Source organism: Stakelama pacifica (genome assembly GCF_004361835.1).
In the GTDB taxonomy this organism is placed as follows: Bacteria; Pseudomonadota; Alphaproteobacteria; order Sphingomonadales; family Sphingomonadaceae; genus Sphingomonas; species Sphingomonas pacifica.
The window spans coordinates 1-57,671 of sequence record NZ_SNWD01000001.1 but is presented as its reverse complement, the minus strand read 5'-3'; the positions used below and the strand labels follow the sequence as shown (position 1 = coordinate 57,671).

Sequence of the window (57,671 nt, the reverse complement as noted above, 5' to 3'; positions counted from 1 at the left end):
ACGGCGCACGATGCAGGGGGGTAACTATGATCGCGATTGCAGATATTCGCTTGAAAAATCCGGCTCACCCCGGCGGTTTCATCAAGCATGAGATCATAGAGCCGCTGGGCTTGTCGGTTACAGCGGCAGCGGCCGTGCTGGGCATTACGCGCGCGACGCTTTCAACGTTGCTCAATGAGCGCGCGAACCTGTCGCCTGAAATGGCGCTGCGTATCGAGAAGGGATTCGGCGTGTCGATGGATACCCTCATGCAGATGCAAAGCAGCTACGACATTGCGCAAACTCGCAAACGGGAAGCGGAAATTAAGGTTTTTCCTTTCAAAGGCAAACTACGAGACGACTAACAGAAATTGGCCTAAGCCACCCAGATCGGGTGAAGCAGAGGTCACATTTATACATTCGATACCGGCGGGATATTAACTGATGCAACGAGAAGAAGTTCGCAACCTTGGCGGGTTTGTGTGGTCAATTGCCGAGATTTTACGCGGCGACTTCAAACAGTCTGAATACGGCAAGGTTATTTTGCCTTTTGTCGTATTGCGCCGACTCGACTGCATCCTTGAGTCGACCAAAGCTGCCGTTCTTGAAGCCGCCAATTCGGTTCCCGAGGGCGTGGACGACGCCACCCGCGATATGATTTTGTTCAGCGCGGTGGGCGGGAACGTGAAAGTTTACAACCTGTCCCGCTTCACGCTGACCACCCTCCAGGGCCAAGACCCCGGCCAGCTTCACGCCAATTTGGTCGATTACATCACCAAGTTTTCGGCCAACGTCCGCGACATCTTTCTCGACAAATTTCTGTTCACCGACCAGCTTAAGCGTCTCAAGGAAGGGGGCATCCTTTGGAACGTCTTTGAGCGTTTCACCGAGATCGACCTGCATCCCGATACGGTCAGCAATATCGAGATGGGCTATCTCTTCGAGGAGCTGATCCGCCGCTTCTCGGAAATCTCCAACGAGACAGCGGGCGAACACTTCACCCCGCGCGAGGTGATCCGCCTGATCGTGGAATTGCTGATCGCCAACGACGATACCAAGCTGACCGGACGCGGCATCATCCGGCAGGTCTATGATCCGGCCTGCGGCACGGGCGGTATGCTCGCCCTCACCGAAGCCGCCTTGCAGGAGTTTAACCCCTCAATCCGCGTCGAATTGTTCGGACAGGAATTGAACGGGGAATCCTTCGGTATCTGCAAATCCGACATGCTCGTGACGGGCCACGATCCCGAACAGATCGCCTTCGGCAACACTCTCACGCAGGATGCCCATAAGGACAAGAAATTCCACTACATGCTATCGAACCCGCCCTACGGCGTGGACTGGAAAAAGTATCAGGACGCGATCAAGGGCGAAGCCGACACCTTGGGCTTCGACGGCCGTTTCGGGGCGGGCACGCCGCGCATTTCCGATGGCCAGCTTCTCTTCCTCCAACACATGATCTCGAAAATGCGCGACGATGAAATCGGCTCGCGCATCGGCATCGTCATGAACGGCTCGCCGCTGTTCACGGGCGGGGCCGGGTCCGGCGAAAGCGAAATCCGCCGCTGGATGTTCGAGAACGATTGGGTGGAGGCGATTGTCGCTCTGCCTACAGACCTGTTTTACAACACTGGCATCCAAACCTATGTGTGGCTGCTGACCAACCGCAAGCCCGCCGATCGCCGGGGCAAGGTGCAGTTGATCGACGCTAGCAGCGAACGGTTTTGGAAGTCCATGCGGAAATCGCTTGGCTCCAAGCGCCGGGAGATTCCCGAAGAAGCCCGCGCCGACATCGTGCGCATCTACGGAGGCCTCCTGAACGGCGGTCGCGGCGAAGGCGACGTTGCCAAAATCTTCGACGTTGCGGACTTCGGCCATCGCGAAGTCCGCGTCGAACGCCCGTTGCGCCTGAATTTTCAGGCCAGTCGGGAACGGATCGCCCGCCTTGCCGACGAGAAAGTGTTTGCGCGCCTGCCCGAGGACGAGCAGGAAGAGATCGAAGTCGTTTTGCTGGGGATGGGCGATACGCTCTTCACCAACCGCGATGCCTTCAACAAGGCTTTGGCCAAGGCGTTCAAGGTCGAGGGCGTGAAGATCGCGGGGCCAGTCAGGAAGGCGGTCCTTTCGGGCCTTTCCGAGCGCGACGAGGACGCCGACATTTGCACCGACAAGGACGGCAACCCTGAGCCGGATACCGACCTGCGTGACCACGAACTTGTGCCGCTCAAGGAGGACTGGCGCGAGTATATTGCGCGCGAGGTGACGCCCTTTGCTCCCGATGCTTGGGTGGACGAATCTTACCGCGACGCCCGCGACCGCGAAATTGGTCGTGTCGGCTACGAGATCAACTTCAACCGCTATTTCTACCGCTATACCCCGCCGCGTCCGCTGGATGAGATCGACGCAGAGCTAAAGGCGCTGGAAGCGGAAATTGCGGGGCTGCTGCGAGAGGTGGCGGCGTGAGCAACACCGGCTTCTTGATCGAAGATTATTATGGGCGAAACCAGAGCCTTGATTGGCCTCGTGTCCGTGCGAAGCACTTCTTGCGTGAAATTGATGCCCGTTCAGAAACCGGGGACGAAGAAGTTTTAGGACTTTCTGGAAGTCGGGGTGTGCTTCGGCGATCCGATATGGGACAACGAGCGTCAGAAGCGTCCTCTTATGTCGGATACAAACACGTCCGAGAAGGTCAGCTCATCTCGAACAAGATGCAAGCATGGAACGGCATGTTTGGCATATCACCCTACAACGGTATTACCAGTCCTGACTATGCTGTTTACGAATTTTCGGACCAAGTTGTTCCGCGTTTTATAGAATACTTATGTAGGACGACTCTATACGCAGCCGAGTTTCATTGCCGATCAAAAGGGATGGGAACGGGGTTTCTACGGCTAAATCCCCGAGAATTTCTCTCAACAGAGCTTTGGCTGCCTTCTATCGATATTCAACTGCTCATCGCTGATTTCCTTGACCGCGAAACTGCCCGCATTGAACAATTGATCGAGAAAAAACGTCTCTTTGTGACGGGCGTAGCACGTCGGATAGAGGCGCTTGTTGACCAAGCGATTGCAGACGCCAATGTGCCACGCACACGATTTGAACACCTGACGCAGCGCGTTTCACGCCCTGTCACGTTGTCCGAGCACGATGAGTTGGTTCGGCTTGGCCTCTACAACCGGGGGCGCGGTATTTTCAGAAAGCCCGCCGCCGACGAAGAAGGCATGGGTGATTCCGAGTTCTTCTTCGTCGAGGCTGGCGATCTTATCCTTAGCGGTCAGTTCGCATGGGAGGGTGCAGTCGCTCTCGCCACCGCCGATGAAGAAGGCTGCGTCGTTTCGCACCGTTATCCTGTCTATCGGGGCAAGTCCGGGGTTAACACCTCCTATTTGCTTGGGCTCTTGCGGAGCAGCTACGGTGATTTCCTTCTCAACGAGGCATCGAGAGGTTCGGCGGGTCGCAACAGGCCCCTCAACGTGCGCCGCCTTGGAAAAGAAAAAATCCCCGTCCCCGGATCAGCGTTGCAGAAGGCTGTTGAGCAAGCAGTTGATTTCGAGCGACGATTGAAAGGGAAAACAGAACAGTCGATTGCGCGACTGGGAGAGTTCCGCGCCGCTCTCATCACTGCCGCCTTAACCGGCCAGATCGACGTGGCGACCTGGGGTAGGCTCGGTGAAACACAGCGCCGATTGGATAAAATAGGGGAGGTCATTCAGGCATGAACAAGTTTCATGGGAGTATCGATGAGCTAAAAACTGCGATCGATTCATGCGGATTGGTAGGGGCTTGGACTGATAATGCTAAGGCGAATAACCATTCTTTCCGGGGACGCACCGGCGAAATCTTGAATTGGTGGCCGAGCAAAGGCACGATCCAGTTTCAGGGCCAAAATCAGGATGCCTTTCGGATATCTCTACAAGCAGCACTAAACGGAAATGGGAGCATGACCCCAAGTGCTGTAGCTGTCGCGGCAAGTGCCAAAATATTTCTAGTGCATGGTCACGACCGTGACGCACGGGACCAGTTGGAACTGGTACTCATGCGGCTCGGTCTGCAACCTTTCATTCTGCAAAATTCCGATGGTGAGAGCAAAACCGTCATCGAAGCGTTGGAGAAGAACATTTATCGCGAGGCCGCCTTCGGCATTATCCTCCTTACGCCCGATGACTTCGGCTATTCCAAGGTGGCCGGGGAAACCGAAAAGCAGGCCCGCGCCCGTCAGAACGTCATACTCGAAATGGGAATGGTGATGGCCGCGCTAGGGCGCGACAAAATGGTGATTCTTAAAAAGGGCGCACTTGAAATGCCGTCTGACGCGGCGGGCATACTCTACATCGAGTTCAATGATCACGTTCGCGAGATTGTTCCGAAGCTGGCACAGCGACTCCAAGGTTCCGGGTTCAATATTGACCCTAGAAGCATTGCAGGGGCATCAGCATGAGTACCGCCGCCCATAACGCCCACAAGGAACAGGTAGTGCAGGATCACCTGATTACGCGGCTTATCGCGGGTGGGGGCTATGAATTGCGCGATGCCAAGGCCAACTATGACCGGGCGCTGGCGATGGATAGGGCTTTGGTCCTGCGCTTCATCCAAAGCACCCAGCCCGGAGAATGGACCAAGCTGGAAGGGCATTACACCACAGCGGCGGAGGACACGTTTTTCAAACAGCTCGAAAAATCCCTGAAAGATCGCGGACTGCTGGACGTGCTGCGGCAGGGGATCAAGATTGTCCCCGGCATCACGTTTGCGCTCTGCTACTTCCGCCCCGCCAGCGGATTGGAACCTAAGCGCGTCGCCGAATACGAGGCTAATATCCTCTCGGTGATGAAGGAGGTCGAATACAGCGAGCGGCACGGCGGGCGGCTGGACGTTGCGCTTTTCCTCAACGGACTGCCCGTCGCCACGATGGAGGCAAAGAACCTCCTCACCGGCTCCAATTTCCGTCATGCCGAAAAGCAATACCGGCAGGATCGCTCGCCAGCGGGCGAACCGTTGCTGACCTTCAAGCGCGGGGCGTTGGTCCATTTCGCGCTGGACGAGGACAACGTATCCATGACCACGCGGCTGCAAAATGGCCGCACCCGCTTCCTGCCCTTCAACCGGGGCCGCGATGGCGGGGCCGGAAATCCCGACATTGAGGATGAGTTCCGGGTCGCCTATCTCTACAGTTTTGGTGAATGGGGTGCGGCGATATTCTCCCGCGCCGTGCTACTCGACATCATAGGGCGTTTCATCCACCTCGACACCAGCGGCAGGACGGAAGCCTTGATCTTTCCGCGCTTCCAGCAGCTTGACGCCGTGCGCAGGCTCATGGCGCACGCGGGCCAGTTCGGCGCGGGACGCAACTACCTGATCCAGCACTCCGCAGGCTCAGGCAAATCCAACACCATCGGCTGGCTCGCGCATCACGCGATCAACCTTCATGACATGGATGACAAGGCGGTATTCAACACCGCGATCATCGTTACCGACCGTATCGTGCTGGACCGCCAGCTTCAAAGCACCGTCTCGCAGTTCGAGCAGACGCAGGGCGTCGTGCGCAAAATCGAGGGCACATCGAAGCAGCTTAAGCAGGCCATCGCCAAAGGCGCGCGCATCATCGTCACAACGATCCAGAAATTTTCGACCGAGCACCTGAAAGAGATTTCCGGTCAGGGCGATCGCACCTTCGCCGTCATCGTGGACGAAGCACACAGCAGCCAGTCCGGCAAATCAGCCCAAGCCATGACCGACGCGCTCACGCGCGAGGGGGACTCCAGCGACGACATCGAAGACATTATCGCTGCCTATCAGAAGGCGCGCGGTCCGCAGGCGAACATCAGCTTCTTCGCGTTCACCGCGACCCCGCGTAATGTCACGCTGGAACGCTTCGGCACCAAAGGCCCTGACGGACTCCCGCACCCATTCCATCTCTATTCGATGCGCCAAGCCATCGAGGAGGGTTTCATTCTGGACGTTCTCCAGAATTACATGACCTACAAAGCCTATTACGAGCTCGAAAAGGCCATCGAGGATGACCCGCAGCTAAGCGGGCGGCGCGGCCAGCGCCGGGTTGCGCGCTATGCCAATCTACATCCCACTGCCATCGGTCAGAAGGTCGAGATCATTGTCGAGCATTTCCGCCGCCATGTCGCCAAGATGCTGGACGGACAGGCCAAGGCAATGATCGTCACCGGGAGCCGCGATCATGCGCTGCGCTACTTTTTCGGCGTGCGCGACTACATCAAGGCGCAGGGCTATGCCGATCTTCGTGCGCTGGTCGCTTTCTCGGGCGAACTTACCTTCGATGGTCAAACCTACACCGAAGCCGACCTGACGGGCTTTGCTGAAACCGAGCTGCCGGGCCGCTTCGACGGTTTCAAGCCGGACGGCACACCCTATCCCGAGCAGTATCAAATCCTGATCGTCGCCGAGAAATACCAGACTGGCTTCGACCAGCCCAAGCTTTGTGCCATGTATGTGGATCGCAAGCTGGCGGGCCTACAGGCGGTTCAAACCCTGTCGCGTCTGAACCGCACCCGGCCCGGCAAAGACCAGACTTACATCCTCGACTTCCAAAATACCATCGAGGACATACGGGATGCCTTTCGCCCATATTTCGAAGTGTCGGCGCTCGAAGCCAACTCCGACCCCAATCTCGTTTACGATCTTGAAGGACGGTTGTTCAAATTCACCTATCTCGACAAGGAGGAAATCGAGCGGTTCGCAGCGACCTATTATAAGGGGCAGCTCGACGGCGGGGACCGCGCACGGCTCGAAGGGCTTGTCCGTCAGGCCGTCGCCCGGTTTGAATTTGATGAAGATGAGGGGCGGCAGGAGGAGTTCCGCCAACTTCTGCGCAGCTACATGCGTTTCTACAGCTTCATAGCGCAGGTGATGAAGCTGGAGGATACGGGCTTGGAAAAGCTCTATTCATACGTCACATGGCTCGCGCGCCTCCTTCCCAACCGGCAGATTCCACCCGAAATTGAAATCACCGACGACATGCTCCGGCTACAAAAGTTTAAGGTCGAGCAGAAGGAGCAGGGTGACGCCTCGCTCGCCGCTGGCGACAGGGCGGCGCTCAAAGCAATCAGCGAGTTTGGGGCTAAGCCCTACACTGAGGACGAGCAGAAGGAGTTGTCCGAGATCGTCAACGCGTTCAACGAACGTCACGGAACGCAATTCTCCGAAGGCGACATGATCCGTTTCGAGCAGGTAAACGAAGAGATTTTGGGCGACAACCTTGCGGAGATGTTGCGCAACAACCCGCCGGACGTTGTTTACACTGCCTTCGCCCAAGCGTTCTTCCAAGGCGCGGTCCGCATGTTCCAGCGCGATAATGAGATGCGCAACATCGTGTTGACGGACGCAGAGGCGCGGGACAAGGCCACACGCCACTTTTTCAATCGAGCACTTCGACAAGTCCGCGACGTTCATGCGCCGTAAGATGTCCTATCGCCGTGTTCGCTTGTTTTACCGACAGAACAAGTGGTGAAAAAGGAAGGTCATCTCCCTTTGCGGCCCGAGTGAAATCGCAGGCTGAAATTACTGGGGCCTTTTTGGGGGCCTTTGCGCTCGATACAATCAATCAACCGCCTGATACTAAATGATAAATATCTATTAATTCGATTCCGGCTCGGCCTCCACACACATGTCGATCGACGCGGGCCGTGCCTCGGGCAGGCGCCAGCCCCGCCTCTCCTCCTCCGTCAGCTCAGAATAGCGCGGAGAGAAAATCGTCGTCGCTGTCGTCGGCCGCCACAGCGGGTTCATTACCTTCGCTATCGGTGCCGCTCGTCCCGCCGCCGATCATCTCATCATGAATGCGCCGTTCGCTGTCCATCGTGTAGGCGCGACGAAGATCGGCGAACAGGATGTGGTCGATTTCCGCATCCGCCTCAGGCGCGGCGCCCTGCCCGGCTTCCAGTTCGTGCAGTACCTGATTCCACGCCGCCTCGGCTTCATCCAGCGTCTGAGCGGCATCGGCGGCTTTACGCAAAATATCGAGCGCACCCGGCCCGCGCTCGCTCAGCGTGCGGGCATGGCCGCGCATTTCCTCGCTCGCCGCTTCGATCCGGGTGATGGCGTCCTCGGTCGCGCCGTCGAGTTCGCTCAGCTTTTCGCTGCGCGCCTTCGCACCCGCGATACCGACCGCTGCCTCGGCACCTTTGCCCAGATTGGCGCGCACCAGTTCGGACGCCTGTTCGGTGCGGATGGCCAGTTCGCGCAATTGCTGAGTAATCACCATCATCGCGCGCCCTTCCTCGCCCAGCCGGTTGCACTGCGCCGCCATGTTGAAGCTCAGCACGCGGATCTGGCGTTCGATCCGGTCGATCGTGCGCAACTGCGCCACCATATTCTCGATTCCCTCGGCCACCGCTGCCGACATGCGGTCGGCCTCCCCGCGAACCGCGCGGAAATCGCTGAACAGGCGGCGGACCTTGCGAAGATCTTCGAGCATCGCGGTCAGCGTGTCGCTGCTGGTATCGGTGAGCGCGCGCGCCTGCCGGTCGCCATCGGCGAGCACCTGTTCGGTATCGGCGGCAAGCTCAGGAAGCGAGCGGGCGATAAAGCCGGTACGCTCGCCGAATTCCTCGATCGCGCTGCGCAATTGCGCCTGTTGCAGGCTGCGCAGCCGGGCAGCGGTCGCCGCGCGCCGGGCGTCGGTGTCGTCGCCGGTATCCCCCGCTGCGTCGCCGGTCTCCGCCTGCGGTTGCAGCTGCTCGGAAAGCCGCTCCAGTCCCTGCTGGACATGCTCGATCCGCTGGCGCGTAATATCGCCGATCTGCATCGCCGACACGACATCGGCAACGCGCGCCGCAATCCGCCGCGTCGCCGCCGCATTGTCCGAATACTGTTCTCCGCCGGACCGGCGATGGCGCAGGATCGCCTCGACATGGCCGTCCAGCCGTTCGCGAACATGCGTCAGCGTATCGGCATGCGTCCGGGCAAAGCGATCGCCCGCCGCCGCTGCGCCCGTCAACTGGCTCAGCAACGCCAGACGCAGATGTTCGAAGCCCGCAATCCCGTTCAGCGCGCCATGCGCCAGCGAGACCATGTCGCCAGTAAAGGCGCTCAGTTCGCCGTTCGTGCCGGACAATTCCGCCGCCAATATCCCCGCATTGGCCGAAATGATTTCGAGCAGCAGCATGACCCTGCGCAATTCGACCAGCGGTTCGCCCATACGCGCGGCAAGATCGCGCAACTCCACGATCGCGGTATCCTCGCTGCCGTCGCTTTCCCCGAAATGCGCCAGTTCGCGCGATATCGAGGCGAGGCTGGCTTCAGCGCTCGCGAAATCCGCACTGTCCAGTGCGCCCGGCAGTCCTTCATGCGCGGCCGACACTTCGTTCAGGCGCATCGCGCATTCGGTCAGGCGGTCACCCGTGCCCGAAAAACGCGATTCAATCGTCGCGCAGCTCTGCGCAAGCTGCGTTGCGAGGCCAAGCGCAATCGAAGCCGCAGGGTCGAGCGGCGCCGCATCCGGCTGCGAAATCGGTTCGTTCTTCATTGCGTTTCCAGACTTGATCGAGCAGCGAAATCCATAACTTCCCGGGCGATACGATGAAGCGCTGTCACCCGGGCCGCCCCGCCCAGATCGATCGCCGCCTTGGGCATGCCGAAAACCACACAGGAGGCTTCGTCCTGCGCGATGGTCAACGCACCCGCATTGCGCATCTCCAGCAGGCCGTGCGCGCCGTCATCGCCCATGCCGGTCATCAATATGCCCAGGGCGGATGCGCCCGCCGTCTGCGCAGCCGAGCGAAACAGTACATCGACCGAGGGGCGATGGCGCGAAACGCGCGGCCCTTCCTTGATCCGCACGCGATAGCCCGAGCCGAGCCGTTCGAGCAGCAGATGGCGGTCGCCCGGCGCGATCAGCACCTGCCCCGGCACGACCGCGTCGCCATCCGCCGCTTCCTTGATATGCGGGGCGCAGATGCCGTTCAGCCGGCCGGCAAAGGCAGCGGTGAATTTCTCCGGCATATGCTGCACGATCACCGTTGCCGGACACTGGGCGGGAAGCGCCATCAGCACTTCGCGCAGCGCTTCGGTACCGCCGGTGGATGCGCCGATACAGACCAGCGGTCCCGATGCGCCTCGTCGCGCAGTCGCACGCATCGCGGGCGGCAACATGACATCAGCGCTCAGCTTCGCCTCCACCTTCACCGGTCTTGCGGCAGCGCGGGCGCGCGCGGGCCTTGCATGCGCGGCGGCGCGCGCCACGTCGCAAATCCGCAGGGTCGCCTCGTGCAATGCGTGCGCGGTGTCGACGCGGGGCTTGGTAATGACATCGACGGCGCCTGCCTCCAATGCCGCGACCATCGCGCTCGATCCGTCCTCGGTCAGCGTCGAACAAATCACCACCGGAATCGGCCGCTGCGCCATCAGCTTGCGCAAGAAGGTCAGCCCGTCCATCCGCGGCATCTCGATATCGAGAATAATTGCATCGGGCACCTCGTCGCGAATGCGCTGCGCGGCGACATAGGGATCGGCCGCGACGCCCATCACTTCCAGCGCAGGATCGCTTTCGATGATGGAGCTCAGGGCCTGACGCACCGCTGCGGAGTCATCGACGATCAGAATGCGTTTCTTTCGTCCCCGCACCGGCGGGAAATCCGGAGTCATGCTGTTCACTGTTACGCGCCCCCTTTACGAAAAACGGCATTGCTTACCTGGGGCAGGCCTGCGCGCGTGCCGATCATCGATTCCGAATGACCGAGCATCAGGTGACCTCCGGGCCGCAAATGCGACCATAAACGCCGGACCACCGCATCCTGAACATCCGCTTCGAAATAGATGAGCGCATTGCGCATCAGGATGACATCGACGTCGTGATCATAGGGATAGACATCGTCCATCAGGTTCATCGCCTGAAAATTGCACTGCCGACGCAGTTCGGGAACGATGCGGGCACGGCCCGAAGCGCCCTTGCCCTGTTCGACCATCACATAACGTTTGCGCCGTTCGTCCGATACCGGATCGAGCATCGCCTGCGGATAGATGGCAAGCCGCGCCTGATCGATCATCGCGCTGGAGATATCGGTCCCCAAAATGGCATAGCGCAGCCCGCCGTGATTGCGGGCAAGATCGGCCATCACCATGGCGGTGGTATAGGCTTCGGCACCGTTCGAGCTTGCCGCGCTCCACAATTTGATCGTTCGACCGGAGCTTCCCCGTACTGCCGCCTTTCCCATCAGAGTCGGCACGATCACCTCTTCGAGATACGTGAAATGGCCGGGTTCGCGGAAAAAGTCGGTCTTGTTGGTCGTGACGACATCGACGAGGTGCTGAAATTCCTGATCGAGCCCGCCGGAATCGAACAGATGGCTGCAATAATCGGATACCGTGGCGAAACCGCACAACGACGCACGCCGCCGCAACCTACCCTCCACCATGACTCGCTTGGCGGCGGGCAGTTTGATGCCGGTATGGTCGCTGACCAATGCGGCGACGCGCGAAAAATCGGCTGCGCTGAGTTCGGATTCGAACGAAGCGCCGTGGGGCCGGGCTCTGGCAAGGGCGGTGGACATAGGTGTCGCCTTGGCGGGATCAGGCGGCGAGGCTCTGGCCGTCGCCGATCGCCCCGATCTGCTGAGTGGAAAAGAGCCGGTCGATGTCGAGCAGCTTCACGAACGCGCCGTTGCGCCGGCCAAGGCCGAGCACGCATTTCGTCTTGCCTGCCGGTCCGACCGAAGGCGGCGGATCGATGGCACCGTCATCGTCGAGCACAGTGACTTCAAAGACCCGGTCAGTCTTCAACCCCACCACCATTTCGCCCATATCTTCGGCAACCATGGTGAGGACGACGATGCGGGTCGCGTCATTGTCCTCGCCATTTTCGAACCCGAGTTGCACCCTGAGGTCAAACACCGGCACGCTCTGGTTGCGCACATCGATCAGGCCCAGAAAGCCTGCCGGCGCGTGGGGCATGCGGGAAACCTGGCGATTTTCCAGAATTTCCCGCACCCGCTCGACGGGGAGGGCGAAACATTCGCCCGCCACGCCCATCGTTACATATTGTGCCGAGTCGGCCATATGCGCTTCCTCTGTCAGGCCGCGTCGCGGTTCCGGCTGAACTGAAGGTCGGTTTCGTCCCCCATATCACCCATATCGAGGTCGAAGCCGCCGCCATTCGGTCGCATGGTGGACGCTGCCGATTTCAGCCGTGCGTGCATCGCACCGACCGGATTGCGGGCAGCGCTACCCGATGCGGCCCGCGCGGGCGCACGGTTCGGGCTATCGCCGCCTGCGACCCGGAAATAAGCGATCGCACTATTGAGCTGATCGGCCTGGCTCGACAGTTCCTCGGCGGTCGAGGACATTTCCTCCGATGCGGAGGTGTTCTGCTGAGTCACCTTGTCCAGCTGCTGGATCGCCTGATTGATCTGAGCGGCACCGACATTCTGTTCGTTGCTCGCACCGGCAATCTCAGCGACCAGTTCCGCGGTCTTGCGGATGTCCGGCACCAGCTTGGAGAGCATTTCGCCCGCGCTCTGCGCCGCCTTCACCGTATTGCCCGACAGGCCGGAGATTTCCTGCGCCGCTGCCTGACTGCGCTCGGCAAGCTTGCGCACTTCGGCTGCCACCACCGCGAAGCCGCGGCCATGTTCACCGGCGCGTGCCGCCTCTACCGCTGCGTTGAGCGCCAGAAGATCGGTCTGACGTGCGATTTCCTGCACGATCATGATCTTGTCAGCGATCGTTTCCATCGCGGCGACGGCTTCGGCCACCGCCTTGCCCGACACTTCCGCATTGGCGGCGGACTGGCGTGCGATTTCCTCGGTCTGGGCCGCATTGTCAGCGCTCTGCTTGATATTCGCCGCCATCTCTTCGATCGAGCTCGACGCTTCCTCAGTGGATGCGGCCTGTTCGGTCGCGCCCTGCGAGAGCTGTTCGGCACCGGCGGCCATCTGTTCGCTGCCCGATGCGACATTGCGTGCTGCACCGGACACTTCACCGATCACGTCGCGCAGCTTCGCCACCATGTCGCGCGTTCCGGCGAGCAGGCTATGGCGATCGTTCGACTTCGTTTCGACGTCGACGGTCAGATTGCCAGCTGCGATTTCGCGCATCACATCGCGGGCATAGTCAGGTTCGCCGCCGATCTGCTTCATAACGCTGCGGGTCACGAGGATTGCCGCGCCGATGCCGACCAGCATAGCGGCGATCATCATGCCGATGAACAGCAAGCGGGCACTGGTATAGGTTTGGTCGCCCTCTTTGCTGGCAGTGTCTCCGCCCGACACATTCATGTCGACGAGTTTGATCAGATCCGCCTGGGCGCTGTCGAACAACTGAGTCATCTGACCCAGCTTTTCGGTAGCCGCCTCATTCTGGTTCGAGCGCGAAATGGCGAGAAGCTGCTCGTGATCCTGCAGATAGCGCGCCCATTTTTCCTTGAACTGGTTGAAAATGCCCCGCTCTTCTTCCGAAGAGATCAGCTTTTCGTATTTTTCCATGCCAGCATTGATCTTGGCGAAAATCGGGACCATCTGCTCCTCCGCCTGACGCATGCCGTCCGGCGTAGTTTGCATCACATGGCGATATTCCTTCACCCGAACGTTCGACGTCTCGGTATTCAGCCTATGGATCGCATCGATGCTCGGCATCCAGTTGCTCGCGATCTCCGTCGACTTATCGTTGATCGCGCCCATTTTCATGATGCCGACCGTGCCGAGTATGGCGGTCAGCAACAGGATGGCGGAGAATGCCGCCGCCAGTTTCAGCTTGAGGGTCATCTTCATGGCTCTACCTTTTCCTAAAGGTTCAGTTGGTTTCGCGGTTCAGCGAGTTGAGGTGATCGGCAAAAATCTGGCCGATATTCGGGAGGATTACGAAGTCTCCGGCATAGCGGCCGATCCCGAGCAGGAATTCGGGGTGCCAGCGCATACCGACCTGCGGCGCATCCTCGATCGCGACATCTTCCAGGTCGCAAACGTCGAGGACCTTGTCCGCCACGATGCCGAGGATGTTCTCCTCACCGTCGAGCAAAGTCTCGATCACGATGATGCGCGTGTCGGCATCGGGTTCGGGCCGGTCCATCGCAAAGGTCACGCGCAGATCGGCGAGCGGCACGACGCGGCCGCGCACATTGATCAGCCCGTTGGCGAAGGCCGGAGCATTGGGCACCCGCGTGATCGCAGGCATGTCGAGGATTTCGCGCACCGTATCCGCGTCGATCGCGAAAATTTCGCCCTGAAGCGCAAAGGTGAGCGCGGGACGGCTTGCGCCGCGCAATACAGCCTCGGTTTCGAGAAGCGTCTCGGTCATGCTGCAATCCCCAGATTTCGCCCCGATACGCGGCGTTGCTGTTGTTCGGCGGAGCTCACCAGCTGCGCCACGTCGAGGATCAGCGCGACCTCGCCGTCGCCCAGGATCGTCGCGCCCGAAAAGGTGCCAATCCCGGCATGAAGCCGCGACAGCGACTTGATGACGGTCTGCGCATTTCCGATGATCTGATCGACGACCAGCCCGACGCGAAGATCGCCCGAACCGACGATCACCACCTTCTGGTGCAGATCGGGCGGCGCATCGGTGCCGAACATCTCGCGCAGGCGCAGATAGGGAACCAGCGTGCCGCGCACGTCGAGGAAGTTGCGCCCGCTCGTCCCCGCCACTTCCGATGCAGGCAGTTCGAGGCATTCCTCCACCGCCGATAGCGGGATGGCGTAGCGCCCGTCGCCGACACGCACGAGCATCCCTTCGACGATCGCCAGGGTGAGCGGCAGGCGCAGCGTCGCCTTCGTCCCCTCGCCAGCCTTGCTGGTCAGCTCGATCGTGCCGCGCAATCCTTCGATCGCGCGCTTCACGACATCCATGCCGACCCCGCGCCCCGAAATTGAGGTGATTTCCTGCGCGGTCGAAAAGCCGGGGTGGAAGATATACTGAAACAGTTCATGGTCGGACAGCCGCGCCTCGGGCGTAATGAGCCCCGCCTCTTCCGCCTTGGCGCGGATGCGCTGCGCGTTGAGCCCGGCGCCGTCGTCCGACACCGAAATCGCGACTTCCGCGCCCGAATGTACCGCGGTCAGCCGGACCGTACCGCATGTCGATTTGCCGTCGGCCAGCCGTTTGTCGGGCTTTTCCATGCCGTGGTCGATCGCGTTGCGGATGATATGGACCAGCGGATCGGCAAGCCGTTCGACCATCGTCTTGTCGAGCTCGGTTTCCTCGCCCATCGTGACGAACTGGACTTCCTTGCCCAGATCGTCGGCAAGGTCATGGACCAGCCGTCGGAATCGTCCGAACAGGCTGCCGATCGGCACCATGCGAACGCTCATCGTCGTGTCGCGCAGCGTCGCAGCCAGCCGTTCGATATCCTCGGCAACCGAGCTGAGGCCGACATCCTGACTATGGCCGGCGATCTGCGACAGTCGCGCCTGCGCGATGACGAGCTCGCCGACACAATCCATCAGTTCGTCGAGCCGTTCGGCAGCGACGCGCAGCGATGCGCCCCCGCTTTTCGACGCGGATGCAGCCGCAGCCTTTATAGGCGCGGCTCGTTCGACCGGAACGTCGGCAGGCTCGTCCGCACCGTCACTCCCGGCCTCAGCGCGTTCATCGGCCAGCGGATCGATCGACAGCTCCATTGCGTCGCGCAGGAACAGGAACACATCTTCGATTGCTTCGCGCGGCACATCGGCACGCAGCGTCACGTCCCAGCCCAGATAGATGACCAGCGGGTCGAAATCGTCGAGCGGCGGCACCGCCTCGTCATCCGCCACGATCTCGCACGGACCAAGATCGCGAAGCTCTTCGAGCAGCAACAGCGGATTGGTGCCCATTGCCATCGCATCGCCGGGCAGGCGAAAACGAACTCGCCATCCGCTTGCCGAACCGTCTTCCGCTACAGTTTTGGCGGGGCGCGCCATAGCGGCGTCGCCCGGCGGAGGCGCGGCCACGCCATTTTCAGCGACCAGCGCGTGAAGTGCCGCGAGGATCGGCATCCCGGCGGCGGCATGGACGCCGGGTTCGGCGATCAGCAACTGGACATGGTCTTTCGCGTTCAGCGCGATCCGGACCAGCGCATCGCTGATCGGGGCCAGCCCCTTGCGAACGCGATCGAATGCGGTTTCGAAATCATGGACGAAGGCCGCCACTTCATCGAAACCGGACATGCTGCCCGATCCTTTGAGCGTGTGAAGCGCGCGAAACGCGGTATCGACCAGCTCGCGATCGCCATGATCTTCCGACAGATCGAGCAGCGCCTGCTCGAGCGCCTCAAGAAGGTCGCGCGCCTCCTGCCGAAAGGTTTCGGCGGGGTCAGGCCGGCTCATGCGCCGACGACCTTTCGCATAATCGCGAGCATCTGATCCTGCTTGAACGGCTTCACCAGCCAGCCGGTGGCACCGGCGGCGCGTGCCTCGGTCTTCAGTGCGTCATCGGATTCGGTTGTCAGAAAGATGATCGGTATGCCCGCGCTCGACGGATGCGCGCGATATTTACGAATGAAATCGAGCCCGTTCATGACGGGCATGTTCAGGTCGGTGATGACCGCATTGACGCGGTTGGTGGTCGCCTTCTCATATCCCTCGGCACCGTCTCCTGCCTCGATCACCGAATAGCCTGCGGTGGAAAGCGTCAGTGCGACCAGCTGACGGACCGACGGGGAATCGTCGATCGTCAAAATCGTTTTGCTCATGCCGGAGTTGCCCCTTCTTCAATATAGCCCGCCCACAGCTGCTCTCCGGCGCTGCGAGTTGTTCCCTCGGCCGTCAGAAGGCCGATGCCGATCAGTGTTTTTTGAAGCGCGCCGTTATGGTTCGCATGGATGCGAAGCGATTTTCCCGCGCGTTCGACACTTCGACGCAGCGCGACCAGCAGCTGGACCCCTGCGGTGTCGATGTCCTCAACGGGCCGCAGGTCGATTTCGATATCGCCTTCCGACCGGACCAGCGCGCGCAAGGCTTCGGTTGCATCCCGGACCTCGGAGATGGTCAGATTTTCAAGTGATTTCCAACTATTGCCCGCGCAGTTCACAGGAATACCCTCTCATGTTCTGGCAATTCGCCGTACAGAACCACCGATCGGGTTCCGGGAACTATTGTAGAGGATATACGTAATGCACGGTGCTCTGCGGAACTTTTTGTACCGCACTTCGCAAAGCAGCTATTTTATCAGGATTTTTTTCAAATAAATCGGAAATTCTGCGCCGGAGCAGAGGTTTTCAATAGCTATCAGCAGTGCGGTTCATTTACCCTGAAAGCTAACTTACGCAGCAATACCTGAATCGACATTATCTAAATTTTAAATGGTCTGACGGTACACTATACTGTTGGGATAGTGGCTGTGCGCTACAAAGCTGCGGGCCATGGCGTCTCCACCATGGCCGCGCACAATCAATCGACAAAAGCGCGCTCGATCACATAGGTTCCCGGTCGCGAATTGGAGCCTTCCACAAAGCCCAGCTTTTCGAGCATCGCGGAGGTTTCGCGGATCATCGCCATCGAACCGCAAAGCATGATCCGGTCCTGTTCGGGATCGAACCGGCGCGGCCCGTCCAGCGTGTTCGGAAACAATCCGCCATTCTCCACCAGCGTTCCGATCCGCTCGGTCGTGTGAAACGGCTCGCGCGTCACGGTGGGCACATAATAAAACTGCACCGCTGCCTCTTCGTGGATCAGCGGATCGTCGGCCCATAAGGCGGTCTGCTGATCATGATAGGCAAGATCGCTCACCCGCCGCACCGAATGCACCACCACCACCTGTTCGAACCGCGAATAGATTTCGGGATCGCGGGCGATGCTGAGAAACGGCGCCAGTCCGGTTCCGGTGGACAACAGGAACAGCCGCTTGCCGCCCAGCAACGCATCGGCGACCAGCGTACCGGTCGGCTTGCGCCCCAGATACAGCTGATCGCCGGGACGAACCGATTTCAGGCGCGAGGTCAGCGGACCGCCCGGCACCTTGATCGACAGAAAGTCGAGCTCATCGGCCCATGCCGGGCTTGCGATCGAATACGCGCGCAGCAGCGGTTTGCCCCCGTCCTGCGGCAGACCGAGCATCACAAACTCGCCCGAACGAAAGCGAAAGCTGCCCGGCCGTTCGACCGAGAAGGAAAAGAGATGGTCGTTCCAATGACGGACCGTTGTCACCGCGACGGTATGGAACGCGGGACTGTCAGGAATCGTATCAGGCAAAAGGCACTCCATGTTCATGCGGGGTCCTCTATAAGCACGGCGCCGACCGTCTCAACCGCTACGTGAAGCGACGCGACCGCTTCGTCGAAAACAAGCGTCGCGCAAACCTGCCAGAGCCGGTAGCTCTCCCCGCTGCGCCCCAGCGCGAAAAGCGCGAGCAGCCGGGCTTCGTCATCGGTAATCCGGACGCAACAGGGCGGCGCGAAACGGAACCGCATCGTCCCGCTGCGATCCAGTATCGCCATCGCGCCCGCAAAGTCGCGCAGCGCATCCGTGGCGCGGCGCGCGGCGAATCCGGCGATAAGCGTGGCGCACAGACATTTGCCCTGACGCGCGGCTGTCACCCATTGCCGCATGGCCGAGAGCATGAACCGGTCCGCGTCGGCAAGCTCCGGCCATCGCCGGTCGAGATAGGCATACATAAAGAACTGGTCTCCGCTTCGTACAATATCAGCCGTCGAACGGACAGGCAGAAGGGCTCAGCGCCATGTCGATGCAGCGCCGGCCGCACAGCCGGTTGGCGGTCCGCACCGCCCAGGCGAGCGTGCCCGGCAGCCCGTGCGGGAGCGCGGCGCTGCCACAATACGCACCGACATCGCCGACACTGGCGAGCAGCATCAGCATCGCCTGTTCATCACTCGACAACGGCGCATCCTGATCCGTTTCGGCCTCCAGCGGGCGGCCCAGACACGCTTCGGCCAGCTCGAATACGCTGGTCAGCGCGATCATCGCATGGGCGCCGAACTGCCTGCGCTCTGCAAAAGCGAGCATCGAGGGCAGGATTGCAAGGTGCGCACGCCGGTTCGCGCAATAGCATCGTAGCGCCTCCACCACGACATCATCGCTATCGGCGGGCGTGACGGGTTCGAAATAGGCCATGAACGGCTCCTCCTCGGCATTCGGCCAGCCCCTATTACTGCGAACGAATATCATTAGCAAATCATGAATCCGATGCAATTACCGCATACCGGTCGCATTGGACGCGAGACGCCCGCTGGCGCGGTTCATTCGCAACCTTCTGGACGCTCGATCATCGATACGCTACATAATGATATATTGTATCATGCATCAGGGACAGACATGCTTTTTCATGACCGCCTACCCGTTACCGTGCTCTCCGGCTTTCTGGGCGCGGGAAAGACCACACTGCTCAATCACATCCTCTCGAATCGCTCGGGTCGTCGCGTCGCGGTGATCGTCAACGACATGTCGGAAGTGAATATCGACGCCGATCTGGTGCGCGGCGGCGATGCCACGCTTGCCCGGTCGGAGGAAACGCTCGTCGAAATGCCCAATGGCTGCATCTGCTGCACCTTGCGCGACGATCTGTTGCAGGAGGTTCGCGCGCTGGCAGAGGCTGGCCGCTTCGACAGCCTGGTCATTGAAAGCACCGGCATTTCCGAACCGCTGCCCGTCGCCACGACCTTTTCCTTTCGCGACGAAGCGGGGCAGTCGCTGGGCGATGTCGCGCGGCTCGACACCATGGTCACCGTGGTCGACGCGATGAACCTGCTCGCCGATTATTCGAGCGAGGATTTCCTCGTCGATCGCGGCGAAAGCCTGGGCGAAGACGATCAACGCAGTCTGGTCGGGCTGCTGGTCGAACAGATCGAATTTGCCGATGTCGTGGTCGTGAATAAGGCGAGTTCGGTATCGGCGGATCAGCTTGGCGTGGTGAAGAAGCTCGTCGCCTCGCTCAACGCCGATGCGCGCATCCTCACCTGTGACCGTGGCCGGGTACCGCTCGACGCTGTGCTCGACACCGGCCTTTTCGATGAAGAACGCGCAAGCCAGCATCCGCTCTGGGCAAAGGAACTCTACGGCTATGCCAGTCATCAGCCGGAGACGGAGGAATATGGCATTGAAAGCTTCGTCTATCGCGCCCGCCGCCCGTTCGAACCGGAGAAGTTCCGCGCATTTCTGACCGATGGCGGCCTCAACCATGTCGTGCGCGCCAAGGGCCATTTCTGGATCGCCACCCGCCCCGACTGGGTCGGCGAACTCGCGGTGGCAGGCGCGCAGGTGATGACCGCGCGCATGGGCCGCTGGTGGGGATCGGTGCCCAAAAATCACTGGCCTGACGATGACCGGTTCGAACGCTTCGTGGCACAGCATTGGGACAGCGAATGGGGCGACCGGCGGCAGGAACTGGTCTTTATCGGGATCGGCATGGACGAAGCGCATATCCGCGCAAGGCTCGATGCATGCCTCCTGCCCGCGCAGGCTTTCACGCCGCAGCATTGGGCCGATCTTCCCGATCACTTCCCCAGCTGGGAACCGCAGGCGGAGGTGATGGCATGATCGCCGACACGCTTCTCGGCGTTTCGCCCGTCATCGAGGCGGAGGACGCAGCGGCGCTAAACTCGGTGCGCGAAGGCGCGGTCCATCTCGCGGTGTGGCGTCGCCCCCTGCCCGCACCGCTTGCCGGTCTTGCCGATCTCGACTGGCGGGCGATTGACGATGTGGACTCGGCGGTGCAGGTAGCGACGCTTGGAGCTGCGCTGCCGTTGCTGCTCGAAACGGCGGGCTATCCCGATAACCGCGTCGCGCTGGCGGGTGAGATCGTCGCGCTGGCCCGGCGCTTCGCCGACCTGACCGCCGCCGATACGCTGCGCATCCGGCTGGAAGTGATCGAAACCGATGCCTGCCGACGCTTCCACGCCGATTATGTGACGTTCCGCTTGCTGACGCCGCTCGTCGGGCCGGGCACCCAATGGACGCATCGCGGAAGCGAGCAACCCACCGGAACGCTCCGCCCCGGCGATGTCGGGATATTCAAGGGGCGGCTGCTCACCGACGAACCGACGATCCTGCATCGCTCGCCGCCGCTCGGCGACAGCGGCCAGAAACGCCTGCTTCTCGCGATCGATCCGATCAACGAGGCCGATCTTTAACCTTCGAAAGCGCCGGGCGGGACGCTGTGGCCCCGCCCGCGCACTCCTTATGAAGGTTTATGCTTGCCCGTCAGCTCATCGGCGATGGCGTCTGCACCATAGACCTTGCGCAGCGCTTCATTGATCGCGGCCGCCGATACGGCAACGGTACGATTAAGCTTTGCATCATAGCCGTAATTGCCGCCAAGGCTGTGGATATTGCCGTCGAACACCGTCCCGATCGCCTCGCCCTTCGCATTGATCAGCGGCGATCCCGAATTGCCGCCGATAATGTCGTTGGTGGTCGAAATGTCGAAGATGGTCGACAGGTCGAGCTTATCCTTCGCCGCGATCCAGCGCGGGTCGAGCTTGTACGGCTCATGCCCCGTTGCCCGCTCATATAGTCCGGCGAAGTGCGTGAACGGCGGCACCTCGGTCCCGCGATAGGTCCAGCCCGCAATCTTGCCGTAAGACAGACGCAGCGTGAAGGTCGCGTCGGGATAGATGCTGTCGCCCAGCGCAAGGAAACGTGCCTTTGCGATCTTTTCCGATGCCGTGGTCAGCGGGCCCGAAACCTGTTCCTCCCATGCCGAACGCAGCTTGCGCGCTTCGGGGTCGATGCGCAGCGCATATTGGATCATCGGATCGTCCGACGCTTTGATCGCCGCCATCCCGCCATCATACAGCGCTTTGCGGACGGCAGGATCACCCAGCTTCGACGTAGCCAGCCGCGCAGCGAGACTTTCCGGGCTTTCCTTGCCCAGCAACAGCTTCGTCTCGGGCGAATCCGCGGTCAGATATTCGCGTGCCTTGGACAGCCAGAATTCCAGCGTCACTTCCTCCAGGTCGGCATGCACCGGCACTTCGTCGAACAGGCTCTTTTGCAGGCGCGGCAGATCGGCATCGGCATAGCCGGGCAGCCGGTCGGCCGACGGCTTTTCGCGCTCAGCCGCTGCCCGCACCAGTTCGCGGGCATAGCCGAACAGTTCCGAACCCATCGGGCCCCCCTCGACAAAGCGATAGGGCAGGTACATCGCCTTGACCGACGACTGCGCCGTATCGATCGTCTGCCATGGCGTACCAAAATCCTTCGGCAGCTTCGGCCCCAGTGCAGCGACCTTTTGCCGCAGCGCCGTCTGCTCGGCCTGCTTCTTCGCCATGAAGCTTTCATCCTTCAGCGCAAAGAGCCGCCCGAAATAGACCTTGTAGCTGTTCTGCAATCCGAACAGCAGGTCCTGCGCGATCCGCTTATGCTCGGCGCTTTCCTCGCTGAACCGGATCAGGCGGCCGCGCAGTTCGGACAATTGCAGCGCGGTGATCGGCAGGGTCAGGTCGCGCTGCGTTTCCAGCTGCGATACGGTAAGCTGCCGGTCGGTGCCGCCGGGATTGCCCGCGACGAAGACCGGCTCGCCCGCTTTTGGCGGTGCCGGGTTCCAGACCAGATGGTCGGGCGTCGCAACCGGCTTGCCATTTTCGTACAGGCGCACAAAAGCGCTATCGAGATCGTAGCGCGGAAAATTGAAATTGTCCGGATCGCCGCCGAAAAACGCGGTCTGCACGCCGGGCGAAAATACCAGCCGCACGTCCGAATAGCGCCGATATTTGTACAGCTTATACTGGCCGCCATGATAAAGATTGACGACCTGACACCGCCATTTGGGATCGTCACCGCAATTTTCCTCTTCGATCCGGCTCGTCACCGCATTACGCGCCTTGACCAGATCGCTGCCGCTCTTGCCGGCACCGGCGGCGGTCACGCGGTTGGTGACATCACTGATCGACATCAGGATTTCGCCGTTCATGCCGGGGCATTTACGCTCTTCCGACAGGCCGTTCGCGGTATAGCCATGCGTATAATAATCGTCATCGGACGAGGACAGATTCTGCGCGCAGCCCACGACGCAATGATTGTTGGTGAGGACAAGCCCGTAATCGCTGACCGTCGATGCCGAACAACCGACCGACAGGCGAACCGCCGCGCCGCGAACATGGTCGAGCCATGCCTGATTGATATCCGTGCCATATTCGGCATTAACCTTAGCGGCGGGAAAATTGTCGAACGTCCACATGCCTTCATCGGCATGAACGGGGGGAACGGCGAACAGCGCGCTGGCGGCGCCCGATGCCAAAAGGGTGGCGAACCGACTGGGTTTCAACTTCACTTCTCCAGATATGATATGTTGCAACGTATCTGTTCTGCTTACGGACCGTCAATATGCGAACCGACGCCCGTGAATAACGGCCGCGCATCGCGCCATCGATGCGACATCTGCACAGTCCGGCAAGGCTTCGAGGTGCCCGATCTTGACTGTACAGGCGATGCCCGGGATGATCCGGGTCAAAACGAGATCTGTGTCCGGAGGGGAAAATGACGGCGAACCATCATCCTGCCAATCGTCGGGGGCGGTTCCTGCTGGCGTTGGGGCTGGCATTCGCGCTCGCCGCCAATGGCCCGCTTACCCCGGCGGATCTCTATGGCGAACTGTTCGTCCGGGTGCAGGAAGCGCATGTTTTCGACGATGGCAAGGCGTTCGCCGATGCCGTGCCGCACCGTGCGCCGGATGCGATCATGGCCGATTATCGCCGCTCCCCGCCCGGCGATACCGAAGCGCTGCGCCGCTTCGTGCTCGCCAATTTCACCGTGCCGGGGGTCAACGACACGCGTCAGCTGCCGCTTCGCGCGCATATCCGCGCGCTCTGGCCCCAGCTCGTCCGCCAGCCCGAGCCGCAGGTCGCCGGCGGATCAAAGATTCCGCTGCCCGAACCTTATATCGTGCCCGGCGGGCGGTTTCGCGAAATCTATTACTGGGACAGCTATTTCACGATGCTCGGCCTGAAGGTCGATGGCGAGCAGAAGCTGGTCGAATCGATGCTCGACGATTTTGTCAGCCTGATCGACCGGTTCGGCCATATCCCCAACGGCACCCGGACCTATTATATCAGCCGGTCGCAACCGCCCTTTTTCGCGCTGATGCTCGACCTGTCGGATAGCGACGACAGCGCCGTGAAGGCAAAACGGCTCGCGGCGCTGCGCACCGAATATCGTTACTGGATGGCGGGCGCTGCGTGCGCGACGCGGGCGAAACCGTGCGCCAATGTCGTCGTCATGCCCGACGGCAGCCGCCTCAACCGCTATTGGGACGAACGCGACACGCCGCGCGATGAATCCTTTGCCGAGGATCGCGCCACCGCGGCGAAGGTCACGGACCGGCCCGCCGCGCAAACCTATCGCGACCTGCGGGCGGGCGCCGAAAGCGGCTGGGACTTCAGCTCGCGCTGGCTGCGCGACGGGAAAGCGCTGACCACGATCCGCACCACCGATATCGTTCCCGTCGACCTCAACGCGCTGCTCTACGCCATGGAGGAACGCATCGCGCGCGGATGCCGCGACAGCGGCGACAACGCCTGTTTCCGCGACTTCACGCAGGCGGCGGCGAAGCGGCACAAGGCAGTCGACAAATATCTGTGGCAGGCAGGCGAGCGCCGCTATGCCGATTGGGACCGTGTGGCCGCCGCCCCGACGCCCACCCTCTCCGCCGCGACGCTATATCCGCTGTTCGTCGGCATGGCCTCGCCGGCGCAGGCCGGGAAAGTCGCCGCGCTCACGCAAGCGAAGCTGGTCGCGCAGGGCGGGCTGCGCACCACGCTCAACCGTACCGGGCAGCAATGGGACAGCCCCAATGGCTGGGCGCCGCTGCAATGGATCGCGATCGACGGCCTCGCCCGCTACGGCCATCGCGCGCTGGCGCATGACATTGCCGCGCGCTGGATCGACACCGTCGCGCGCACCTATTCCGGGACCGGGAAGATGCTCGAAAAATATGATGTCGAGGAACGGCTGCCCGGCGGCGGCGGCGAATATCCGTTGCAGGACGGGTTCGGCTGGACCAACGGCGTCACCAGTGCGCTGCTCGCGCGCTATCCCGATCTCGATCCGGACGGTGCGGAGAAATAATCCCGGCCTGTGTTGATCGAACCTATGGTGCCAATGTCAGGCTATCCTGAGCGCCGCTCCGCCCGCAACCGCGCAGCACGCCGCTCCGCGGCGCCATAGCGCCATACGGCAAGGGCCCCGGCCTCCGCCGGGGCGACGCATAGGGTCAGCACCGCGATTCACACAATCGTCGCCCGGCGAAGGCCGGGGCCGTCATCGTCTGCCCCCCCTTGCGAGGACCACAGCAACAATCGCGAGCCCCCAAGGGCGCGGCAACCCAGCAGCGTCACGCACACCGCCGGATCGCCTCGTCGCTGCGCCTCTCGCCATAACGACAGGCGCAGCGCCACGGCGTCAGAAGGAATAGGCCGCCGAGAAAGTGAACGACCGCCCGAGGATCGGCCGGGCAAGGATCGCTCCCGTCCCCTGCGATCCGATCACGCGCGGATTGCCCTCGGTCAGCCCGATTTCGTTGGTCAGATTGGTGCCGGTAACCCGAAGGTCGATCCGGTCCATCACCTTCACCGACACGCCCGCGTCAAGCTGATAGAAAGACGGCAGCAGCTGCTGGTTTTCGGGATCGGAGAAGCGGTCGCCATAATATTGCAGCGTGGCATAGATGGTCGGCTTCACGCCGCCGAAATCGGGCTTCAGCGTCGGCATAAGCCGCCATTGCCATTTCGGCTGACGCTGCACCCGGTTGCCGCTCTGATCCACCCCGGCGGAGAAGAAATTCTCATAGGTCGCATCGAGATAGGTCAGCGATCCGTTGAGCGAGAACCAGCTGGTCGGGCGCAGCGCACCCTCGACCTCGACACCGGTCGCCTTTGCGCCCCCGACCTGCGCGACATTGCCGCCCGGCAGGAACTGAACGCTCGAAAGCCCCTCGAACTTGTTATGGAACAGCGTTGCATACAGGTTCACCATATTGGTCGAAACCTTCAGGCCGCCCTCCCAGGTATCGACCGACGCGATATCGGTGACGCCCTCGCGCAGATTGTCGAATTGCGGGAAGCTGTGTCCCTTGCTGTAGCGCCCGAAGAACCCGATTTGCGAGGTCAGATCGTAATTGACGCCCGCCGTATAGGACCATTTGTCTTCGGAATAATCGATCGGCGTCTGGCTGGTACCGCGCTGTGCATCGTTATTATTGTACAGCGTATTGGGATCATTATCGCTGTCGACCGTCACCGGCTGAACGACATAGCCCTCGATCCGGTGCTTTTGCCAGCGTAGCCCGCCGTCGATGCGCAGCTTGTCGGTCACCTGAAACTCATCGACTGCGTAAAATGCGACATCTTCGCCCGTATAGGCGGCATCGATCAGGTAGAACGATCCCTGCATGAAGCCGTCGCGCGTCGCCACGCGCCCATCGGCAAAGGTCAGGTTGATGCGCCGCGCATTATCCTCGGCAGTCAGGATCATGCCGTTACCGAGATTCCACATGTCGTGGGTGAAATAATTGGCGTAATAAAAGCCGCCGGTAAGCGTGTTCCTGCCCGTCTCCAGCTGTAGCGAGGCGTCGTTGACGACGCTGTTGATCTTTTTGTCGACGGTCCAGATGCCCGCCTGAATGACCTGCTGATCGGGCGATACCGCCGCCCCGCCATCGACATAGGTGAGCGACCCGATCACCGATCCGGCGCCGCCCAGCCGCTCGGCATAGGCCTGCGCGCTGGTCGGCGGACCGTCAGGGACCAGCCCGGTGGTGAACGCTCTGCCGCCCAGAAAGCCGATCCGGTCGCGAAAGCTCAAACTATCGCTAAGGCCGAAATTGAAATTGGCGCCGACATTGACGATTTTCGCGCCGCGCCCGCGCGCCAGATCGACTCGCTGCCCCGTATTGAGCGTGGTGTAGCGCACATCCTCGCTCGCCAGCGTGCCGTCATTCGGATCGAACCCGGGAAAGGCCGAAATATCGCTGCCGTCCTGAATGACCGGCACGGGAAGCAGCCATTGACCGCGATCGTTCAGATAGCGGGCATAGAGCAGCACTGAACTGTCCGGACTGAAATCATGGCGGATGTTGGCGGTGATCTGCCCGCCCTTTTCGGAATCGAACTGCGGATCGCGCACACCGGTGCCCTGACGATAGAAACCGCCGACCATGAAGCCCGTGTCCTCGTCCAGCGGGCCGGAAACATAGCCGTCGGCGCGATATTCGCCGTAATTGGTGATGCTGCCCTGCATCTTTCCGGCAAGCGTCCGCCCGCCCTCGCGCTGAACCAGATTGACCGTCAGGCCCGGCTGACCGTTCGAAAACAGCGATCCGGTGCCGCCGCGCACCGCCTCGATCCGCTCGACCGTATTGTCGATCCGGATCAGCTGCGAATTTTCGAGGAAGGACAAGGTCGGCGGCGGAAAGATCGGCACGCCCGACGACTGGAACGTCACGAACTGCGCATCGCCGCCCGAAGGATAACCGCGAACGAAGATATTCGCGCCGTTCTGCCCGCCCGAACTTTCGACCGAAACGCCCGGCACCATTTTCAGGATGTCCGCAGTGCTCGCCGGTGCTGCCTCGGCAATCGCCTGCGCATCGAGCGAAGTCACCGCAAAGGCCGCGTCCTGCCGCCGGGTGCCCGCGCCTGCGGTGCCAACCACGACGATATCCTGCGCGGCATCCTGCGCCTCGGGCGTCGCCATATCGTCATTCGCGCCGGCCGCGTCCTGCGCGAATGCAGGGCTTGCCGACAGTGCGAGCGCGAAAAGGCTCGCTCCCATCCAGACCGGTTTCATCATATCGCCTTCTCCCTCCTGACTGCCGCATCCTCTGTCCCTAAACGCCGGAACGGGTGCGGTTTTGCCGGACCGTTGCGCGGATCACGATGCCGCGCGCGGCCATCTGCAGGGGAGTGGTTCCGTCCATCGGGGCGCAATTTGCGCGTCGAACCGACATCGCTGCCGGTGCGGACCCATCCTGGCCGGCAGCGCATCTTTGGCTTGCCTCGCCGGGTTCTCTCTCCCTGTAACGAAGGAAGTGTGCCGGGACGTGCTTACTGTCAAGATCGCCGCCCGTTGCCCGCGCAATTGAAAAGCCGCGCGCGACAAAAATGCAACGTTGCGATGATGTTGTACCGGCCGGGCCGGCCTTATCCGGCGAGGATCAGCCCTGACGCTCGGCAGCGAGCTGTTCGCGAAGATCGTCGCGTGTTCCCTGAATATGGCCACCCAGCAGTTTCGCGGTCAGATCACCGTCGCGCGCCAGCCATGCATCAAGCAGGCCGCGATGCTCCTGATGCGCCCGGCTTTCACGACCCGCCGGCTGCAGATGCGCGATGACATAGCGTTCGGACAGGATCGCCAGCCGTTCGACCAGCTGGGTGGTGAGCAATCGCCCGCCGGGACGTACCAGCGCTGTGTGGAATCGACGGTTACGCTCGGCGACATCGGCCCCACCCTCCAGCGTCGCGGCGTCGAGTTCCTCGAACAGCCGCTCTACCGTCGCACGATCTTCGTCCTCGGCGGCGAGCGCCCCGGCACTGGCCGCGGTCGGTTCGATGGCAAGGCGAAGTGCGAAAATCTCATCGGCCTCTTCGGCGCTCATCGCGCGCACCGCATAGCCGCGATTGGCATGGCTGGTCAGCAGCCCTTCCTGCTCCAGCCGGGCCAGCGCCTCGCGCAGCGGGATCTTGCTGACCCCCAGTTCAGCGGCGAGCGCATCCTGACGGATCGGCGCATCCTTGCGCAACTGGCCTGAGATGATCCGTTCGCGGATAATTTCGAACACCTGCTCCGAAAGCGTGCGGACAACGATGCTCATCTTCTCGATTCCCCTGCGAAAGCTTTCGCCCTCATGTGACCTGAAACCCTCGCCAGAACAAATCTTCCTCGTCAATCCAGATCGTGTTCAGTCCGGTGGCGATTGCCGATCCTTCGATCGAGGGGATGATGGCGGGGTGGTCCCCCAGCATCACCTCACGCTCGATCCGCCCGGTAAAGCGGCTGCCGATATAGCTCTCATGGACGAAGCTTTCGCCCACGCTCAGCCGCCCGGCGGCGCGAAGATGCGCTATACGCGCCGAAGTGCCCGTGCCGCAAGGACTGCGATCGATCGCCCGGTCGCCGTAAAATACCGCATTGCGACCGTGTGCACCCTCGCCTTTGGGAGTGTCCGCCCACAACACATGGCTCACGCCCTGAATCGTCGGATCGACCGGATGTACCGGGGTTACCTGTTCGCGAACCGCCGCCCGCACTTTCGGGCTTAGGTCGAGCAGTCGCGCCGCCCCCATCGCATCCAGCCCCGCATAGCTGCCCTGCGGTTCGACGATTGCATAGAAATTGCCGCCATAGCTGATATCGACGGTCAGCGGCCCGATGCCTTCCACATTGATCCGGATGTCGCGTGCCGCGACATAGGATGCGATATTGGTGATCCGGACCGACGTCACCCGATTGCCGCTTTGCTCATAACGAATGTCGATCAGCCCGGCGGGAACCTCGGCGCGCACCCTGCCCGGTTCAGCGGGATGGATCAGGCCGTGCTCAATCCCGAAGGTGATGATACCGATCGTGCCATGCCCGCACATCGGCAGGCATCCCGATGTTTCGATGAACAGAATCCCGACATCGGCATCCTCACGCGTCGGCGGGTACAGAAACCCGCCCGACATCATGTCATGCCCGCGCGGTTCGAAACACAGGCCGGTGCGAATCCAGTCGAACCGGGCAAGGAAATCCTGCCGCCGTTCGGACATGTTCGCTCCCTTTAGCGGCGGCGCGCCGCCGGCGACCAGCCGCACAGGGTTTCCGGCCGTATGGCCGTCGATGCAGAAAAATGTGTGTCGCATGATCGTTCGTGTCAGAAGATGGGGTCAGGAGTGCAGCGACATGCGGCACGACGCGTCGCTGAGGAGCCGAAAAACCGTCATTCCAGCACCTTCTCCCTTGCACCGTCCTGTCGGATCGTACCAGATGTTTCCGGCAACGACCGCACTGCAATTGCACTATTATACCGTATACTATAGGGGCCGTTGCGGTGCAACGGGCGAAGAATGCGAACATGACGGTAGTAATCGGCGGAGGGATTGTCGGGCTGAGCAGCGCGCTGGCGCTGGCGCGTGCCGGACAACGCGTCATCGCTTACGCCCCGCGCGACGATGCTGCGCCCTCCTGGGGCAATGCCGGGCATATCGCGGTGGAGCAGATCGCCCCGCTCGCCTCGCGCGCTGCATTGTTCGCCGCGCCGCGAAAGCTGTTCGCCGTGGGCGGGGCGCTGGACTTCCCCCCCGGCATGGCGCGGCACTGGCTGCCCTTTGCCTGGCGCTTCCTGCGCGCGACGGCGCCGCGGCGATTTCTTGCCGGACAGGCTGCGCTGGAAGGGCTGATGGCCGGTGCGATGCCCGCCTGGCGGCGGCTGGTCGAAACGCTGGATGCGCCCGATATGCTCAGCGAAAACGGGCATCTGGTGGCATGGGAAAGCGCCGCTTCGGCAAAAGCGGGACAGCGCGCGTGGGAAGCCGCAGCGCTCGGCACCGCGACGCTCGCGCCCGCCGATGCCCGAACGCAAGCGAAGCTCGCCGCGCTGACCGAAGCGCGATTATTCGGGCCGGTCGCGTTCACCGGCAGCGGCCAGATACGCGACCTCTCCCGCCTGCACGATTGCTTGCGCACCGCGCTGGTCGACGCAGGCGTCGAGGTACGCGAGCGCCATGCCGATCTGGCGCTCTCCAACGGCCGTGCGTCCATCGACGGCGTCGCGCCCGATGCGGTGCTGATCGCGGCGGGAACGGGATCGCGTCTCCTGATGGAGCAGACCGGCCATCGCACGCCGCTGATCGCTGAGCGGGGCTATCATATTCGCGCAAGCGCGAACCGCTGGCCCGCTGACCTGCCGCCGGTTGTGTTCGAAGATCGCGCGATGATCGTCACGCGCTATGAACATTGCGTTCAGGCGGCGAGCTTTGTCGAACTGGGCGATCCCGCCGCCCCGCCCGATCCGCGCAAATGGCGACGGCTGGAACGCCATGTCGCCGAACTCGGCCTGCCGATCGAACCGCCCTATCGCCGCTGGATGGGATGCCGCCCCACGCTTCCCGACTATCTTCCGGCGATCGGCAAGTCGCGCCGGGCGTCGAACCTCTTTTACGCTTTCGGGCATCAGCATCTCGGCCTGACTCTCGCGCCCGTCACCGCAGAGATTGTCGCTGCGATGATCGGCGATGCGCCGCCCGAACGCGACCTCGCCCCTTTCGATATCGAACGTTTCCAAACCAATGGGAGAATTTCATGATCGGCGGATCGACCCCCGAAGCGGAACTGGCCGACCTCGAACGCTGGCAAAACCCCGCACCGGCCATTGCGCAGCAGGAGCGGATCGAGCGGATCGAAAAGCTGCGTGCGCTCGCCGGCGGTTCGGGTGCCGACGCGGTGCTGGTGAATGTCGGGGCCAGTATGCACTATTTCACCGGCGTGCCGTGGCGGCCGACCGAGCGGCTCGTCGCCATGCTGGTGCCGGTATCGGGGCAGCCGGTGATGATCTGTCCCGCCTTCGAACTCGGCTCGCTCGAAGCCGATCTCTGCATCGCCGCGGATATGCGGCTATGGGAGGAGGATGAAGATCCGATCGCGCTGATCGCCGATACGCTGGCTTCGCTGTCGGGCAAAACGCTGGCGGTGGACCCGCTCTTTCCGTTTCAGTGGGGCGAGCGGCTGCGCGCAGCGACCCCTTGGCGGCTGATCGACGGCGGCCCCGCGATCGACGAGTGCCGGATCATCAAATCGCCCGCCGAACTCGCGCTCCTTGCACAGGCAAAGGCGATGACGCTGGAAGTGCATCGCCGCACCGCGCGCATCCTTCGCCCCGGCATCCTGCAAAGCGAGGTCGTCCGCTTCATCGACGCGGCGCACCGCGCGCTGGGCGCGTCGGGGTCGAGCTTCTGCATCGTCCAGTTCGGCCATGCCACCGCCTATCCCCACGGCCTGCCCGGCGACCGCGCGCTGGAAGACGATCAGCTCGTGCTGGTCGATACCGGTTGTCTGGTCGACGGATATAATTCCGACATTACCCGCACTTATGCTTTTGGCGAAGTGGGCGCGGACGAACACCGCATCTGGGCTGTTGAGGCAGAGGCGCAGCAGGCGGCATTCGACGCCGTGCGCCCCGGGCGCACCTGTGAGGAAATCGACGCGGCGGCGCGCGGCGTGATCGAAAAAGCGGGCCTCGGTCCCGATTACAGGCTGCCCGGCCTGCCGCATCGCACCGGCCATGGCGTCGGCCTTTCGATCCACGAACCCGCTTATCTGGTGCGCGGCGACCGGACCGTGCTCGAACCGGGCATGTGCTTTTCGAACGAACCGATGATCGTCGTGCCCGATCGCTTCGGCATCCGGCTGGAGGACCATTTCCACGTCACCGAAACCGGCGCAGCCTGGTTCACCCCGCCGCAAGCGGCGATCGACCGGCCGGTCGGTTAAGGTGCGGGCCGGGCGGTGAACAGGCGCACGCCGAATACCGGCCCGGCACTGCTGCGGTCGTGCGGAAGGAAGGTGATGCGCACCTTCTGCTTACCGTGGGTGAGCGCCTGCGGCAGGGGATATTCGACGTCGAAAAATTCGCCGGGCTTGTCTGCGTCCAGGTGCTGCGTGGCCAGCTTCACGCCATCGACCATGATGTCGAAATCGCGCGAACGTTCGCTGCCCCAATAAGTCGCCTGCAGGATAAGCGGCCCCGGCTTCACCTTCATATCGAAGGCGAAGAAGCCGCCCGAACGCGCATCACGCCCGTTTTTCCCGCGATAGGTTACGGGGTAGGAAATTTCCGACGTCAGGTCATGATCGCGCTCGGGCTGCATCTCGCCCAGATGCATGACATCGACCGACCGGGCGGCGATATCCTTTGCGCGCGCCTGCGCGGCAAGGAAGGCCGCCTCCTCCGCTTTCCATTCAGGCTCGGTGAACCGTTTGAAATACACCGCACTGCGCCGCTCATACTGGCTGTAAAAGGGCACGAAATTCAGGTTTTCAGGCCGGATGATCCCTTTGGTGCTGTACAGGCCGCGATCGGCGGCGACCGGTGTAAAACCAGCGAGCAGATCGGAGCCCACCATCGCGGGATCGGTCGCATTGAACGGGTTCTCCGCCGTCCCCAGATCGCCCGCCAGCACCATCGGTCCGCGAAGCACGGCAATCGTCTTTTCATCGCCCGGCGTCGCTTCGATGCGCAGGTCGAGCGGCGTCACGATAGCCACGCTGTCGCCCGCTTTCCAGTCGCGCTCGATGACGGCATAGCCCCGGTCGGGCGTCACCGGCACCGGTTTGCCGTTTACGGCAAGCTGCGCGCCATCGCCTGCCCAGCCGGGAATACGTAGCGCCACCGCGAACCGTCCCGGCTTTGCCAGCCGATCGAAACGCAACCGCGTTTCAGGTTCGAACGGATAATTGGTGTCGAGCGTTATTTGCGCCCCGCGCGCCTGCCACTGCGCCTCGGCCGGAATATAGAGATTGACGAACAGCGTGTCGCCGCTTTCCCAGAATATCGCCTCGCCATGTTTGGCATGGCTTTCCATCCCCGATCCGACACAGCACCAGAATGCATCCTCGTCCGGTTTCGAATATTCGCGTGCCGTACCGCTCATCAGCGGCGTCATATAGGTAAAGCCCGCCGTGCGCGGATTCTGCGCCGACAGCACGTGATTAAGATGCGCGCGCTCATAATAATCGAACAGCGCACCATCGGGATTCCAGCCGAACAAATGCCCGGTCAGCTTCAGCATATTATAGGTGTTGCAGTGCTCGCACGTCTGCTCGGTAATATGCTCCGCGATCGTATCGGGCGCGGAGAAATATTCGCGATCGGCATTGCCCCCGATCACATAGCTGTGATGCCGCGTCACCGTTTCCCAGAAGAAGCGTGGCGCAACCCGCTGATCCTCCTTGCCGGTCAGTTCGTGCAGCCGGGCAAGCCCGATCAGCTTGGGCACCTGCGTATTGGCGTGCAGGTTCGATAGCTGATCCTGCCGCGCAACCAGCGGGTCGAGCACCTTGCGGTCATAGATACGCTCGGCCAGCCGCAGCCAGCGTTTGTCGCCGGTACGCGCGTACATTTCGGCGAAACTTTCGTTCAGCCCGCCATATTCGCACGCCAGCACTTCCTGCATCTGCGCATCGTCGAGCGCGGCGAACACGCGTTCGAAATAGCCGCCCAGCGCAAGCGCCACCGCCATCGCCTTGTCATTGCCGCACATCGCCTGAACGTCGAGCAGCCCGGCGAACAGCTTGTGCACCGTATAAAGCGGCGACCAGGAACCGTTCAGATCGAAGCCGCCCGAACGGATTTCGCCGCGCATGATTTCGGGAAAAATCTCCTCACCATCGGCGATGGTCCCGTCCTTGCGCTTACGCTGAAGCGCGCCGACATAGCCGGTGCCGCGCTTTTCCTGTGCTTCTGCAAGTTCATCGACGATGTAATTCGCCCGCTCGCACGCTTCCGCATCGCCGGTCTGCGCATGGGTGAGTGCGAGGGCGGAGAGATAATGACCCAGCGTATGGCCGGCGATCGTATCGCTTTCCCACCCGCCATAGATTTTCCCCTTGGGCTTCAGCCCCGCATAAAGGCGGAAATTGTGGAGCAGCCGATCGGGTTCGAGCCGCATCAGATAGCCGCGATTGACCTCTACGGCAGTCGCAAAGTCGGAAGGGAGCAGGCGTACCGCCGATAACGGTAGGGGCGCGGCCCGGTTCGGCAGGCGGGAAGCGAGCGGCGAAAAAGCGAATGCGGCCCCGCCTCGTCCGATCAAAGCGCCCATTGCGGCACCGATGAGCAATGTCCTGCGCGTCGTCACGATCAACCTCTCCCCTTGGATATCGTATACGATATGTGTTTTTGAGCCGGGGTCAATCCATCTCGCACAAAATGCCTGCCTGGCTGTGCGACAGCTCTTCCGATACGTATACGATATAATATACTTGACCTGAGGAACGCGACCCGGTTGTATGCACCTCAATGCGCGGCCGATACCGCTACCGCGAGAAAGGCAGTAAGGGGGATTGCCGTGAAAGCGAACCGCATCATCAGTATCGCCGCGTTAACGGTAGCCGCCCTTTCCGGCCCGGCCTGTCCGGCGGAGCTTCGAGCAGGCTCCGCTCCGAGGGTCAGCATGATGAACCGGGAGCTTCCCGCTTTTGCGGTCGGATTGCGCAGCGATACCCAGACGCTCGTCCGCCTCTCGCCGCGCGCGCTTCCCGGTTTCAGCTTCGTTCCGACCAGCCGGGAAGCTGAACGAAGCGGCGACGGCTATAACCATATCGGCGACCTTAACCTGCGCCTGCGCACCACTGGCGGCGAATGGCGCGACTTCGCCTCGGCGCATGATCGTGCCCCGATCCGTGCACTGCCGATTCATGGAGACATCATCGCCGCTGCCGACATCACCGCGACGATGGGCACCGGCTTCCCGCTCACCGTCCGGCGCGACTGGATCGCGGCCGATGAGGCGCTGATCGTGCGCTTCACCCTTACCAATCCCACCGATCAACCGATCGAGATCGGCGCATTCGGCATGCCGATGGTGTTCGACAATATCATTCAGGACCGCACGCTGGAGCAAGCGCATGCCAAGGCGAGCTTCGTCGATCCCTATATCGGCCGCGATGCGGGCTATCTTCAGGTCACGCGCCTCAATGGCAAGGGACCGGCGCTGCTGGTCCTGCCCGAAAAGGGCACCCCCCTCGAAGCCTATCGCCCGCTGCGTCACGCGGGGGCGAGCGACCATGACGCCGACATTTTCACCGAACGCACCCCGCGCAATCAGACCTCGGAAGGCTTTTACGACTGGACCGTCGCCAGCAAGGGGTTCGCGGAGCGCGAATGGAAGCAAGCGGGCCGCCAGTGGAACGAGCCGACCAGCATCACGCTTGCCCCGCATGAAACGCGCCGCTTCGGCCTGCGTCTCGTCCAGTCGCCGACCATCCGAGGAATAGAGGACACGCTGGCCGCCTATGGCCGACCGGTCGCGATCGGAATCCCCGGCTATGTCGTCCCCGCCGATATGCATGTTTCGCTGTTCCTGAAAGCGCCGCAAAAGGTCACCGGCTTTTCCAGCTATCCCGATGGCGCGCTGAACGTAACGCCGATGCCGGGGCGCGGCATGTGGCAACGCTATGCGGTGACGGGGCACGGCTTCGGACGCGCGCGCCTCACCATCGCCTATGCCGACGGCAGCGCGCAGACGGTTAGCTATTTCCTCACCAAAGCACTCGACCGGACGGTCGCCGATCTGGGCCGTTTCACCACCGATCAGCAATGGTTCGACGACAGGAGCGACCCGTTCCACCGCGCGCCTTCGGTCCTCAGCTATGACGATGAAGCGGGCGCGATCCTGACGCAGGAACCGCGCGTCTGGATTGCGGGCCTGAGCGATGAAGGTGGCGCGGGCGCATGGGTCGCCGCGATGATGAAGCAGCTCGACAATCCCGATCCGCAGGAAGTCGCGAAGCTCGAACGCATGGTCGACGAAACCGTGGTCGGCAAGCTTCAGGTCGCGGACGGTGCCCATGCGGGCGGGGTTAAGAAGAGCCTGTTCTATTACGACCCAAAGGCGTTTCCGGGCTATTATAACGCCGATACCGACTGGTCGACCTGGACGTCATGGCCGAAAAAGGAGGCGGACGACCTCGGCCGTTCGTTCAACTATCCGCATGTCGCAATCGGCCATTGGGTGCTCTATCGCCTCGCGCGCGATCATCAGGGGCTGGTCAGCGCGCATCCCTGGCGCTGGTATCTGAACCACGCATATCAGACCATCGTGGCGATGATGCGCGACGCGCCGCATTATGCGCAGTTCGGTCAGATGGAGGGCGAGGTGTTCCTCGACATCATGGCCGATCTGCGGCGCGAGGGCATGACGCAGCAGGCGGACACGATCGAAGCGCTGATGAAAGCGCGCGCCGATCACTGGGCGACACTCCCCTATCCGTTCGGCAGCGAAATGGCGTGGGATTCGACGGGCCAGCCCGAAGTCTATGCATGGATGCGCTATTTCGGCCGGCAAAAGCTCGCCGACGAAACGCGCGAGGTGATCCTCGGCTATGATCCAACGATCCCAAGTTGGGGTTATAACGGCAATGCGCGGCGCTATTGGGATTTCCTCTATGCCGGGAAATATCCGCGTATCGAGCGGCAGATCCATCATTACGGATCAACCAACAACGCCATTCCCCTGTTCGAAGCCTATCGGCAGAATCCCAAAGACCTGCACCTGCTGCGCGTCGCCTATGGCGGCCTGATGGGCGGGATCACCAATATCGATCAAAAAGGGTTCGGATCAGCCGCCTTTCACAGCTGGCCTGATATGATGCGCTGGGACCCGTATAGCGGCGATTACGGCATGGGGTTTTTCGCCCATGCCTATGCAACCGCCACCTATCTCGTGAACGATCCGCGTTTCGGCTGGATCAGCTTCGGCGGCAATCTGACTCAGCAGGGCACCCGCATTAAGGTCGCGCCGAAGGACAGCGCGCGCAGCCGATTCTTCATCGCTCCGGCGGGCCTGTGGATGACGCTCGATGCCGGAAAGTTCGACACGGTCGATTACGACACCGCAACCGGCATGGTGACGCTCACCCTCGCGCCTGCGACCGCCGATACCGCAACCGCGCTGCTTCGCTTCGACCAGACCGCAGACGGCCCGGTCTATGCAATGCAAGGCGATGATCGGCTCGAACGCGGTGCCCATGCCATTGCCCTAGGCGAGCGTCCGACAAAGATCACGCTCAGGCCGGAGACGGCGCGCCTTTCCGCCGAATCGGACTGATAATCCGGTTGCCGGTGTGAATATTATACCATATACAAAGATATCTTATCTGGAGGAATTACGAGCAATGACCGCGCCAACGACCTTGTGGAAAGGCGTATACCCCGCCGCGACGACCCAGTTCGCAGCGGACGATTCGATCGATCTCGACGCAACGCAGCGGATGCAAACCGCGCTCGTCGATGACGGGGTCGACGGCCTGATCCTGCTGGGTACGTGCGGCGAGAATAATTCGCTCACCGCCGACGAAAAGCGAACGGTACTCTCCGGCGCAGTCGAGGCGCTGAAGGGTCGTGCGCCGCTGGTCGCGGGTGTGTCGGAATTCACGACCGCAGCCGCTATCGACTATGTCCGCGATGCGGAAAAGATCGGCGTTGATGCGCTGATGGTACTGCCCGCGATGGTCTATGTTCCCAGGCCGGAGGAACTGGCCGCACATTTCCGCGCCGTGGCGGAAGCGACTTCGCTGCCGATCATGCTCTACAACAATCCTCCCGCCTATCGCACGACGATCGATTTCGACACGCTCGCCTCGCTTGAGGATGTTTCGAACATCGTTGCGGTCAAGGAAAGCGCGCCCGACACGCGGCGCATCACCGATGTCATCAATCGTTTCGGCGACCGCTATACCGTGATGGCGGGCCTCGACGATATCGCGCTCGAAGGGCTGATGCTGGGCGCCAGCGGCTGGGTATCGGGCCTTACCAGCGCTTTCCCGCGCGAATCCGTCCGCCTTGTCGCAGCGGCCGATGCCGGCAACTGGGAAGAAGCGCGCGAAATCTATCGCTGGTTCATGCCGCTGCTCCATCTCGATGCCGAACATGATCTGGTCCAGTCGATCAAGCTCGCTGAAGCGATCATGGGCCGGGGCAGCGAGCGTGTGCGCATGCCGCGCATGCCGCTCACCGGCGAACGCAGGGCAGAGGTTACGCGCATGGTCGAACAATGCCGCGCGACGCAGCCAAGCCTGCGCGAAACCGAACGGGTCTGACCAGCATGGCCGCGCCTGCGCGGCACGGCCACCGTTAAATGACCGGATCAATGCAAAAGGGGTAGGAATCGCATGGGGCTATTGGGGCGGATCAAGCCGATCGAACGCGGTGCCGGTAACGGCGAACATCGGCTGAAACCCAGCCTCTCCTGGCCTCACCTGATCGCGCTTGGCGTCGGTGCCATCGTCGGCACCGGCATTTACACGCTCACCGGGGTGGGCGCCGATCGCGCCGGCCCCGCCGTCATCCTGGCCTTTGCCATAGCCGGTGCGGTTTGCGCCTGCGCCGCGCTTGCCTATGCCGAGCTGGCGACCGCAATCCCGGCGGCGGGCAGCGCCTATACCTATAGCTATTCGGTGCTCGGCGAAGTCGCCGCATGGATCGTCGGATGGAGCCTGATCCTCGAATATTCGCTCGCCTGTTCGGGCGTCGCGGTCGGCTGGTCGGGCTATCTGGTCGGGCTGATCCAGTCGGCGGGCGTACATCCGCCGCAATGGCTGCTCGCCGGTCCCGATGCGGGCGGGCTGATCAACCTTCCCGCGGTTCTGGTGTCGATGGGCATCGCCGCGATGCTGATGGCGGGAACGCGCGAAAGCGCGACGGTCAACATCCTGCTCGTCATCATCAAGCTGGTGGCGCTCGCGATCTTCGTGGTGGTCGTCCTCCCTGCCTTCGATTCAGCCAATCTGCACCCTTTCATGCCCTATGGCTTCGGCAGCCATGTTATCGACGGCGAAAAGCGCGGGGTGATGGCGGCGGCGGCAATCGTGTTCTTCGCCTTTTACGGCTTCGACGCCGTCGCAACCTCGGCAGAGGAAGCGCGCAATCCGGGCCGTGATCTCAAAATCGGCATCATCGGGTCGATGGCGGTATCGACCGGCATCTATATTCTGGTCGCGGTGGCGGCGGTCGGTGCGGTGTCGTATCAGATTCTCGGCGGATCGCCCGAACCGCTCGCGCTCGCGCTGCGCGAGCTCGGCCATCCGGTGACGTCCTGGCTGGTGGCGGGCGCGGCGCTTGTCGCCCTGCCCTCGGTGATTCTGGTGATGATGTACGGGCAAAGTCGCATCTTCTTCGTCATGGCCCGCGACGGCCTGTTGCCGCGGCGGCTTGCCCGTGTGTCGAAGCGCAGCGGAACCCCGGTTTTCGTCACTGCGATCACCGGCCTGTTCGTGTCGCTGATCGCTGCCTTTTTCAATGTCGGCGAAATCGCCGAGCTCGCCAATGCGGGCACGCTGCTGGCCTTTATCGCTGTCGGCGCATGCATGATGATCCTGCGCCGCCGCGCGCCCGATCTGGAGCGCATCTTCCGCTGCCCGGCCCCCTATATCGTCGGCACGGCAGCGATCCTCGGCTGTATCTATCTACTGATCAGCCTGCCCGAAAAGACGCTGGTTCGCTTCGTTCTCTGGAACGCCATCGGGCTGGCGGTCTATTTCGCTTATGGCCGCGCGCGCAGCCAGGTTGCCCGCGATATGGTCGACGCTGCCGGCTGATCGACCGCCGCCCGCCTGCGGGACTTCTTTATCGGATTTCAACAGGTTCGATCGTGAGTCGGAACGATGCCGGGCGTGTCTGTATGTCCCATCATCTTTGCCCGCGACTCGCGCCGATATGAATCACGAACCGCATCGCCTTCGATCCGCGCTGAAGACCATCACTGTCAAAAACGCGTAACCGTTTGGAAACAAATCGATAATTATTGAATATCAGATATCGTATAATTTATTTGATAACCATCTGGAATCATGTTTTCTTTTCATCGGGTCACAAGATGAAAAGGGGGTTTGATATGCAGTTCATGCGCAATAAAAAGTCTGCACTGCTCGGTTCGGCAGGAATCGCGCTCGCGACGATCATGATTTCCGCTCCTGCGCGCGCGCAAAGCGACGCCGCTGCGCAGACCTCTGCCAGCGAAACCACCGACGATATTCTGGTCACCGGCTCGCTGATCCGTCGTCCCAATCTGGAAAGCAGCAGCCCGGTCACCATGGTCGATAGCAAGGAATTCCAGTATCAGGGTTCGACTGCGGTAGAGGACACGCTCAACCGCCTTCCCCAGTTCACCCCGGACGCCAATTCGAACGTCTCCAACGGGTCGGACGGGACCGCGAACATCAATCTGCGCAATCTGGGGTCCAACCGCGTGGTGACGCTGCTCAACGGCAAGCGGCTGCTCCCCACGCAGGCGATGGACCTCAACTTCATTCCCGCCTCGCTGGTCGAACGGGTCGATGTCCTGACCGGCGGTGCCTCGGCAGTATATGGTGCCGATGCGGTATCAGGTGTCGTCAATTTCATCCTGAAGGACGATCTGAACGGCGTCCGGATCGATTCCACGTACAGCTTCTTCCAGCATAATAACGACAACCGCACGCTTCGCGATCTCGTATCGGGCAGCGGATATGAAGTCGCGCCGAAACATGTCACCGACGGCGACACCTATGAAATCAACGTGGCGATGGGCACCGATTTCGCCGATCATCGCGGCAACGTCACCATGTTCATCGGCAACCGCCATTCGAACCCGGTGCTGCAATCGCAGCGCGACGTTTCCGCCTGCGCGCTGAGCCCCGCCGATGCGGCGCGAAGCCAGCTTCGCTGCGGCGGATCGAGCAACAACCAATATGGTCTTTTCACGCTGCTCTCCGGCCCCAATCAGGGCCAGACGCTGGTCAATGCCAAGGACGGATCGAAAAACTGGCAGCCTTATGACCCGTCTTTCGCCTATAATTACGCCCCGACCAATTATTTTCAGCGCTCGGACAATCGCTACACGGCGGGCGCATTCGCCCATTATGACGTCACGGACTTTCTGACGCTCTATGGCAGCGCGATGTTCATGGACGACCATACATGGTCGCAGGTCGCGCCCTCGGCGATCTGGCAGGGAACGACCTTCGCGATCAATTGCGACAATCCGCTGCTCAGCGCATCGCAGGCATCGACGCTGTGCGGGGCCGATGCGGGCACGTCCGAAAATGCGGACGTATTCATCGGCTATCGCCCGACGGCGGGCGGTGCGAGCCCGCGGCGTGACGACCTTCGCCACACCGATTATCGCTTCACCGCCGGACTTCGCGGCGATGTCGCAAAGGGCATTTCCTTCGATGTCAGCGCGCTGCGCTCCGAGGTGATCTTCGACGAAAGCTACAAGAACGATATCGATCAGACGCGTGCGGCAAAGGCGCTTCAGGTCGTCAATGTCGACGGAACGCCGACCTGCAAATCAGTGATCGACGGCAGCGATCCGGCCTGCGCCCCGGTCGATGTTTTCGGGTACGGCACGATCTCGGACGAAGCGTTCCAGTATCTCTACGTCCCAAGCTACACCCATGGCGTCAATCGGCAGCTGGTGCTGAACGGCACGGTCAACGCCGATCTCACCAGCTATGGCATAAAGACCCCATGGGCGGATCAGGGCCTTGGCGTCGCACTGGGCGTCGAACATCGTGAAGAATATCTCGATTTCCAGGCCGATCTTGTCGCTTTGTCGAAGGGCAGCCAGAACGCGCACGGCACGATCGACGTCAACGAAGTGTTCGGCGAACTCGATCTGCCGATCGTGTCCGATGTACCGTTGATCCATTCGCTCGGCGTGGACGGCGGTTTTCGCTTTTCGGACTATACGAACAAGGGTGTTTCCTCGAAATCCGAATATAAGACATCGACCTACAAGCTCGAATTCCACTATGCGCCGACCCGCGATATCCGGTTGCGCGCAAGCTATAACCGCGCGGTTCGTGCCCCCAATATCGCCGAACTCTTCCAGTCGCAGGGGCTCGGCAACATCTCGGCAAGCGATCCGTGCGCGGGCGCTTCTCCGGCGGCCAGCTTTCAGGCGTGTCAGGCGAGCGGCGTTACTGAGGCGCTATACGGCAAAATCCCCGAATGTCCGGCCGAAACCTGCGTTCAGCAATTCGGCGGCAATCCGAACGTGAAGCCCGAAAAGGCCGACACCTATACGATCGGCGCGGTTTTCACGCCGACCTTCCTGCCCGATTTTACGATGTCGCTCGATTATTACCGGATCAAGGTCGACGGCTATATCGGCAGCATCGATCCGGCGCTGACGATCAAACAATGCGTTGCGACCGGCAATCCCTTCTTCTGCGACCTGTTCCACCGCGATCCGCGTTCGGGCGTATTGTTCGGCACCGACGGCTATGTCGTCGCGACGACGCAGAATACCGGCTATCTGAAGACCGACGGTATCGACATCAACGCCAACTATGCGGTGGGTGTCGGCAGCATGGGCAGGCTCTCCTTCGATCTGGTGGGAAGCTATGTGCTGCATCAGATCACCGAACCGCTACCCGGCCTCGGCACCTATGACTGTGTCGGCCTGTTCGGGCCGAGCTGCGGTCAGCCCAATCCGCACTGGCGCCACACGATGCGCACCACCTGGCAGATGCCCTGGTCGAATGCGACGCTTTCGATCAACTGGCGGCACAAAGGCCCGGCGGAGATTACCAACAACCAGGATAATTCGCTGCTTTCCGGCACACCCTATGTCTATGGCGCGAAGATCAAATCCTATGACTATTTCGATCTTGCCGGAACGGTGAAGGTACTCGACGGCGTGTCGCTGCGCGCCGGCATCAACAATCTGTTCGATCGCGATCCGCCCGCTTTTTACGAAGGGCAGAACAGCGCCTTCGGCAACGGCAATACGTTCCCCGGCTTTTACGACGCGCTCGGCCGCCGGATCTTTGCCGGGCTGACCGCCGAATTCTGATCCGGGCCGGTATTTCCCCGGAACTGACGGGCCGTGCCAGACGCACGGCCCGTTATTTTCACGGTTCGCCCGGCAGGAGGATCATCCGATGCGCCTGAACATCGCTCTCGCCCATGGCGCAAGGCATCTGCCTACGGGCAAGGACGATGCATTATGGCATCGATTTCCATAAACACCGGATCGGCGCAGCGTGAAAACCGGCAGCTTGTGCCCGCTTTCCCCTGCCGGCCCTGCACCGGGCGGTTGCGCCCTGTGATTATACGGTATACTAATCAGGAAATTTCAGGAGAAACAAGGCTATGCGGCGTTCGATCCAGCTGGGAGCACTGGGCTTCTTCATCGTGACCAGCCCTCTGGCGCACGCCGCCGCCACGCAGGACGAGTCCGCATGCGAATGCGCCGCAAAGCCTGCGCAATCTCCGGCCGACACCGCGTTCCGCAAACTCTATACCGACGAATGGAGCTGGCGACAGCAACAGGTCTCGGGTGACGAGGACAGCGGCGACGCTGCCATCCGCCCCGACCTGCCCGATGTATCGCCAGAGGCACAGGCAAAGCGCCTCGCCCGCTGGCAATCGGTCGAAAAATCGCTCGACGCGATCGACCGCTCCGCCCTCTCACCCGCCAACCGGACCAATTACGATGTCTATCGGCAGCAGATCAGCGTATTGATCGGGCAGCAGCAGTTCAAAGATTATCAGCGCCCGCTCAATTCCGACACGTCCTTCTGGGGAAATCTCGCCTCCACCGCGCGGCAGAGTTTCACGACCGAAACCGACTATCGCAACTATCTCTCGCAGCTGAATCAGATGCCCCGCTATTTCGATCAGCAGATCGCGAATATGCGCGCCGGCCTCGCCCGCGGCTTCACCCCGCCGAAGATCACGCTGCAGGGACGCGACGATACCGTCCGCTCGGTGATCGACGTGAAGACGCCGCAGGACAGCGTCTTCTACAAGCCGTTCGCCACCATGCCCGCGAACATCCCCGATGCGACCAAAGCCGAGCTGCGCGCCGAGGCGGTAGAGGCAATCACCCGGTCGGTTATTCCCGCGCATCAAAAGCTGCTCACCTTCCTTACCAAAGACTATATCCCGAACGCGCAGGCGTCGATCGCTGCCTATGATCTGCCCGACGGCAAGGCCTATTATCAGTCGAAGATCCGCGAATTCACGACGCTCGACATGACGCCCGCGCAAATTCATCAGATCGGGCTGGATGAGGTCGCGGAAATCCGCAGCCAGATGCTGCAAACCATGAAGGATGCGAAGTTCGACGGCACGCTTCCGCAATTTCTGCACTTCCTGCGCACCGGCCTCCAATTCTATGCGAAAACGCCGGAAGAATTGCTGAAAGATGCCGCGTGGATTTCGAAGGAATTTGACGGCATCGCATCGAAATGGATCGGCCATCTGCCGCGCAGCCGCTTCGCCATCGAACCCGTGCCTGCCGATATCGCGCCTTATTATACCAGCGGGCGCGGCGGCCCCGGAATCTATCTGGTCAACACCTATGACCTCGCCTCACGCCCGCTTTATTCGCTGCCGGCGCTGACCCTGCACGAAAGCGCGCCCGGCCATGCGTTTCAGATGCCGCTGGCAGCGGAGAACAAGGACCTGCCCGCCTTTCGCCAGAACACGTACATCTCTGCCTATGGCGAAGGCTGGGCGCTCTATTGCGAATGGCTGGGGCAGGAAATGGGCATGTACAAAACGCCCTATGACCGGTTCGGGATGCTCAGCTATCAGATGTGGCGCGCCGCGCGGCTGGTCGTCGATACCGGCATCCATTCGATGGGCTGGAGCCGCGAACAGGCGCAGCGCTATCTCCACGACAATACCGCGCTCGCCGATCAGGAGATCAAGACCGAAGTCGACCGCTATATCGCATGGCCCGGTCAGGCGCTGTCTTACTATATCGGCGAAATGACGATCCGAAACGACCGCGCGCGCGCCGAAAAAGCGCTCGGCCCCAAATTCAACATCCGCGCCTTTCATGATGCGGTGCTCGAAACCGGATCGGTCCCCCTCCCTGTCCTCACCGCCCGCATCGACAAATTCATCGCCGACGGCGGCAAAGGCCCATACCCGGACGAGGAGCGGTAGGAATAATGACGGGCACGGCGATATGCCACGGCAAGCCGCCCTGTTCGCTTTTTTAGGATCCGTTTGATTTCGCCACAGGCGGCGCACCATTGACGCGAAGCACCTTCATCGGCGGAGCGCCGTCGATGAAGGTGAAGCTCGCAAAATCAGGAGAGAATTCGACGGTGATGCCGAGGGCTTCGGACCGAAAACGCCGTGGCGAGAGCGGGATCAGCCGTTCGGACGTGGCGGCGGGAGCACCGGCGAACCGTGCGAATAATCCTTCCGAACGAGCTTCGAGCACAATGTTCAGCCCGCTGCCTTCGAAATGCCCCGCAGCTTTGGAAAGCTGAGCAAGCGACAGCGGCTTTTCCTTACTTGCCGGCACAACCATGTCGGGCCAGCCATAATCGCTCGCAACGGCGCGGACGACTTCGTTGATCAATCGGCGGCCATCGCCGCCATTGGTCAGCACGACGATGCCGTCGCCTCTATCCCTATAGGCTTCCATGAACGATTCGAATCCCGGATTGACGCCGTCATGGCCGAAGCGGGGGGTGCCGTCCCTGTAAAGCGCGACGCCAAGCCCCCAATTATCCTTGACCGGTGTCATCATCGCATGCGTCATCCCGGGCGAGAGGCGGTGCCCTGTCTTGCCTGCGGCGGAAGCCTGAAGATCGATGAGCAACCGCGCCAGATCGCTTGCGCTCGCCCACAACCCTGCCGCCGCAAGCTGGGGAAAGACGCAATAATTTCCGGGCATCGCTTTTCCGTGCGCAGAACCGAATGCCATGTCGCTGCGGATCGCCAGGGAGAGCGGCATGGCAAATCCGCTGCGTGTCATGTGAAGCGGGCCCAGCATCTCAGTTTGCGCAAGCTGGGCGAACGGGACGCCGGTCACATCGGACAGCGCAAGCTGCGTTACCATATAGCCGCCGCCGGAATATTCGAACTGCGCGCCTGCGGGTAAGATGCTCCGGACCGGCGGATTGGCGGCTGGCGGCATGCCGTCCAAAGTCTGTACTGTCGTGGGCAGCGGCGCACCCGGCGGGTAGCAGTGATCGAAGCCGTGCACGCTCAGCCCTGCCGTATGACTCAGCAGCTCGCGAAGCGTCACGCCATCGGGGGCCAGCTTCGCATCCTCCGGCAACCGCCAGGAATGAAGCGACCTGTTGATATTCCGGTCAAGGCCGATTGTACCCCGTTCGACCAGCCGCAATGCGACCGTCGCGGTCACTATTTTGCTGATCGACGCCGCCTGAAACGCAGTATCGGGCGTGACCGGCGCGCAACTGGTGAGATCGCGAACTCCCCAGCCCCGTGCCCAGGCGATCCTGCCGTCATGAATCACCGCGACGCTGATCCCCGGCACGTCGTATCGGCGCATCGCCTCGGCCAGCGTGCGTGGCTGGTCGCCGGGCCGGATGACGGGCGGGCGCAGGTTCGTCTCGACATTGCGGGTATGCGAATTGACGGGGCCGCCGTCGGTGAGGGAAGGCGCAACGCACCGCGCCGGCCCGGTCTGTGCAAGTGCTGGGCCGCAGGCGACGACGCTAAGCGACAGGGCACAGAGGATCATTCGTGCGTTTTGCATCGTTCGGGTCTCCGGCAAGGACATTGAGGCGACGATAAATCGGGGAAGCGCGCGACAGTCGCACGTTTCGCTAATAAGGCGGCAGGTTAAGATCAGCGTGCCAGCTTCTGAGTCCGGCGATCAGCGCAAGTTCGATCCCGAGCGCTCCGCCAAGCGTGACGGCCTGTCCGATATCGAGAAACAGGCAGCCCAGAACGAGTATCATGGTAGTGATCGCGGCAAGTACGGCAGTGCCCGTTGCGGCGGCGCGCACCCAGTCACGTTCAAGCGTCAGCCATGCCAGACGCATCTGCACGATGCCGGACAATAGCAGCAAAAGGGCGAGCGACGGCCCTGCCGCCCGAATGGCTTCGCCCATCAACAGCTTTTGCGCATAGGTCGCGCCGATGTTCGCCTGCCCGCCCAACAGATGAGGTATTCCCAGCGCCGCAGAGCTGATTTCAACCGCTGCGATCGGTACCATTATCATCAGCGCCAGCGCGTAGCTCGTCAGGATGAACCGGCCTTCATCCCGAACCGGCATCTGGCAAAGCGCCCCGGCCAGACATCCGGCGGCGAAGGTCAGCGGGCGGCCGTCATCGACCGCAGCATCGAACTCGGCCAGCATCGCCTGCGCCCATTCTCGCCGTCCTTCTCCCAGACACCGGCATGCGAGCGTCATCAATGCGCGGGAAAGCAGAAGCTTCATATCCGAACGGCCTTTCCCGATAGTGCAGGATCGTTGCGCGCAAGGTCCTGAACCAGTGCCATTCCCTTTTGCGTAAGACGATAAGCGTGCCGCGCCGGCCGGCCGGTCATGGCGGGTTCGCGCCATTCCGCCTCGACCAGATCCTGTTCGCTCATCCGTATCAGCAGCGGATACAACGTGCCCGACAGCAGTCCCGTATCCTTCATAAGATCATAGCCATGGTGCCATTGGCGATCGGCAAGCGAATGAAGAAGCGCAATCATTTGTCTGGAGGGGCGCCGCTGTCGCATCATTTCTTATTTTCAACATATGTAGATTTAAGAGTCAAGCGGCGGAAACCGCGTCGGCACCGAAAACCGTCTTCAGGAATGCCGCTCGTCAAGACGGTTGCTAAGCCCCCCTGTCATCAATTCGTCGCGCGCATCGCGCACAAGGCCCCGGCGTGGTTCGGGGAATCGGGATGATCGGCGGCGATACGGCGCGAAGGCGGGCATCGGCGTCCGGCCTCACCCTGTTTCTGGGCGGGCTGGCCGCGTTCGGCGCCTATTTCGCGATGTACGCCTTTCGCAAAGCCTTTGCTGCGGCGACCTATGCCGATATCGTCGGCTGGCCGTTCGCGCTCGACTATAAAAGCGCGCTGCTGATCGCTCAGGTCATCGGCTATGCGCTGTCCAAACTGATCGGCGTTCGCGTCATTGCGGAGGTCGGGCGCAGCCATCGCGCGCGGATGATCCTGTCGCTGATCCTTGCGTCCTGGCTCGCGCTGCTGCTCTTCCCCCTCGTGCCCCCGCCGTGGAACATTGCGTGCCTGTTCCTCAACGGGCTGCCGCTCGGGCTGATCTGGGGGCTGGTGTTCAGCTATATTGAGGGGCGGCGCGCGACCGAATTGCTGGGTTCGATGCTCTGCGCCAGCTTCATCCTGTCCTCAGGCGTGGTGAAGTCCGCCGCCGCGCTGCTGCTGCAGGCGGGGGTGCCCGAATTCTGGATGCCCGCTGCGACGGGCCTTGCCTTTACGCCGCTGCTGCTCGTCTCGCTTTGGCAGCTCGAGCGCCTCCCCCCGCCCGATGCCCGCGACGAGGCGGAGCGGGTCGCGCGCGTGCCGATGCGGGCGGCCGATCGCGCGGCGTTCCTGCGCGCGCACGGCGCCACGCTGCTGCTCCTCATCACCGGCTATGTCCTCCTCACCGCGCTGCGCGATGTCCGCGACAATTTCGCGGCGGAGCTATGGGCGTCGCTTGGCCATGGCGGCGAACCGGCGATGTTTTCGGCAAGCGAGATACCGGTCGCGCTGCTCGTCCTCGCCGCGCTCGCCTTGCTGATGCTGGTGCGCGACAATCGCCGCGCGCTGCTGGCGATGCACGGCATGATCCTGTCGGGCGCGCTGCTGCTCGGCCTGTCGACGCTTGCCTTTCATGCCGGGCTGATCGGGCCGATCGCGTGGATGACCCTCACCGGCACGGGCCTCTATCTTGCCTATACGCCGTTCAACGCAATGCTGTTCGACCGCATGATCGCGGCGATCGGCACTGCCGCCAATGCCGGATTCCTGATCTACATCGCCGATGCATCGGGCTATATGGGCAGCGTCGCGCTGCTGCTGATCCGCCATTTCGAAGCGCCCGATATGCGCTGGCTGCATTTTTTCACCCTGTGCAGCGAAGCGACCGCGCTGATCGTCGCGCTGTTCACGATCCTCTCCGCGCTCCATTTCCTCCGCCGCCCCCGGCGCATCCGGTTACCGCTCGCCGCCTGACCGGCGCGCATTCGCGAACGCTGCATTTCCATTTGGACCCCTGATCGCGCCTCCCCGCCCGGCCTATATCGCCCCCAACACAGCAACCGGCGGGCACATCAGCCCCCGATATGCGGGAGATATGACATGATCGACCTTCGTCCCTTTTCGACCCTTGGCGGCGCGGACCATGGCTGGCTGAACGCGAAGCACCACTTCTCCTTCGCCGGTTATTACGACCCCGACCGCACCCAATGGGGCAATCTGCGCGTGTGGAATGACGACACCATCCAGCCGGGCACCGGCTTTCCCCCGCACCCGCATCGCGACATGGAGATCATCACCTATGTCCGCAAAGGCGCGATCACGCATGAGGATAATCTCGGCAATCGCGGCCGTACTGAAGCGGGCGATGTGCAGGTGATGAGCGCGGGCACGGGAATCGCGCACAGCGAATATAACCGCGAGGATCAGGAGACGCAGATCTTCCAGATCTGGATTCTCCCCACCCGCACCGGCGAAGCCGCCGGCTGGGGCGCGAAACCTTTTCCCAAAGGCGAGCGGTCGGGCCGGTTCATCACCCTGGCTTCGGGCTTTGCAGAGGATGGCGACGCCCTCCCCATCCGCACCGATGCGCGGGTGATCGGCGCAACGCTGCGCGCCGGGGAGAGCGCCGAATATCGCCTCGGCACCGATCGGCGCGGCTATCTCGTCCCCGCTACGGGCGCGGTGGAGATTGACGGCATCCGCGTCAACGCCCGCGACGGCGCGGCGATCAAGGATGTGGAAACGCTCACCGTCACCGCGATTGAGGATAGCGAGATCGTGCTGGTCGACGCCGCCTGACCCGGTCCCGCCGCGTTTCCCATCGGGAGGCGCGGCGGGCCGATCACGCGAACGCGCACTCCTTCGCACGCCGCGCTTGTCCGGCCGTTTTCCCGACTATGATAGCAAGACAAACTGCCTGAACGTATGACAGAATCGTCATTGCAAGCCCCGCAGGGGCGCGGCAATCCGGAAGCTGCCTGGTCATCGCCGGATCGCTGCGTCGCTGCGCTTCTCGCGATCACGATCAGGTCAGCGATTCACGCGTATTGCAACATGGTATAAGCCAGACTCCGGCTTGGCGAGGGGCGAATCGAACCATCGACGCCGCCTCGCCCGAAGGAGAGAATGGCTGCATGAAGTCCCCCCGGCGTATCACCCTTGAACTTGCACGGAAAAGTCTCGGCCCCCACCCCGACGATCCCGAAGCACAGCGCGTCGTCGATCATATCGAACGCCGCACACCGATCAGTCAGGATGTCGGCGACCTCTCCGACGCGCAGGACAATTTCTGGGATCGCCTCGCCGATTCGGTGGCAAGGATCGGCGGCTCCTGGGGTTTTATCGGCGCTTTCTTCCTGTTCCTGGTGGCATGGACCAGCCTCAACAGCGTCGTGCTGACCCGCGGGGAGGTGTTCGACCCCTATCCCTATATCTTTCTCAACCTGATGCTTTCGATGCTGGCGGCGATTCAGGCACCGATCATCATGATGAGCCAGAACCGGCAGGCCGAAAAAGACCGCCTCGCCGCCGCGCATGATTATGAAGTCAATCTGCGCTCCGAACTCGAAATCCTCGGCATGCAGGAAAAGCTCGACCACCTGCGCGGCGAACAGCATGACCTGATCCTCGAACAACAGGCACGGATACTCGACCAGCTCGGCAGGATCGAAGCACGGCTGGGATAGGGCGGGGAGCGATCAGCGAAGCGCCGCCACCGCGATCGGCGCACCAATAAGAACGGGAATCCCCCGCTAGGAGACGGTTCATCCAACGCTTTCGCGCGCCCTGTTCGGCTAATAACGAAATAGAAAAAGGCGCGCAGGTATTGGCAATGAAACCGGAAACGATTCATGACCGGCACACGAACGGCGGGCTGTTACGCGCCTACATAATTAAGCCCATCGGCGATCGCCTGATCTACAGTCAGCCCCCGCTCCTTTCGAGCGCTAAATCCCGCCATCACTGCGGCGGCGCGCTCATCATGAGTACCGTGATGATTACGGGAGTGAAAGGCTGTATCGCCTAAGTCATACATGGTTGTTGCGAAGGTGACCGAGGAGAAATTCGCATTCTCTATCTTGCGCACGGCTGCAAAATAGCCGGCAAGATAATCGGCATGCAATTCCTGCCGTTTGACCGTCGACTGACCGGCGTTTAATCGTGCGGAAAGCCCGCGACGATATTGCACGATATGGCCATATTCATGTGCACAGACCGCCAGAACGGCGGCATCGGGCGCGGTGGGGCGTCCCAAGAGACCTTTGAGCATACGCGTGCCGAACAACACCGTTCCATCGTCGCGATCAAGTCGCACGGCGGAGGTCGCATATGCATTGCTGCCTTCGCCCATCGGCTCATCGAAATACGCGAAACCTGGCAATACGCCGAACAGCGCGGTCATTCGCGCGAGCGATTTGGCAAGGCTGCGATCAAACACCGCGTTGCCCGATTTCAGCACAATCGGCTCATTACCGCTGGCATAGGAAATTACGTCCTGCGCAGCGGAAAGAAGCGGCGCGGCTTCTTCCTTTGCCATCCAGCATCCGCCCGACACGCTCCGGGCTTGGTTGGTCTGCGCCTTGACCGGTCCCATGCCGCACAGCGAACAGGCAACAACCCCGCCTGCAATGCCGAACAGCGACCGGCGCGATGTCACGCCCCCGGTCAGCATAGATTAGGATATAGGTCGCAACCCTCTTCCTGCCCCTGGGGAACCGGGGAGGTTCCGGGGGTTGGAAGACTGGGTGTCGTGCCGCCTGTCGGTCCGGCAGACGGCACCGGCGCGGGACTGCCACTGCGCGGAACCGAGGGAGCGGGAGCGGGCGTGTAGTTCAGACCATAGATAAGTCCGTCGGCACCATATGCCACCTGCCAGAAAAGGTTCACATTGGCGAATTGCGTTGCAAAACCACATACGATGCCATTGGGAAGCTGCTGCGCGCCTATAACGCTCACATTCTGCAACGGCCCAAGCGCGGCAAGCTGGGGATAATACGTGGTCCCTCCGGTCTGCTGCAGAATAAGCTGTCGAACAGGCCATGCAAAAGCCGGCAGATAGGCACTACCGCTTTGGAAATGCTGAACCATCAATGCCATGGACGACGGGTTGCAAGGAGTCTGCGCTACGGCCTCTGCAGAGCCGATGGTACAAAAGCCAACCACAACTGCAGCAGCGCCAAATATATTGCGCTTATTTTTCATCGCCATCCCCCCAATAGCCACGAGTCGATTCTAAATATCACCCGCCGTTATTGAAGACAAGAAATATAGTTTTTGCCACACATGCCCGCTTCTTCCCAATATCGAACAACGCAGCGATGGGTCGGAGAAATGCCTTGCTTTTCCGGCCAAGGCGTCTTTCTCCGCGGCCATGTTATCCCAGTAACGGAAAGTGCCGCGCCTCTACCTCTAGCTAAAGAATCTTAGCAGTGCTCCATCGAATCCTGCGCTTCAACGAACAGATTCCCGCGTGCCCCCCTATCGTACCACGATCGTGGTATGGATCTGGACGAAATCCAGCTTTTGCGGCCTCCACAGCACAGATACATTGATTAGCTATGGTCTGGATCGTAGGTGGTTCAGCTCAGATTACCTTACTGCGGCATGCACGGTCGCAGTGCACGGCATTGTAGCAACAGAGGCAAAGGCTGAGCCTGTAACAACGGTAATGGGGGTACCCTTCGAAGGCCGGCAGTTATGTTCGCCTGCCCTCACCCCAGTTCCAGCGCCCCGGTCAGGTCGCCCGGTGCAACGCCGCCCGCCGCGACCATCGCGCGTTCGCGTTCCGCCAGACCGGGCAGCTTCTCCAGCCCGAAGCGCCGCGTGAGGAACCGGGCGATCGACCCGGTGTCATAGACGCTGTGATCCACCGCCCCGCGCCGGGCATAGGGCGATACGATCAGCGCGGGCACGCGCGTTCCGGGGCCCCAGCGGTCGCCCTTGGGCGGTGCGACATGGTCCCACCATCCGCCGTTTTCGTCGAACGTCACGACGACCAGCATCTTGTCCCATTGCGGGCTGGCGCGCAGCGTTTCGAGCACGCCGGTGATATGCCGGTCGCCGGCATCGACATCCGAATATCCGCCATGCATGTTGAGGTTGCCCTGCGGTTTGTAGAAGCTCACCGGGGGCAGCTTCCCGGCCTCTGCATCGGCAAGGAAATGGTTGGTCCGTGCGGTTTCGCCCAGCCCGGCATCGCGCAGATGCTGCGCGCGCGCTTTCGTCCCCGGCGCGAATTGTTCGTAATAGTTGAACGGCTGATGATGCGGCTGAAAATTGGGGACCGACGGGAAGCTGTTGCTTTGCCCGTGCCCCTCCAGCGCGGCTTCCCAACCGCCCGCATACCAGGCCCAGTCCACCCCGCGCTTTGACAGCTTGTCGCCGATCGTTTCGTGCTTTTGCGGGATCAGTGTGTGCGAATCGCTCCAGTCGGAATATCCGGGCCGTGCCGGGTCCAGCCGGTATGTCGGCGCATAAGGCGGCAGCATCGTGTTGACCGCGTAGAAATCGGGGCTGAGCGATGTCGGCACGAACTGCACCGGCCCGTCCAGCGCGCTTTTGGGCGATTTCGCCGTCTGTTTGGGCATAATGCCGCGCGGGTCGCTCCCCTCCAGCACCGTGATCCGGCCCTTTGCCGGGCTGTTCGCCGCATCGGGATAAAAGGGCGGACGCGCTGCGATCAGATATTGGTGGTTCAGGAACGATCCGCCGAAAGCGCCCATGAAGAAATTGTCGCACAGCGTGAATTCGCGCGCGATCTGCCACAGCCGCAAATTGGCGCTGTTGTCGCCATAGCGTCCCATGGTCAGCGCGCCGCTATCGCCCCATGCGACGAAGCCGTCGTTGCGGCCCCCGTTGATCTGCAACTGATTGTTGTAAAAAGCGTGGATCAGGTCACGCGTCACCAGCCCCTGCGGCAAAGGATCGCCGTCGGGGGTTTTCAGCGTGAAGGGCGCATTGGGCAAGATCGGCAGATCGTCCTGACCGATCTGATATTCGCGGTGGCGCACCACCTGCTTGTTCGGGACCATCCCTTCCCAGACCGGCGGAAGTTGACGCAGGACGCTGCCGTCGCGGTCGCGCTGCAAACTTTGCTCCGGCGGCACGGCGGACAGCGGTTTTTCAAGGCCGGGAAAATCGCCGAACAGGTTATTGAAGCTGCGATTTTCGGCGAAGATGACGACCACCGTGTCAACTTTGTCGCGAAGCAGCGCATCGGGGATCGCGGCGCCGGTCGCTTTCGGTTCGCTTTGCCGCGCCTCGGCACCGCCCGCCGCGCCGCCGATCGCGGCCAGCCCGGCAGCGACCGCCGCTCCGCCCAGAAGCTGGCGCCGCCGGGGATTTTCGATGTCCTGCGGCCCCGTTCCCGGCTTGTCACCCTTGCTCATATGCGTCCCTTGCCTGATTTTCTGCGGCATCGCCTAAGGAGATAATGTCTCATTTCGATGACAGCACAATGGTTCTCGCGCAGCCAATGACACATTCCGAGCGGCCATGCGACATCGCAGCTTCCGCAAACCGCGCGGCGATCCGGCGATGTGCGCGCCGCTCCGGATTGCCGCGCGCCTTGCGGCCTCGCAAGGGCGGGCTTGGGTCGGGGTGACGGCAGACGGGTGCGGCTCGATGCCAGGCTGCGACCCGCTGTGGCGCTCGGATTACCTTACGCTGGTACAACAGGTCCGGATCAACGCAGATCGGCATAAGATCGACCGGATAGGCAAGCTGGACAGAACCCTATGGCCAAAGCGACCCGTCGCTGCCTGCGGCAGAAAAACCATCCGCGTCGCGACTTGCCTATGGTAGATGATACACTATATCATCTAACCTCCGGCAGGCGCTGTTCGGCGCCAACTTCGTAACCTTCGCCCCGCTTTGTCCAAAGGCCCCCTGCTTGCCCCCTCTGCTGCTCCTGATCCTGTGCTGCGCAGCGCTGACCGCGGTCGCGCTGCTCGCCGCCCTTCCCTCTTTCCTGGCCCGAAAAGCCCCGGGAACCGGGCGTCTCGCCGAATATGGCGATCAGTTCGCCAAGGGGGTCTTCATCGCCACCGGGCTGGTCCACATGCTCCCCCATGCCGCGCACGATCTGGCGGACCTCCATCCCGGCTTCCCGCTTGCTTTTGCCATTGTCGCCGCGACCCTGCTCGCGCTCGTCCTCCTCTCCCAGTTCGGCCAGCGCCATCAAAGCCGCACCGGCCTTCCCATTATCGCCACACTGGTTCTGGTGGTCCACAGCCTGCTGGAAGGCGCGGTTCTGGGCGCGACCGTCGGCACGCTCGCGCTCCTCACCCTCACCGCCGCGCTCTTCGCGCATAAGGGCATGGCTGCCTTCGCGCTTTCCCGACTGCTCATCGAAAGCCCGCTTTCCCGCCGTTCCGCGCTGCTCCTGCACGGCGCGTTCGTCGTGTCGCTGCCGCTCGGCGCGGCCATCGGGGAATCGGTTCTCCACCATCCCGGCTGGGAAATCGCATCGCCCATCGTCATGGCGCTGGGCGCAGGGACGTTCATCTATCTGGGCACCGCGCATATCGTCGCGAACCTTCATGCCGGGCATCTGCGCTCAGGGCTGATCGCGCCGGTCATCGGCTTCCTCGCCATGACCGCACTTTCCGCGATCGCATAAAAAAGGCCCGCCCTTCCACAAGGAAAGGACGGGCCAAGCACTCCAGGGTGGGAGATCAGAAGTTGACCGTGGTCCCGATCGCGATCTGCCGCCCGAGCGAGTCATAGCGCGGGGCAATCGTGTTGTTGCGGAACAGGCCTGTAACATCACGCGAGTTCGGGAAAACCGGCGGCCCCTTGTCGAGAATATTGTTCGCCGCAACCCGCAACGAGAACGCCTTGTTCACCCGGAAGCTGAGTGCCAGATCGAAATAATTATACCCTTCGATCCGGTAGAAGGTCGTGCGATCATCGCCTTCGCTCCAACCCAGCGTCGGATCACCCGAATTCGATACCCGGGTAAGCGGTCCCAGATAGCGCCAGTTGAGCGACGCACTGAAGAAATCATCCGATGTCGTATAGGTCGTGCGCAAGGTGTGCGACCATTTCGAGATAAACTGACCGCAGCCGGCGCCGCCATAATATCCGACGCAATTACGCTCTGCGAGGATCGGAGAATCCTGTGCACCCGCCAGCGTGGTCAACGATCCGGCAAAATCGAAGTCGAGACGACCCGCTTTACCCATCCGCAGCGCATATTGCGCCTGGAAGTCCCAGCCATGCGACTTCGCTTTGTAATAGTTGGTCGTACCCTGCCGGATATAACCGGAGGTCGGGTTGCTGCCCGGATCGCTGAATAGTTGTCCATTGGCATTGCGAACGAACATCTTGCAAAAGAAGTCGCTGCCGGTCGAAAGACAACCATCAGAGAAATACTGATAGTTATTATACCCAATCGACTGATCGAGATCGATCAGGAAGCGGTCCACCGACACGGTCAGGCCCGGGATGAAGCGCGGGCTGACGACGACACCGAAGGTCTTGGTATAGGCGGTTTCCGGGTCAACCGTGAAGCCGCCGCTGCGATAGGTGCAGCCGACATCGGTGTCGCACAACAGGTCCGAACTCCCGTATTTTTCGGGTGCCAGACCGGTCGCGGCACAAACCGCCTGCGACGCCTTCGGATCGCCATATACCGGAATGCGCTGTCCGTTCGGACCGGTATCGTAGCGTATGATCGTCGGCGCACAGAAATCATTGTAGGTCGGATCGATGCGCCCATAGCTCGTGTTGCTTGCCTGATACGATTCGATCACAGTCGGCGCGCGCTGCGCACGATTGATCGATCCGCGGAACGTGATGTCCCGGACTGGCGACCAGATTCCTTCCGCCTTCCAAGTGGAGAAGGTGCTGGGATTGGTGCTGTATTTCGACAGGCGGAACGCACCATTGAACTGCAGCAGTTCGGCAAATGGCTTGTCCTCGACCAGCGGTGCCTGCACTTCGACCATGCCCTCCCAGACATTCTGGGAAAGATGGCTGTCGCTGCCGCCATTATATTCTCGCCACAGCGCGTCTGCCGTACCATCAAGCTGATTGGTCTGAGCCCCTAGATTTCCTCCATTGATAGGTAGAGTCCGGCCTTCGACAAGGAGACGGACGAATGAAGCGATCGAGGTTCAGCGAGGAGC

General features: G+C 61.7%; 43 protein-coding genes. 19 read left to right on the top strand and 24 right to left on the bottom strand.

Annotated features, from left to right (window positions below; translation table 11 throughout):
- The first annotated feature begins 26 nt into the window (after positions 1 to 26).
- The 5 genes from EV664_RS00215 to EV664_RS00195 all read left to right on the top strand — a co-directional run bounded on the left by EV664_RS00215 (position 27) and on the right by EV664_RS00195 (position 7,407).
- Positions 27 to 344: a HigA family addiction module antitoxin gene (locus tag EV664_RS00215; protein ID WP_133493700.1), complete on the top strand. Its 318-nt coding sequence runs from the start codon at positions 27 to 29 to the stop codon at positions 342 to 344.
- Between the two features lie 79 nt (positions 345 to 423).
- Positions 424 to 2,442 (top strand): type I restriction-modification system subunit M, encoded by a 2,019-nt coding sequence (locus tag EV664_RS00210; protein ID WP_133493699.1) that lies wholly within the window; start codon positions 424 to 426, stop codon positions 2,440 to 2,442.
- Positions 2,439 to 3,698: a restriction endonuclease subunit S gene (locus EV664_RS19365; protein WP_211338432.1), complete on the top strand. Its 1,260-nt coding sequence runs from the start codon at positions 2,439 to 2,441 to the stop codon at positions 3,696 to 3,698. Before EV664_RS00210 ends, EV664_RS19365 begins: the two co-directional genes overlap by 4 nt.
- Positions 3,695 to 4,417, top strand: coding sequence for a TIR domain-containing protein (locus EV664_RS00200; protein WP_133493698.1), 723 nt, complete (start codon positions 3,695 to 3,697; stop codon positions 4,415 to 4,417). The genes EV664_RS19365 and EV664_RS00200 overlap by 4 nt, the downstream gene beginning before the upstream one ends.
- The gene (locus EV664_RS00195; RefSeq protein ID WP_133493697.1) at positions 4,414 to 7,407 is read left to right on the top strand and encodes a type I restriction endonuclease subunit R; all 2,994 of its coding nucleotides are present in this window, start codon (positions 4,414 to 4,416) and stop codon (positions 7,405 to 7,407) included. The genes EV664_RS00200 and EV664_RS00195 overlap by 4 nt, the downstream gene beginning before the upstream one ends.
- Before the next feature lie 268 nt (positions 7,408 to 7,675).
- Here the strand turns inward: EV664_RS00195 and EV664_RS00190 are convergent, their stop codons facing one another.
- The 12 genes from EV664_RS00190 to EV664_RS00135 all read right to left on the bottom strand — a co-directional run bounded on the left by EV664_RS00190 (position 7,676) and on the right by EV664_RS00135 (position 18,983).
- A complete protein-coding gene (locus EV664_RS00190; protein ID WP_133493696.1) occupies positions 7,676 to 9,472 on the bottom strand; it encodes a methyl-accepting chemotaxis domain-containing protein in 1,797 nt (598 codons plus the stop codon).
- A complete protein-coding gene (locus EV664_RS00185) occupies positions 9,469 to 10,590 on the bottom strand; it encodes a protein-glutamate methylesterase/protein-glutamine glutaminase (protein WP_133494175.1) in 1,122 nt (373 codons plus the stop codon). Before EV664_RS00185 ends, EV664_RS00190 begins: the two co-directional genes overlap by 4 nt.
- Before the next feature lie 11 nt (positions 10,591 to 10,601).
- Positions 10,602 to 11,495, bottom strand: coding sequence for a CheR family methyltransferase (locus EV664_RS00180; RefSeq protein WP_133493695.1), 894 nt, complete (start codon positions 11,493 to 11,495; stop codon positions 10,602 to 10,604).
- A gap of 19 nt (positions 11,496 to 11,514) precedes the next feature.
- Positions 11,515 to 12,000 carry a chemotaxis protein CheW gene (locus tag EV664_RS00175; protein WP_133493694.1) on the bottom strand — a complete coding sequence of 162 codons (486 nt, stop codon included), beginning with the start codon at positions 11,998 to 12,000 and terminating at the stop codon, positions 11,515 to 11,517.
- Between the two features lie 14 nt (positions 12,001 to 12,014).
- Positions 12,015 to 13,709, bottom strand: a complete 1,695-nt coding sequence (locus tag EV664_RS00170) for a methyl-accepting chemotaxis protein (protein ID WP_133493693.1) — start codon at positions 13,707 to 13,709, stop codon at positions 12,015 to 12,017.
- Positions 13,710 to 13,731: 22 nt separating this feature from the next.
- Complete coding sequence (locus tag EV664_RS00165) at positions 13,732 to 14,235, bottom strand: chemotaxis protein CheW (RefSeq protein ID WP_133493692.1); 504 nt, start codon at positions 14,233 to 14,235, stop codon at positions 13,732 to 13,734.
- Complete coding sequence (locus EV664_RS00160) at positions 14,232 to 16,241, bottom strand: chemotaxis protein CheA (RefSeq protein ID WP_133493691.1); 2,010 nt, start codon at positions 16,239 to 16,241, stop codon at positions 14,232 to 14,234. Before EV664_RS00160 ends, EV664_RS00165 begins: the two co-directional genes overlap by 4 nt.
- The gene (locus EV664_RS00155) at positions 16,238 to 16,606 is read right to left on the bottom strand and encodes a response regulator (protein ID WP_133493690.1); all 369 of its coding nucleotides are present in this window, start codon (positions 16,604 to 16,606) and stop codon (positions 16,238 to 16,240) included. Before EV664_RS00155 ends, EV664_RS00160 begins: the two co-directional genes overlap by 4 nt.
- A complete protein-coding gene (locus tag EV664_RS00150; RefSeq protein ID WP_211338431.1) occupies positions 16,603 to 16,944 on the bottom strand; it encodes an STAS domain-containing protein in 342 nt (113 codons plus the stop codon). The genes EV664_RS00155 and EV664_RS00150 overlap by 4 nt, the downstream gene beginning before the upstream one ends.
- A 359-nt stretch (positions 16,945 to 17,303) precedes the next feature.
- On the bottom strand, positions 17,304 to 18,116 hold the full coding sequence (locus EV664_RS00145) for a ferredoxin--NADP reductase (RefSeq protein WP_229668065.1): 813 nt from the start codon (positions 18,114 to 18,116) through the stop codon (positions 17,304 to 17,306).
- Between the two features lie 2 nt (positions 18,117 to 18,118).
- Positions 18,119 to 18,526, bottom strand: a complete 408-nt coding sequence (locus EV664_RS00140) for a hypothetical protein (RefSeq protein WP_133493687.1) — start codon at positions 18,524 to 18,526, stop codon at positions 18,119 to 18,121.
- Positions 18,527 to 18,554: 28 nt separating this feature from the next.
- The gene (locus EV664_RS00135; RefSeq protein WP_133493686.1) at positions 18,555 to 18,983 is read right to left on the bottom strand and encodes a hypothetical protein; all 429 of its coding nucleotides are present in this window, start codon (positions 18,981 to 18,983) and stop codon (positions 18,555 to 18,557) included.
- A 201-nt stretch (positions 18,984 to 19,184) separates the two neighbouring features.
- Between EV664_RS00135 and EV664_RS00130 the strand changes: the two genes are divergently transcribed.
- The gene (locus tag EV664_RS00130) at positions 19,185 to 20,405 is read left to right on the top strand and encodes a GTP-binding protein (RefSeq protein ID WP_133493685.1); all 1,221 of its coding nucleotides are present in this window, start codon (positions 19,185 to 19,187) and stop codon (positions 20,403 to 20,405) included.
- Positions 20,402 to 20,998: a DUF1826 domain-containing protein gene (locus tag EV664_RS00125; protein ID WP_162848740.1), complete on the top strand. Its 597-nt coding sequence runs from the start codon at positions 20,402 to 20,404 to the stop codon at positions 20,996 to 20,998. Before EV664_RS00130 ends, EV664_RS00125 begins: the two co-directional genes overlap by 4 nt.
- 47 nt (positions 20,999 to 21,045) lie before the next feature.
- Here EV664_RS00125 and EV664_RS00120 read toward each other — a convergent pair whose 3' ends face one another.
- A complete protein-coding gene (locus EV664_RS00120) occupies positions 21,046 to 23,133 on the bottom strand; it encodes a S46 family peptidase (protein ID WP_211338430.1) in 2,088 nt (695 codons plus the stop codon).
- 212 nt (positions 23,134 to 23,345) lie between these two features.
- Here EV664_RS00120 and treF point away from each other — a divergent pair, with 212 nt between their 5' ends.
- Positions 23,346 to 24,932, top strand: a complete 1,587-nt coding sequence (treF, locus tag EV664_RS00115; protein ID WP_133493683.1) for an alpha,alpha-trehalase TreF — start codon at positions 23,346 to 23,348, stop codon at positions 24,930 to 24,932.
- Between the two features lie 333 nt (positions 24,933 to 25,265).
- On the opposite strand, the gene EV664_RS00110 is transcribed toward treF, so the two are convergent.
- From EV664_RS00110 to EV664_RS00100, 3 genes are all read right to left on the bottom strand, one after another.
- Positions 25,266 to 27,653 (bottom strand): TonB-dependent receptor, encoded by a 2,388-nt coding sequence (locus EV664_RS00110; RefSeq protein ID WP_133493682.1) that lies wholly within the window; start codon positions 27,651 to 27,653, stop codon positions 25,266 to 25,268.
- 364 nt (positions 27,654 to 28,017) lie between these two features.
- The gene (locus EV664_RS00105; protein WP_133493681.1) at positions 28,018 to 28,674 is read right to left on the bottom strand and encodes a GntR family transcriptional regulator; all 657 of its coding nucleotides are present in this window, start codon (positions 28,672 to 28,674) and stop codon (positions 28,018 to 28,020) included.
- 31 nt (positions 28,675 to 28,705) lie between these two features.
- Entirely contained in the window at positions 28,706 to 29,704 is a 999-nt protein-coding gene (locus EV664_RS00100) for a 4-hydroxyproline epimerase (protein ID WP_133493680.1), read from the bottom strand.
- A 212-nt stretch (positions 29,705 to 29,916) separates the two neighbouring features.
- On the opposite strand from EV664_RS00100, the gene EV664_RS00095 reads away from it, so the two are divergent.
- Both EV664_RS00095 and EV664_RS00090 read left to right on the top strand, forming a co-directional pair.
- A complete protein-coding gene (locus EV664_RS00095; protein ID WP_133493679.1) occupies positions 29,917 to 31,146 on the top strand; it encodes an NAD(P)/FAD-dependent oxidoreductase in 1,230 nt (409 codons plus the stop codon).
- Entirely contained in the window at positions 31,143 to 32,330 is a 1,188-nt protein-coding gene (locus EV664_RS00090; RefSeq protein ID WP_133493678.1) for a M24 family metallopeptidase, read from the top strand. Before EV664_RS00095 ends, EV664_RS00090 begins: the two co-directional genes overlap by 4 nt.
- On the opposite strand, the gene EV664_RS00085 is transcribed toward EV664_RS00090, so the two are convergent.
- A complete protein-coding gene (locus EV664_RS00085; RefSeq protein WP_342353517.1) occupies positions 32,327 to 34,696 on the bottom strand; it encodes a glycoside hydrolase family 127 protein in 2,370 nt (789 codons plus the stop codon). The genes EV664_RS00090 and EV664_RS00085 overlap by 4 nt on opposite strands.
- Before the next feature lie 315 nt (positions 34,697 to 35,011).
- Between EV664_RS00085 and EV664_RS00080 the strand changes: the two genes are divergently transcribed.
- From EV664_RS00080 to EV664_RS00060, 5 genes are all read left to right on the top strand, one after another.
- On the top strand, positions 35,012 to 37,666 hold the full coding sequence (locus EV664_RS00080) for a DUF5695 domain-containing protein (protein WP_188656341.1): 2,655 nt from the start codon (positions 35,012 to 35,014) through the stop codon (positions 37,664 to 37,666).
- Between the two features lie 67 nt (positions 37,667 to 37,733).
- Positions 37,734 to 38,657 (top strand): dihydrodipicolinate synthase family protein, encoded by a 924-nt coding sequence (locus EV664_RS00075; protein WP_133493677.1) that lies wholly within the window; start codon positions 37,734 to 37,736, stop codon positions 38,655 to 38,657.
- Positions 38,658 to 38,729: 72 nt separating this feature from the next.
- A complete protein-coding gene (locus EV664_RS00070; RefSeq protein WP_133493676.1) occupies positions 38,730 to 40,154 on the top strand; it encodes an amino acid permease in 1,425 nt (474 codons plus the stop codon).
- 296 nt (positions 40,155 to 40,450) lie between these two features.
- Positions 40,451 to 43,396, top strand: coding sequence for a TonB-dependent receptor domain-containing protein (locus EV664_RS00065; protein WP_229668011.1), 2,946 nt, complete (start codon positions 40,451 to 40,453; stop codon positions 43,394 to 43,396).
- 299 nt (positions 43,397 to 43,695) lie between these two features.
- On the top strand, positions 43,696 to 45,501 hold the full coding sequence (locus tag EV664_RS00060) for a DUF885 domain-containing protein (RefSeq protein ID WP_133493675.1): 1,806 nt from the start codon (positions 43,696 to 43,698) through the stop codon (positions 45,499 to 45,501).
- A gap of 52 nt (positions 45,502 to 45,553) precedes the next feature.
- Here EV664_RS00060 and EV664_RS00055 read toward each other — a convergent pair whose 3' ends face one another.
- The 3 genes from EV664_RS00055 to EV664_RS00045 all read right to left on the bottom strand — a co-directional run bounded on the left by EV664_RS00055 (position 45,554) and on the right by EV664_RS00045 (position 48,025).
- The gene (locus tag EV664_RS00055; protein ID WP_162848739.1) at positions 45,554 to 47,059 is read right to left on the bottom strand and encodes a serine hydrolase domain-containing protein; all 1,506 of its coding nucleotides are present in this window, start codon (positions 47,057 to 47,059) and stop codon (positions 45,554 to 45,556) included.
- 85 nt (positions 47,060 to 47,144) lie between these two features.
- Complete coding sequence (locus EV664_RS00050) at positions 47,145 to 47,762, bottom strand: hypothetical protein (protein WP_133493673.1); 618 nt, start codon at positions 47,760 to 47,762, stop codon at positions 47,145 to 47,147.
- Entirely contained in the window at positions 47,759 to 48,025 is a 267-nt protein-coding gene (locus tag EV664_RS00045; protein WP_133493672.1) for a PadR family transcriptional regulator, read from the bottom strand. The genes EV664_RS00050 and EV664_RS00045 overlap by 4 nt, the downstream gene beginning before the upstream one ends.
- 179 nt (positions 48,026 to 48,204) lie before the next feature.
- Here EV664_RS00045 and EV664_RS00040 point away from each other — a divergent pair, with 179 nt between their 5' ends.
- From EV664_RS00040 to EV664_RS00030, 3 genes are all read left to right on the top strand, one after another.
- Positions 48,205 to 49,515 (top strand): DUF5690 family protein, encoded by a 1,311-nt coding sequence (locus tag EV664_RS00040; RefSeq protein WP_229668010.1) that lies wholly within the window; start codon positions 48,205 to 48,207, stop codon positions 49,513 to 49,515.
- A 126-nt stretch (positions 49,516 to 49,641) separates the two neighbouring features.
- Complete coding sequence (locus EV664_RS00035) at positions 49,642 to 50,340, top strand: pirin family protein (protein ID WP_133493671.1); 699 nt, start codon at positions 49,642 to 49,644, stop codon at positions 50,338 to 50,340.
- Between the two features lie 335 nt (positions 50,341 to 50,675).
- A complete protein-coding gene (locus EV664_RS00030; protein WP_133493670.1) occupies positions 50,676 to 51,227 on the top strand; it encodes a DUF1003 domain-containing protein in 552 nt (183 codons plus the stop codon).
- Between the two features lie 191 nt (positions 51,228 to 51,418).
- Here EV664_RS00030 and EV664_RS00025 read toward each other — a convergent pair whose 3' ends face one another.
- The 3 genes from EV664_RS00025 to acpA all read right to left on the bottom strand — a co-directional run bounded on the left by EV664_RS00025 (position 51,419) and on the right by acpA (position 54,929).
- Positions 51,419 to 52,078: a metalloprotease gene (locus EV664_RS00025; protein ID WP_133493669.1), complete on the bottom strand. Its 660-nt coding sequence runs from the start codon at positions 52,076 to 52,078 to the stop codon at positions 51,419 to 51,421.
- Between the two features lie 128 nt (positions 52,079 to 52,206).
- Positions 52,207 to 52,743 carry a hypothetical protein gene (locus EV664_RS00020; RefSeq protein ID WP_133493668.1) on the bottom strand — a complete coding sequence of 179 codons (537 nt, stop codon included), beginning with the start codon at positions 52,741 to 52,743 and terminating at the stop codon, positions 52,207 to 52,209.
- A 509-nt stretch (positions 52,744 to 53,252) separates the two neighbouring features.
- Entirely contained in the window at positions 53,253 to 54,929 is a 1,677-nt protein-coding gene (acpA, locus tag EV664_RS00015; RefSeq protein ID WP_133493667.1) for an acid phosphatase, read from the bottom strand.
- A gap of 503 nt (positions 54,930 to 55,432) precedes the next feature.
- Between acpA and EV664_RS00010 the strand changes: the two genes are divergently transcribed.
- Entirely contained in the window at positions 55,433 to 56,161 is a 729-nt protein-coding gene (locus EV664_RS00010) for a ZIP family metal transporter (RefSeq protein ID WP_133493666.1), read from the top strand.
- 55 nt (positions 56,162 to 56,216) lie between these two features.
- Here the strand turns inward: EV664_RS00010 and EV664_RS00005 are convergent, their stop codons facing one another.
- Positions 56,217 to 57,608, bottom strand: coding sequence for a TonB-dependent receptor domain-containing protein (locus EV664_RS00005; protein WP_268237612.1), 1,392 nt, complete (start codon positions 57,606 to 57,608; stop codon positions 56,217 to 56,219).
- Positions 57,609 to 57,671 lie beyond the last annotated feature (63 nt).

What these genes read in the sequence shown, in the direction of transcription:
- EV664_RS00065 (WP_229668011.1), top strand. Translation starts at nt 40,451, where the DNA reads ATGCAGTTCATGCGCAATAAAAAGTCTGCACTGCTCGGTTCGGCAGGA.
- EV664_RS00140 (WP_133493687.1), bottom strand. Translation starts at nt 18,526, where the DNA reads ATGTATGCCTATCTCGACCGGCGATGGCCGGAGCTTGCCGACGCGGAC.
- EV664_RS00215 (WP_133493700.1), top strand. Translation starts at nt 27, where the DNA reads ATGATCGCGATTGCAGATATTCGCTTGAAAAATCCGGCTCACCCCGGC.
- EV664_RS00035 (WP_133493671.1), top strand. Translation starts at nt 49,642, where the DNA reads ATGATCGACCTTCGTCCCTTTTCGACCCTTGGCGGCGCGGACCATGGC.
- EV664_RS00195 (WP_133493697.1), top strand. Translation starts at nt 4,414, where the DNA reads ATGAGTACCGCCGCCCATAACGCCCACAAGGAACAGGTAGTGCAGGAT.
- EV664_RS00135 (WP_133493686.1), bottom strand. Translation starts at nt 18,983, where the DNA reads ATGGCCTATTTCGAACCCGTCACGCCCGCCGATAGCGATGATGTCGTG.
- EV664_RS00190 (WP_133493696.1), bottom strand. Translation starts at nt 9,472, where the DNA reads ATGAAGAACGAACCGATTTCGCAGCCGGATGCGGCGCCGCTCGACCCT.
- EV664_RS00155 (WP_133493690.1), bottom strand. Translation starts at nt 16,606, where the DNA reads ATGAGCAAAACGATTTTGACGATCGACGATTCCCCGTCGGTCCGTCAG.
- EV664_RS00080 (WP_188656341.1), top strand. Translation starts at nt 35,012, where the DNA reads ATGATGAACCGGGAGCTTCCCGCTTTTGCGGTCGGATTGCGCAGCGAT.
- EV664_RS00160 (WP_133493691.1), bottom strand. Translation starts at nt 16,241, where the DNA reads ATGAGCCGGCCTGACCCCGCCGAAACCTTTCGGCAGGAGGCGCGCGAC.
- EV664_RS00075 (WP_133493677.1), top strand. Translation starts at nt 37,734, where the DNA reads ATGACCGCGCCAACGACCTTGTGGAAAGGCGTATACCCCGCCGCGACG.
- EV664_RS00020 (WP_133493668.1), bottom strand. Translation starts at nt 52,743, where the DNA reads ATGAAAAATAAGCGCAATATATTTGGCGCTGCTGCAGTTGTGGTTGGC.
- EV664_RS00110 (WP_133493682.1), bottom strand. Translation starts at nt 27,653, where the DNA reads ATGATGAAACCGGTCTGGATGGGAGCGAGCCTTTTCGCGCTCGCACTG.
- EV664_RS00145 (WP_229668065.1), bottom strand. Translation starts at nt 18,116, where the DNA reads ATGGAGTGCCTTTTGCCTGATACGATTCCTGACAGTCCCGCGTTCCAT.
- EV664_RS00030 (WP_133493670.1), top strand. Translation starts at nt 50,676, where the DNA reads ATGAAGTCCCCCCGGCGTATCACCCTTGAACTTGCACGGAAAAGTCTC.
- EV664_RS00025 (WP_133493669.1), bottom strand. Translation starts at nt 52,078, where the DNA reads ATGGCAAAGGAAGAAGCCGCGCCGCTTCTTTCCGCTGCGCAGGACGTA.
- EV664_RS00070 (WP_133493676.1), top strand. Translation starts at nt 38,730, where the DNA reads ATGGGGCTATTGGGGCGGATCAAGCCGATCGAACGCGGTGCCGGTAAC.
- EV664_RS00180 (WP_133493695.1), bottom strand. Translation starts at nt 11,495, where the DNA reads ATGTCCACCGCCCTTGCCAGAGCCCGGCCCCACGGCGCTTCGTTCGAA.
- EV664_RS00060 (WP_133493675.1), top strand. Translation starts at nt 43,696, where the DNA reads ATGCGGCGTTCGATCCAGCTGGGAGCACTGGGCTTCTTCATCGTGACC.
- EV664_RS00210 (WP_133493699.1), top strand. Translation starts at nt 424, where the DNA reads ATGCAACGAGAAGAAGTTCGCAACCTTGGCGGGTTTGTGTGGTCAATT.
- EV664_RS00050 (WP_133493673.1), bottom strand. Translation starts at nt 47,762, where the DNA reads ATGAAGCTTCTGCTTTCCCGCGCATTGATGACGCTCGCATGCCGGTGT.
- acpA (WP_133493667.1), bottom strand. Translation starts at nt 54,929, where the DNA reads ATGAGCAAGGGTGACAAGCCGGGAACGGGGCCGCAGGACATCGAAAAT.
- EV664_RS00165 (WP_133493692.1), bottom strand. Translation starts at nt 14,235, where the DNA reads ATGACCGAGACGCTTCTCGAAACCGAGGCTGTATTGCGCGGCGCAAGC.
- EV664_RS00100 (WP_133493680.1), bottom strand. Translation starts at nt 29,704, where the DNA reads ATGCGACACACATTTTTCTGCATCGACGGCCATACGGCCGGAAACCCT.
- EV664_RS00090 (WP_133493678.1), top strand. Translation starts at nt 31,143, where the DNA reads ATGATCGGCGGATCGACCCCCGAAGCGGAACTGGCCGACCTCGAACGC.
- EV664_RS00170 (WP_133493693.1), bottom strand. Translation starts at nt 13,709, where the DNA reads ATGAAGATGACCCTCAAGCTGAAACTGGCGGCGGCATTCTCCGCCATC.
- treF (WP_133493683.1), top strand. Translation starts at nt 23,346, where the DNA reads ATGACGGCGAACCATCATCCTGCCAATCGTCGGGGGCGGTTCCTGCTG.
- EV664_RS00175 (WP_133493694.1), bottom strand. Translation starts at nt 12,000, where the DNA reads ATGGCCGACTCGGCACAATATGTAACGATGGGCGTGGCGGGCGAATGT.
- EV664_RS00095 (WP_133493679.1), top strand. Translation starts at nt 29,917, where the DNA reads ATGACGGTAGTAATCGGCGGAGGGATTGTCGGGCTGAGCAGCGCGCTG.
- EV664_RS00130 (WP_133493685.1), top strand. Translation starts at nt 19,185, where the DNA reads ATGCTTTTTCATGACCGCCTACCCGTTACCGTGCTCTCCGGCTTTCTG.
- EV664_RS00105 (WP_133493681.1), bottom strand. Translation starts at nt 28,674, where the DNA reads ATGAGCATCGTTGTCCGCACGCTTTCGGAGCAGGTGTTCGAAATTATC.
- EV664_RS00125 (WP_162848740.1), top strand. Translation starts at nt 20,402, where the DNA reads ATGATCGCCGACACGCTTCTCGGCGTTTCGCCCGTCATCGAGGCGGAG.
- EV664_RS00055 (WP_162848739.1), bottom strand. Translation starts at nt 47,059, where the DNA reads ATGATCCTCTGTGCCCTGTCGCTTAGCGTCGTCGCCTGCGGCCCAGCA.
- EV664_RS00045 (WP_133493672.1), bottom strand. Translation starts at nt 48,025, where the DNA reads ATGATTGCGCTTCTTCATTCGCTTGCCGATCGCCAATGGCACCATGGC.
- EV664_RS00200 (WP_133493698.1), top strand. Translation starts at nt 3,695, where the DNA reads ATGAACAAGTTTCATGGGAGTATCGATGAGCTAAAAACTGCGATCGAT.
- EV664_RS00185 (WP_133494175.1), bottom strand. Translation starts at nt 10,590, where the DNA reads ATGACTCCGGATTTCCCGCCGGTGCGGGGACGAAAGAAACGCATTCTG.